Origin of the sequence: Vibrio sp. D420a, assembly GCF_030248625.1 — a bacterium.
Classification (GTDB): domain Bacteria; phylum Pseudomonadota; class Gammaproteobacteria; order Enterobacterales; family Vibrionaceae; genus Vibrio; species Vibrio fortis_A.
In genome coordinates this window covers 228,517-270,718 of the sequence record NZ_JAHGAN010000003.1, presented here as the reverse complement: position 1 = coordinate 270,718, position 42,202 = coordinate 228,517, and the positions used below count along the sequence as shown (strand labels likewise).

General features: G+C 45.7%; 43 protein-coding genes (1 of these 43 cut by a window edge). 18 read left to right on the top strand and 25 right to left on the bottom strand.

The window, feature by feature from the left end:
* Positions 1-57: 57 nt before the first annotated feature.
* The 5 genes from KI743_RS05010 to KI743_RS04990 form a co-directional block, all read right to left on the bottom strand.
* Entirely contained in the window at positions 58-792 is a 735-nt protein-coding gene (locus KI743_RS05010) for a PIG-L deacetylase family protein (RefSeq protein WP_032553670.1), read from the bottom strand.
* Between the two features lie 64 nt (positions 793-856).
* Positions 857-1,861 (bottom strand): aldo/keto reductase, encoded by a 1,005-nt coding sequence (locus KI743_RS05005; protein ID WP_285465409.1) that lies wholly within the window; start codon positions 1,859-1,861, stop codon positions 857-859.
* 11 nt (positions 1,862-1,872) lie between these two features.
* Positions 1,873-2,826: a Gfo/Idh/MocA family oxidoreductase gene (locus KI743_RS05000; RefSeq protein ID WP_285465408.1), complete on the bottom strand. Its 954-nt coding sequence runs from the start codon at positions 2,824-2,826 to the stop codon at positions 1,873-1,875.
* A 30-nt stretch (positions 2,827-2,856) separates the two neighbouring features.
* Positions 2,857-3,777, bottom strand: coding sequence for a DUF1932 domain-containing protein (locus tag KI743_RS04995; RefSeq protein ID WP_285465406.1), 921 nt, complete (start codon positions 3,775-3,777; stop codon positions 2,857-2,859).
* A 119-nt stretch (positions 3,778-3,896) separates the two neighbouring features.
* Entirely contained in the window at positions 3,897-5,114 is a 1,218-nt protein-coding gene (locus tag KI743_RS04990) for a LysR family transcriptional regulator (RefSeq protein ID WP_150868301.1), read from the bottom strand.
* Positions 5,115-5,538: 424 nt separating this feature from the next.
* Between KI743_RS04990 and KI743_RS04985 the strand changes: the two genes are divergently transcribed.
* The 6 genes from KI743_RS04985 (at position 5,539) to KI743_RS04960 (ending at position 12,267) form a co-directional block, all read left to right on the top strand.
* Positions 5,539-6,543, top strand: a complete 1,005-nt coding sequence (locus KI743_RS04985; RefSeq protein ID WP_032553664.1) for a DctP family TRAP transporter solute-binding subunit — start codon at positions 5,539-5,541, stop codon at positions 6,541-6,543.
* Positions 6,544-6,606: 63 nt separating this feature from the next.
* On the top strand, positions 6,607-7,104 hold the full coding sequence (locus KI743_RS04980) for a TRAP transporter small permease (protein WP_225310850.1): 498 nt from the start codon (positions 6,607-6,609) through the stop codon (positions 7,102-7,104).
* A 9-nt stretch (positions 7,105-7,113) separates the two neighbouring features.
* Positions 7,114-8,379, top strand: coding sequence for a TRAP transporter large permease (locus KI743_RS04975; RefSeq protein WP_150896982.1), 1,266 nt, complete (start codon positions 7,114-7,116; stop codon positions 8,377-8,379).
* A 9-nt stretch (positions 8,380-8,388) separates the two neighbouring features.
* Positions 8,389-9,318 carry an AEC family transporter gene (locus KI743_RS04970; RefSeq protein WP_285465405.1) on the top strand — a complete coding sequence of 310 codons (930 nt, stop codon included), beginning with the start codon at positions 8,389-8,391 and terminating at the stop codon, positions 9,316-9,318.
* A gap of 43 nt (positions 9,319-9,361) precedes the next feature.
* Positions 9,362-10,432, top strand: a complete 1,071-nt coding sequence (locus KI743_RS04965; protein WP_285465404.1) for a Gfo/Idh/MocA family protein — start codon at positions 9,362-9,364, stop codon at positions 10,430-10,432.
* Positions 10,433-10,443: 11 nt separating this feature from the next.
* The gene (locus KI743_RS04960; protein ID WP_285465402.1) at positions 10,444-12,267 is read left to right on the top strand and encodes a bifunctional sugar phosphate isomerase/epimerase/4-hydroxyphenylpyruvate dioxygenase family protein; all 1,824 of its coding nucleotides are present in this window, start codon (positions 10,444-10,446) and stop codon (positions 12,265-12,267) included.
* A 97-nt stretch (positions 12,268-12,364) separates the two neighbouring features.
* Here KI743_RS04960 and ahpF read toward each other — a convergent pair whose 3' ends face one another.
* From ahpF to KI743_RS04885, 15 genes are all read right to left on the bottom strand, one after another.
* Positions 12,365-13,963: an alkyl hydroperoxide reductase subunit F gene (gene ahpF, locus KI743_RS04955; protein WP_285465401.1), complete on the bottom strand. Its 1,599-nt coding sequence runs from the start codon at positions 13,961-13,963 to the stop codon at positions 12,365-12,367.
* A 281-nt stretch (positions 13,964-14,244) separates the two neighbouring features.
* The gene (gene ahpC / locus KI743_RS04950; protein WP_285465400.1) at positions 14,245-14,802 is read right to left on the bottom strand and encodes an alkyl hydroperoxide reductase subunit C; all 558 of its coding nucleotides are present in this window, start codon (positions 14,800-14,802) and stop codon (positions 14,245-14,247) included.
* Positions 14,803-15,069: 267 nt separating this feature from the next.
* Positions 15,070-15,591: a DUF3833 domain-containing protein gene (locus KI743_RS04945; RefSeq protein WP_285465399.1), complete on the bottom strand. Its 522-nt coding sequence runs from the start codon at positions 15,589-15,591 to the stop codon at positions 15,070-15,072.
* A gap of 15 nt (positions 15,592-15,606) precedes the next feature.
* On the bottom strand, positions 15,607-16,167 hold the full coding sequence (locus tag KI743_RS04940; RefSeq protein ID WP_285465398.1) for a chalcone isomerase family protein: 561 nt from the start codon (positions 16,165-16,167) through the stop codon (positions 15,607-15,609).
* A 3-nt stretch (positions 16,168-16,170) separates the two neighbouring features.
* Positions 16,171-16,695: a DUF2878 domain-containing protein gene (locus KI743_RS04935; protein ID WP_172974285.1), complete on the bottom strand. Its 525-nt coding sequence runs from the start codon at positions 16,693-16,695 to the stop codon at positions 16,171-16,173.
* Positions 16,673-17,953, bottom strand: a complete 1,281-nt coding sequence (locus KI743_RS04930; RefSeq protein WP_150868312.1) for a cyclopropane-fatty-acyl-phospholipid synthase family protein — start codon at positions 17,951-17,953, stop codon at positions 16,673-16,675. The genes KI743_RS04935 and KI743_RS04930 overlap by 23 nt, the downstream gene beginning before the upstream one ends.
* Before the next feature lie 31 nt (positions 17,954-17,984).
* Positions 17,985-18,878: a DUF1365 domain-containing protein gene (locus KI743_RS04925; RefSeq protein WP_285465397.1), complete on the bottom strand. Its 894-nt coding sequence runs from the start codon at positions 18,876-18,878 to the stop codon at positions 17,985-17,987.
* On the bottom strand, positions 18,875-20,128 hold the full coding sequence (locus KI743_RS04920; protein ID WP_285465396.1) for an NAD(P)/FAD-dependent oxidoreductase: 1,254 nt from the start codon (positions 20,126-20,128) through the stop codon (positions 18,875-18,877). The genes KI743_RS04925 and KI743_RS04920 overlap by 4 nt, the downstream gene beginning before the upstream one ends.
* A 2-nt stretch (positions 20,129-20,130) precedes the next feature.
* Positions 20,131-20,844 (bottom strand): SDR family NAD(P)-dependent oxidoreductase, encoded by a 714-nt coding sequence (locus KI743_RS04915; RefSeq protein ID WP_032553642.1) that lies wholly within the window; start codon positions 20,842-20,844, stop codon positions 20,131-20,133.
* A gap of 1 nt (position 20,845) precedes the next feature.
* Positions 20,846-21,277 (bottom strand): nuclear transport factor 2 family protein, encoded by a 432-nt coding sequence (locus KI743_RS04910; protein WP_285406898.1) that lies wholly within the window; start codon positions 21,275-21,277, stop codon positions 20,846-20,848.
* A 28-nt stretch (positions 21,278-21,305) separates the two neighbouring features.
* The gene (gene phrB, locus KI743_RS04905; protein WP_285465395.1) at positions 21,306-22,703 is read right to left on the bottom strand and encodes a deoxyribodipyrimidine photo-lyase; all 1,398 of its coding nucleotides are present in this window, start codon (positions 22,701-22,703) and stop codon (positions 21,306-21,308) included.
* Positions 22,700-23,647, bottom strand: a complete 948-nt coding sequence (locus tag KI743_RS04900; protein WP_032553637.1) for a DUF523 and DUF1722 domain-containing protein — start codon at positions 23,645-23,647, stop codon at positions 22,700-22,702. The genes phrB and KI743_RS04900 overlap by 4 nt, the downstream gene beginning before the upstream one ends.
* A gap of 72 nt (positions 23,648-23,719) precedes the next feature.
* Positions 23,720-24,436 carry a ChrR family anti-sigma-E factor gene (locus tag KI743_RS04895; protein WP_285465394.1) on the bottom strand — a complete coding sequence of 239 codons (717 nt, stop codon included), beginning with the start codon at positions 24,434-24,436 and terminating at the stop codon, positions 23,720-23,722.
* On the bottom strand, positions 24,429-25,058 hold the full coding sequence (locus KI743_RS04890) for a sigma-70 family RNA polymerase sigma factor (RefSeq protein WP_032553635.1): 630 nt from the start codon (positions 25,056-25,058) through the stop codon (positions 24,429-24,431). The genes KI743_RS04895 and KI743_RS04890 overlap by 8 nt, the downstream gene beginning before the upstream one ends.
* Positions 25,059-25,141: 83 nt before the next feature.
* Positions 25,142-25,711: an LON peptidase substrate-binding domain-containing protein gene (locus KI743_RS04885; protein ID WP_152470077.1), complete on the bottom strand. Its 570-nt coding sequence runs from the start codon at positions 25,709-25,711 to the stop codon at positions 25,142-25,144.
* A 296-nt stretch (positions 25,712-26,007) separates the two neighbouring features.
* Between KI743_RS04885 and KI743_RS04880 the strand changes: the two genes are divergently transcribed.
* The gene (locus KI743_RS04880; RefSeq protein ID WP_032553633.1) at positions 26,008-26,394 is read left to right on the top strand and encodes a tautomerase family protein; all 387 of its coding nucleotides are present in this window, start codon (positions 26,008-26,010) and stop codon (positions 26,392-26,394) included.
* Between the two features lie 26 nt (positions 26,395-26,420).
* Here KI743_RS04880 and KI743_RS04875 read toward each other — a convergent pair whose 3' ends face one another.
* Complete coding sequence (locus KI743_RS04875) at positions 26,421-27,221, bottom strand: DUF4344 domain-containing metallopeptidase (protein ID WP_285465393.1); 801 nt, start codon at positions 27,219-27,221, stop codon at positions 26,421-26,423.
* A gap of 178 nt (positions 27,222-27,399) precedes the next feature.
* Between KI743_RS04875 and KI743_RS04870 the strand changes: the two genes are divergently transcribed.
* The 9 genes from KI743_RS04870 to KI743_RS04830 all read left to right on the top strand — a co-directional run bounded on the left by KI743_RS04870 (position 27,400) and on the right by KI743_RS04830 (position 33,716).
* Positions 27,400-27,756: a YibL family ribosome-associated protein gene (locus tag KI743_RS04870; protein ID WP_032553629.1), complete on the top strand. Its 357-nt coding sequence runs from the start codon at positions 27,400-27,402 to the stop codon at positions 27,754-27,756.
* Between the two features lie 315 nt (positions 27,757-28,071).
* Entirely contained in the window at positions 28,072-29,298 is a 1,227-nt protein-coding gene (gene gltS / locus KI743_RS04865) for a sodium/glutamate symporter (protein WP_032553627.1), read from the top strand.
* Between the two features lie 486 nt (positions 29,299-29,784).
* Entirely contained in the window at positions 29,785-29,931 is a 147-nt protein-coding gene (locus KI743_RS04860; protein ID WP_285353098.1) for a hypothetical protein, read from the top strand.
* A 180-nt stretch (positions 29,932-30,111) separates the two neighbouring features.
* A complete protein-coding gene (locus KI743_RS04855) occupies positions 30,112-30,330 on the top strand; it encodes a hypothetical protein (RefSeq protein WP_285465392.1) in 219 nt (72 codons plus the stop codon).
* A gap of 360 nt (positions 30,331-30,690) precedes the next feature.
* Positions 30,691-30,840 (top strand): hypothetical protein, encoded by a 150-nt coding sequence (locus KI743_RS04850; RefSeq protein WP_285465391.1) that lies wholly within the window; start codon positions 30,691-30,693, stop codon positions 30,838-30,840.
* Positions 30,841-30,887: 47 nt separating this feature from the next.
* A complete protein-coding gene (locus KI743_RS04845) occupies positions 30,888-31,208 on the top strand; it encodes a multidrug efflux SMR transporter (RefSeq protein ID WP_285465390.1) in 321 nt (106 codons plus the stop codon).
* A complete protein-coding gene (locus tag KI743_RS04840; RefSeq protein ID WP_285465389.1) occupies positions 31,208-31,759 on the top strand; it encodes a sugar O-acetyltransferase in 552 nt (183 codons plus the stop codon). Before KI743_RS04845 ends, KI743_RS04840 begins: the two co-directional genes overlap by 1 nt.
* Before the next feature lie 9 nt (positions 31,760-31,768).
* Positions 31,769-33,223 carry an N-acetylglucosamine-specific PTS transporter subunit IIBC gene (gene nagE / locus KI743_RS04835; protein ID WP_285465388.1) on the top strand — a complete coding sequence of 485 codons (1,455 nt, stop codon included), beginning with the start codon at positions 31,769-31,771 and terminating at the stop codon, positions 33,221-33,223.
* A 55-nt stretch (positions 33,224-33,278) separates the two neighbouring features.
* Complete coding sequence (locus KI743_RS04830; protein WP_285465387.1) at positions 33,279-33,716, top strand: PACE efflux transporter; 438 nt, start codon at positions 33,279-33,281, stop codon at positions 33,714-33,716.
* 151 nt (positions 33,717-33,867) lie between these two features.
* On the opposite strand, the gene norW is transcribed toward KI743_RS04830, so the two are convergent.
* The 4 genes from norW to KI743_RS04810 all read right to left on the bottom strand — a co-directional run bounded on the left by norW (position 33,868) and on the right by KI743_RS04810 (position 38,654).
* Positions 33,868-35,031 (bottom strand): NADH:flavorubredoxin reductase NorW, encoded by a 1,164-nt coding sequence (gene norW / locus KI743_RS04825; protein ID WP_285465386.1) that lies wholly within the window; start codon positions 35,029-35,031, stop codon positions 33,868-33,870.
* A gap of 1 nt (position 35,032) precedes the next feature.
* Entirely contained in the window at positions 35,033-36,550 is a 1,518-nt protein-coding gene (gene norV / locus KI743_RS04820; protein WP_285465385.1) for an anaerobic nitric oxide reductase flavorubredoxin, read from the bottom strand.
* A 321-nt stretch (positions 36,551-36,871) separates the two neighbouring features.
* Positions 36,872-37,528, bottom strand: coding sequence for an NAD(P)H-dependent oxidoreductase (locus tag KI743_RS04815; RefSeq protein ID WP_150868330.1), 657 nt, complete (start codon positions 37,526-37,528; stop codon positions 36,872-36,874).
* Positions 37,529-37,784: 256 nt separating this feature from the next.
* Positions 37,785-38,654, bottom strand: coding sequence for a glycerol kinase (locus KI743_RS04810; RefSeq protein WP_285465384.1), 870 nt, complete (start codon positions 38,652-38,654; stop codon positions 37,785-37,787).
* A gap of 541 nt (positions 38,655-39,195) precedes the next feature.
* Between KI743_RS04810 and KI743_RS04805 the strand changes: the two genes are divergently transcribed.
* Both KI743_RS04805 and KI743_RS04800 read left to right on the top strand, forming a co-directional pair.
* Positions 39,196-41,088, top strand: coding sequence for a PTS mannitol transporter subunit IICBA (locus KI743_RS04805; RefSeq protein ID WP_285465383.1), 1,893 nt, complete (start codon positions 39,196-39,198; stop codon positions 41,086-41,088).
* A gap of 140 nt (positions 41,089-41,228) precedes the next feature.
* A protein-coding gene (locus tag KI743_RS04800; RefSeq protein WP_285465382.1) for a mannitol-1-phosphate 5-dehydrogenase crosses the window boundary here: on the top strand, positions 41,229-42,202 show its 5' portion. Its footprint extends 175 nt past the window's final position; 974 of the gene's 1,149 nt are visible here — the first part of the coding sequence; the start codon lies at positions 41,229-41,231; the stop codon falls past the right edge of the window.

The window sequence follows — 42,202 nt, the reverse complement described above, 5'->3', positions numbered from 1 at the left end:
CCGGAAAGCCGCAATGAACCTTTCTTTTTAAGCAACGTTCGGTGTGCTAATGGTTAATTACAACGAATCAACACACTGCGGGAAGATTGCTTGGAAGCCTTCAGCGTGTTGACAGCTTCTGCCGCCTGCTTGGCCACCTGAGTTACGTCTAAAGTGGTTTCCACGGTTTTCCGCCAGGTTCTCGTAGAAGGTCCATAGGTGTTCTTGACCTTGCATGCACTCAATCGCGGCTTTTTTGCTTTCCCATACTTCAGAGATGTCTAGGAAGGTATTTGGTTTCCATTCCATTTGCTCACTTTGGTGCGGTTCGAATAGGTAAACCTGAGGTGCGCCTAGTACTTTCTCACCTGGGTTATGACCCCAAGCTTGTGCGATCATGCGGCATTGCAGAGTGATCTCAGTTGCGTACATGTGGTCTGTATTGTACGGGTCCCATTTAGAGTGCGTCATGATGAACTCTGGTTGAATCTCACGGATCAGGTCGACGATCTGGTACTTACCTTCTTTGTCGATTTCTAGCGGGTAATCACCGAAGTCAAAGAAACGAATATCACTCACTCCAAGTGCTGCGGCTGCGGCTGTCGCTTCTTCGTGACGGATGCGTTTTACATCTTCAAGCGTCATGCCTTCTTGCTTCCAAAGCTTTGCTGACTCACCACGTTCACCGTATGAAAGACAAGCGATAGTCACTTCGTAACCGAGTTTTTGGTGAAGTGCGATGGCACCGCCACAACGCCATACAAAATCTGCTGAGTGGGCACTGATTACTAAAGCTGTTTTCTTTGTTGTCATGTTATTAATCCTTTACTTACTTTGCGCTCTTTTCTGTGAGCTTGTTTTTATGTTTGGTTTGAAGTTAAAACTCTTCGGTATCGATTTCTACTTGTGTTGGCCCGTTGTAGCGGCCACCAATGAAAGATGATTGCGGTACAGTTCGATCAATCAGTTCCAACAACGGCTTAGAGATGGAGTAGAGTTGTGCATTCCAGTTATCTTCTAGGTGTTGCAAGCTGGTTGTCCCTGGCAAAGCGATAGAGTGGGGCGCTTTGGCAAGTGTCCAAGCCAGTGCGAACTGAGCTAGAGTGGGTGTTGGCAGAGTGGTATTCTCTTCAGCAAAAATTGGTAGTAGAGAAGCAAACTTATTGACTGCCGTTACGTTTGACTCGAAGTTCTCATTGCTAAACCTTGGCATCGCATTACGAATATCACCATCGACAAATTGATTGCTTTGTAACTCACCACTGAGAATGCCGCGTCCAACCGGGCTGAATGAAACAAAGGTGCTACCCAGTTCGCTACACTTATCGATCACAGCAATTTCAGCGTTGCGTGACCAGAGCGAATACTCCGATTGAACCGCTGCAATAGGGTGCACTTGATACGCTTTCTCTAGGGTTTTTGCCGATACTTCAGACAAACCAATGTGCTTGATTTTGCCTTCTTCGACTAGTCGAGAAAGCTCGCCGACACTCTCTTCAATTGGAACCGTTTTATCCCAGCGATGCAGATAGTAGAGGTCGATGACATCGGTGTTTAAACGCTGCAGTGCGTCTTCACAAGTTTGGCGAATTGTCTCTGGACGACCGTCGATAGCGCGCTTACCGTCAGGGCCTTTGAACATGCCACATTTACTAGCAAGGAAGAATTCATCACGGCGATGACCGACTGCTTTTGCCAACAATTTTTCGTTGTTGCCAAAGCCATAAAGCGCAGCAGTGTCTAACATGTTATAGCCAAGGTCTAACGCTTTATTGAGCAGTTTGATGCTGTGATCTTCGCCTGGTGGTGTGCCATAAGCGTGAGAGACATTCATACAACCCAGTGCGATTGGTGCAAGTGAGTGCTCACCTATTCTAATCATCGCCGTATTCCTTACTCTTGCTCTAATAGCTGTTCAAGTTCGTGCAGTGTTTCCATTGCAGGCAGGCAGCTCGCAACACTTGAATTCGGCTCACGACCTGTGCGGATTGCATCGAAAAACTCACGATCAATAAGCTCGATACCGTTGTTAGAAACCGCAACACCTTCGAGTGAAATCGGTGTCTCTTTGCCATCGAATAGATCGTCGTAGCGAGCGATGTAAGTGCCTTCGTCACAGATGTAGCGGAAGAAAGTGCCAAATGGACCATCGTTATTGAAAGAAAGTGATAGCGTACAAAGCGCGCCAGATGGCGTCTTCATACCAATACTCATATCCATTGCGATATTGAGCTCTGGGTGAATCGGGCCTTGCAGTGCTTGAATCTTTGATGCCTTCTCACCGGTTTGATATTGGAAAAGGTCAACAGTGTGACAAGCGTGATGCCATAGTAGGTGATCAGTCCAAGTGCGCGGTTCACCTTTGGCATTAGTGTTGGTGCGACGGAAGAAGTAGGTTTGAACATCCATTTGTTGAATGTTTAGCTCGCCAGCTACAATCTTGTTGTGGATCCACTGGTGGCTTGGATTAAATCGACGAGTGTGACCAGCCATAGCGACAACACCAGTTTTCTTCTGAGTCTCAACCACTTTGTAGCTGTCTTCAATGTTGTCTGCCATTGGGATTTCAACCAGAACATGCTTGCCAGCTTCCATACATGCGATAGCTTGCTCAGCATGCATTTGAGTTGGTGTTGCTAGAATCACAGCATCGACGTTGTCAGATTTCAGTGCTTCTTCCAGTGAAGAGAAGCCTTGAGCAGTTTGATTGTAATCTGTGATGAGTTGATCAAGCTTGTCCGCTTCAGGGGCAACCATAGCTGTAACAGTAACATCGTCGATATTACGCAGTGCTTCTAAATGTTTTTGGCCGAATGCACCCGTAGCGCCTACTACACACACTTTCATAATCATTCCTTTTGTATTCAAGCGATTAAACTATTGGATATTTTGTAATTTCGTTGCGGTCGATTCAGTATCCGCGACCTGCAGTTGTTCTATGATCTGGTCTGACAGTTGAGCGAGAGGTTGCTCTGACGCTTCGATGTTGAGTTCACCGAGCGATTGATGCCAGTTCATTGCACCCTCGACCATCGAGTGACTCATGCCTAACTCGTTTAATGTCGTAGCGACCTCTTTTAATTCTGCGTGGCGTCTCTGACCGTGGTTGAGCATGCGTTCCATGTGGTAACGACTTAGGTGACTCAGCTCTAACCCTGGGTAGGTGTGACTTAATGACTTGAGTACGTGATGTTCAACACCTGATTTACGAGCTGCCAGAACGCACTCTGTGGTTAGCGCCTCTAAGCCTTTGACCATGACTGAGCGCATCATTTTTATGCTTGATGCATCACCTACGTTTTCCGAGATAACCTCAATATCGAAACCCAGCAGACCAAGGTATTCCGCGACCTTGTCGGCTTTTTGTCCGGATAGGTAGAGCGGAATATTAGGCTGTGATGTCAATACTGGCGCCATGATGGCAATGTCGATGTACTCAGCGCCTTGCGCTTTAACCAGTTTTGCCAGTCTTTGTTTGGCTTGTGGTGAACAAGAGTTGCAGTCGAGTACAATTTGTTTTTCCGTCAGAGAGCCTACGATCTGCTGCAGTGCTTGTTCAGCTTGGTCAGCTGTGACTAAGGAAAAAATAAGTTGCGCACCGTGAATGGCTTCTTCAGGGCGAAATGTCCCTTGTACACCTTGGTCAATATATTCGAGGAGTTTATTTTCTCGGGTAAATACATTGTTTGTCTTTATATCAAAGGCGTTAATTATTTCTGGCGCTTTATTGTTCCAGCTTGAAATAAAGGTTTTGGCTGCTTCACCAAAACCAATAAACGCAATCCTACTGACTTTCACCATAACCACCTTTTTGTTCGTTAATTATCTTTGGCTATGGTCAAACACTATCATTTGGTATTGGGTGCGGATAATCAAATTAATTCAAAGGGTATTCAATTTTGAAAAAAACAGGGTTATTAAAGAGACATTTTTACCCCATTTGTTCGCAATAATTTTAAAAAGTGAGTTTGTACAGAAGTGGCAAACCAGTTTTTACGTACCGTTAAACCAATGGGTCTGGATTGTTCTTCGCCTTCATAGGGAAGAGCAACTAAATGCCCCTCATCGAGATCGCGTCTGATTTGATGTTGAGAAAGAAGGGTTAATCGATCACTGCCCAGTAATAGCTCTTTGACTAGCATCTGAGAGCTTGCCTCAATCAAACGACTCGGTACTTCAAGGGAGGCCTTGGTAAACATATCTTCGAACATCTTGCGGGCGGGTGTTGCACTGGAGGAGACAACCCAGCTCGATTCTTGAAGTTCTTTGATACTGACTTTCTCTTTAGTCGCTAAAGGATGATCAGCTCGCGATAAAATAGTGTTCTTCGATTCAAATAGCGTTTCTTGGCGAATATCGGTACTAGGAACGGGAAAGCGCAGAGCGCCAATTAGAATATCGATCTCACCATATTTTAGATGGTTGAGCAGGTCTTTATATGGGCCATCAATCACGTGTATTTGGCAGTCAGGATAAGCCTTGGAAAATTCATTAATGGTACTTGGAAGCAAGCAGGTTCTCGCGAGAGGTAAACAGCCTACTGTGATCACTGAACCGTGTCGGTTACTTAGTAGGTTAACTTCATCAAGTCCTTGTTTTATTTCAACAAAAGCAAGCTTACTTGCCTTGTCTAACGCCGCTCCTGCCTTCGAGAGGGCAATGCCAGTACTGGTCTTTTCAAACAGAGTAAACCCGAGTATTTCTTCAAGATCTTTTGATGCTCGATAGACTGATGATTGAGACACTTCAAGTAATCGGCTCGCCTCGGTAAAGCTTTGTCCGTTAGCGACGGCAACGAGTGCTTTTAGTTGAGTGGTGGTGATATTAAACAGATAACGCTGCACACTATTTTTACGTTGCTTTGTGGCAATCTTGAGCGCATTTGAGATGCCTTGACTGATGTTTTCCAGCGCACGGTCAATTCGAAAAGCGAAAGCTTCGCCCTGTTTTGTTGGCGTCATACCATCACTGGTACGTTCAAACAGCTCACTATTCATACTCTTTTCAAGTTTAGAGATGGCTTGTGTAATTGCGGGTTGAGAGAGGAAAACCGTGTCAGATGCTTTGCTGATACTTCCGGTGTGAACGACTTCTGAGATCGCCCTAAGGTGGCGCAAATTGGGGATATTAAACATACGGTTTCCTTACCACTGACTACCAGTTACAGTACGAAATATGAAATAAATCACAGTTTGATGTTTTGGAGCTATAACTCTATTTATGATCTGGCTCGAAATAGCTGACGCCCTTATCAATGGACATATTAGTAACGGAATTCAAACGCTCTATGAAGTGGCGAACGATATATTGTTTCCAAAGTGTGACTTAATTCTCCAAAATTAACCAATTTGTAAAATATAAGATTTAACCATTTATTGATGGTGATTATGTTTATATTTTTGATTTAAGTTTCTGATTTTATGCGTTTATTTCTTGTTGCTTTCGACCTTTTGATAACGAGGGTTATCTAATTTTTGAATAATGCTTTCAGTAAGTGAATTTTGTTTTGTTAATTCCTAGTGTTAGTTTTATCGGCAATGAAACAGGAGGTTCCATAGAATGAAAACTATAAAGACACTATCACTGGCTGTATCACTGGCGTTTGCTGCAAACACATCAGCTGCGGATATCGATATCACAATAGGTCATGTCGACTCTCAGGATTGGACGATCTCTAAGAAAGGGGCCGCGACACAGGTATTCAAAAATATCGTAGAAGCGGAATCTGGTGGTCGTATCGCGGTTAACATCTACCCATCAGGTCAACTTGGTGGTGAAACAGAACTGCTTCAGTCAACGCAAGAGGGAATGCTGACCATGACGATGGTGTCTGGCGCTTACTCTAAATTGTGTAAAGAAGCCAATGTTCTTGAAATTCCTTACCTTTTCCCTTCAGCACCTGTTGCTTGGGAAGTGTTGGATGGCGAGTTTGGCCAACAACTTAATGAGCAATGTTTAAAACAGACAGGTCTGCGTAACCTGGCTTACGGTGAGACAGGCTTCCGCCACTTCACTAACTCGAAACGTGAAATCAAATCTCCTGATGACCTGAAAGGTCTGAAAATTCGTGTAATGACAACCCCGCTTTATGTTGAGTTGCTGAAATCTTTAGGCGCTGAGCCAACGCCTATTGCATTCCCGGAAGTACCAGCTGCTTTAACAACCGGTGTTATTGATGGTCAAGAAAACCCAGTGAGCGTTATTAGCGCGAATAAGTTCTACGAGCTGCAAGAGTACATCACACTGGATGGCCACGTTTATGGCACCGATTTCTTATTAATGAATGATGACTTTTACCAAGGTTTATCTGATGCAGACCGCGCGATCATCGACCGTGCAGCGCAAGTTGCAGGTACAGTTGGCCGAGCTGTTCAGCAGGTTAACTCTGCAGAAGGTCTAGAAACGCTAGGTAAGAAAGGCATGAAGATCACGTCATTGACAGCAGAGCAGCAGAAGCAATTCCGCGACAAAACTCAGCCTGCGGTAATCAAATGGCTTGAAGGTACCGTAGATTCGAAATGGATCGATGGCGCACTTCAAGCGGTTGAGACTGCAACGAAGTAACTCTGATGTTCGCAGCATTGATGGTCTCAATGCTGCGCTTTCCCAAGGAGATAGGGAACTATGATGGAACAATATAAAAAACTATTGGCATTCTGCGCAGGTTCGTCTCTGTTTGTACTGTTTGCAGTTATGCTGGTCACGACCATCTCGCGCTATTTTTTCAATACCTCAATTCTATGGGGTGAAGAGCTGTGTAAGTACTCAATGATCTACGGTGTGATGTTTGGTACCTCTCTCTGTTACCTAGAAGGGCTGCACATTAAATTTGCGGTTCTAGATTCAGTCAAGTCGGCCATTTTCCAAAAGGTATTGGCGATTGTGGTTGATATCGCAGTGCTAGTATCGGCGGGCATCATGACTTACTCAGGTTACTTATTCGTCATGAAACGCGGTGGTATCGAATCACCAGGTATTGGTTTGAATATGGCTTACTTCCAGTCTGCGTTAGTTGTTGGTGGTATCTGTCTGTTTGTAGCCGCTCTATTACGTCTCGCACAACACGTCACGCTATCTCGACGCGCCAATGCGCCAGTCTCTTCTCTCACTCAAGGCGATGTATAAGGATCTACTATGCCATCAATAGCTTTAATGGGCGGTATGCTCGTATTTGGTGTTCCGCTAGTGTTTGCCATTATTTTGGCTATGTCGTTCTACGTAACGAGCACTCCAATCTCAATCAGCCTTGTTGCACAACGAATTTTTAGCGGATTAGACTCATACTCTATTCTGGCTGTTCCACTGTTTGTTCTGGCTGGTGAGCTGATGAACAAGAGTGGAATTACGAATCGTATTATCGATTTTGCTAACGCCTTGGTTGGACACTTCCGTGGTGGCTTAGCACAAGTAAACATCTGGTCTTCGGTGATGTTTGCCGGGATCTCAGGTTCAGCGGTAGCAGATACTTCTGCACTGGGCCGAGTGTTTATCCCACAGATGGAAAAAGAGGGCTACAGCAAAGAGTTTTCATCGGCACTGACCGCAGCCTCTTCGGTGATTGGTCCTATGATCCCACCGAGTATTCCGGTGATCATCTACGCGCTTATCGCCAGTGGTGTCTCGGTTCCTGCGCTGTTCTTAGCAGGTATTGTTCCGGGTGTTTTGTCGGCGATTGCCCTGTCAGTGTTTGTTTTCTTTTATGCGACCAAGCATAAGATTGTGAATACCGGTGTGCGAACAAGCCGTCGCAAAGCTTTGGTTAAAGCCTTTGTACCGCTAACGATGCCAATCTTTATCCTTGGCTCGATTCTAATGGGTATCGTGACACCGACGGAAGCGGCTGCCTTTGCTGCATTTTATGCACTGTCGGTAGGCATGTTCATGTACAAATCAATTAAACTCAGCGATTTACCTGAAGTGTTCATGCGTTCAATGCGCGACTCTTCTATCGTATTGATTCTGATTGCTGTTGTCTCTGTAGCAAACTGGCTGCTGACGTTCTCACGTGTTCCTCAATACATTAGTCAACAAGTGCTTAGTACTATCTCAGATCCGATTATGTTCCTAATCATGGTGAACCTAATCCTACTGGCGGTCGGCCTGTTCCTTGAAGGCATTGCAGCCATGCTGATTCTGATTCCAATCTTCCATCCGATTGCGATGAGCTTTGGTATCGACCCTGTTCACTTTGGCATTGTGGTTATTTTCAACCTAATGATTGGTTTGATTACACCACCAATGGGTATCTGTCTGTTTGTCTCCAATACCATTTCCAAGGTCGGGATTGCTGCGATATCTAAGCAAGTTATTCCTCTATTCCTACTGGAAGTCGTGGTGCTGTTCTTCATTACTTTCGTACCACAAAGCGTGCTCTTCCTACCGAAGTTATTCGGCTACTAGAGAAAAACAATGTTTGTATTTGAAGTGTTGCTGCCACTGATTTTTATCGTGGCAGTAGGGTTCCTCTCGACCAAAAAAGGCTTTTTTAGCCAACAATTCGTCGCTGAGGTGAGCAAGTTCGTGCTGTATGTATCGCTGCCAGCAGTGATCATCAGCAGCTTGAGTAGCATTGAATTAGGGCAAGTCATCCACGTCAACTTCATGTTGGTGTACGCCATTGCGGGCTTGAGTGCGATGACCGTGGCGATATTGGTGAGCAAAGGCCTGCTCAAGTCCACTTGGACGGAAAGCTTCATCAATGGTCTGGGCAGCGGCATGCCAAACAGCGCGTTCGTTGGCTTTCCAGTGGTGCTATCGCTGTACGACGGTCAGTTCATTGAAGCATTTTTAATGTGTGTACTGATTGAGAATCTGGTGTTTATCCCATTAAGTTTGATTTCACTGGAGTTTGCCCAAGGTCGTTCGTCAAGCATCGGTGAGCAACTAAAGGTTGTCGCGGGTCGTATTAGTCGCAACCCGATTATCTTAGCGATCAGCTTTGCCTTAGTTGTGAATATAACGGGGATTCGCTTGCCAGAATTCGTGGCTGATGGGGTATCCATTTTTGCGAAAACATCGGTTGCTCTCGCCCTATTTGCGATTGGGGGAGCGCTCGGTCAATCACTGAAATTTGAGCAGTTCAGACGAATCGCTTTTGTGACGTCGATGAAGCTGGTGTTCTTTCCATTGATCGTCGTGGCACTGCTGATGACGCTACCCGTAGAGGGAGACCTCAAGTATGTCTTATTGATTTTTGCTGCGTCTCCTATGTTGTCCATCTACCCGATTTTAGGTGGGCTCTATCAACAACAACGCTTCTGTTTAAACACTCTAATTATAACGACGGTGGCCTCTGGACTCTCGCTGTCCGTCGTAATTGCTATCACAACATCATCATAAAAATAGACGCCTGTAGAGCGTGAATGAAAAATAAGGTCATAACATGGAACAAGTTAAAATTGCTGTCGCTGGGGCAGGTCTGATCGGGAAAACACACATCAAACTGGTTTCTGAAAACGCGCAATGTCAGTTGGCGTCGATTGTTGATCCTTCTCCGGGTGCTAAAGAGGTTGCGGAAGAGTATGGCGTTAAGGTCTACGCCAGCCTAGAAGAGCTGTTTGCACAAGATAAGCCGGACGGTGTGATCTTGGCGACACCAAATCGTCTGCATGCTATTCAAGCGCACGAGTGTATCAACGCTGGCGTGCCTGCCATTGTCGAGAAGCCTGTTACCGACTCGATCGAAGATGCCATTGAGCTTCTTAAACACGCAAATCGTGAAGAAGCAAAAATGCTGGTTGGTCACCACCGTGCTTACAGCCCACTGCTAGAGACAGCTAAGTCGATCATCGACAGCGGCGAACTGGGCAAGACGGTATCTATCATGGGCAGCGCGATGTTCTACAAACCTGATTACTACTACAACGAAGGCGAGTGGCGCAAAGTTAAAGGTGGCGGCCCGATCCTAATCAACATGATTCATGAGATTGGCAATCTGCGTCATTTGGTTGGTGACATTGTTGGTGTCCAAGCTCTGAATTCAAGCGCGACCCGCGAGTTTGAAGTGGAAGACACAACTGCAATCTCACTGCGATTTTCCAATGGCACGCTGGGTTCATTCATGTTGTCTGATGCCTCGGCAAGCCCGCGCAGCTGGGAACAAACCTCGCAAGAAAACAAGACCTACGCGACTTATGAAACTGAAGATTGTTACCACGTGGCAGGTACCAACGGTTCGCTATCGATCCCCACAATGCAGATTAAGTCGTTTAAAGAGGGGGTGACGCCTTCTTGGTGGAATGCGATGGAAGAGCGCCAAGAGCCAGTAACGCGTGAAGATCCACTTAAGCGTCAACTTGAGCACTTCTGCGCTCTAATTCGTGGTGAAGAGCAAACGCCAAAAGTGAGCATTTACGATGGCCTGCAAAATCTATTGGTGATCGACGCCATCATTAAAGCGACAGAAACGGAGCAATACGTTCCGGTTCAAGATGTTACTGCGCTGGTTAATTAAGGGAGTTTAGAATGAAGTATTCAATCGCGACCGTTTGTCTATCTGGCACTCTTGAACAGAAGATGCATGCAGCGGCTAAAGCCGGTTTTCATGCCATCGAAATTTTTGAAAATGATTTAACTCAGTACCGTGGTTCTGCAGCCGACGTTAAACGTATTGCTGACAGCATGGGGCTTGAGATCTTGGTTCTACAACCTTTCCGAGACATGGAAGGGATGCCAAATGGCTTGCGCGAAAAGAAATACAAGATGATGGAGCGCAAGATGGATCTGGCACATCAACTCGGCACAAAACGCCTAATGATGTGCAGTAATGTCAATCCACTCTCGACTAATAATCTCGACCGTTGTGCTGAAGATCTGCACGCCCTAGCAGAACTGGCCAAGCGTGAAGATATGGAGCTAGGTTATGAAGCGCTGGCATGGGGGCGTCACATTGCCGACTACGATGACGCTTGGAACTTGGTGAAGATGGTCGACCATCCGAATCTTGGTGTGGTATTGGACACCTTCCACATGTTTGCTCGTGGCAATACGCTAGATACGCTGCGTGAAGATATTCCAGTGGAAAAGATTGCTTTGGTGCAGGTCGCTGATGCGCCGAAAATGCAGATGGATATTTTGCAATACAGCCGTCACTATCGATGCTTCCCGGGGCAAGGTGATTTCCCAGTGATCGACTTTGTGAAAACACTCAAAGATAAAGGTTACGATGATTACCTCTCTCATGAAGTATTTAACGATGAGTTCCGCGCCTCTTCTCCAAAAGAGAAAGCGGTGGATGGCGTACGTTCATTGAAATGGCTCGAAGATCAGACCAACAACCTGTTTGAGATGCCAAGCGTGTCTGATTTGAGCTTCATTGAATTTGCGGTAAAAGAGCGTGAAGACAACCCATTTACCGATGTGATTGAGTCATTGGGCTTTAGCAAAACACACAGCCATAAGAGTAAGAATGTCGATCTATACCAAGTAGGTGATATTAACTTCGTCTTTAACTACGAGAAAAACAGCAACGCTCAGGCTTACTTAGAAGGTCATGGTGAATCTGTGTGTGCGCTAGGTGTATTAACCAAAGATTCAGATCGTTTGGTTGAACTGGCAAAACGCTATAACAGCCCAGCGATTTTCCAAGCTCGCCAAGAAAATGAGCTGGATATTCCAACGCTGAAGAGTTCTAGCAACCTGATGATTCATCTTTTGGATGAGAACCAAGCAGACAAGTTCTACGACGTCGATTTCAAGCCGGTAGAGCAGCAACCAGCAGTGAACGATAACTTGATTCGCGTTGACCACATTGGTCAGGTAGTGTCACCAGAGACTTTGCTGTCGAACATGTTCTTCTATAAGTCGATCTTTGGCTTTGTTCCTGAAGAGAGCTTCGATCTTCCAGATATCAATGGCTTGATTACTAGCCGCACGATTAAGAGCCCGAACGAGAATATTAAGATCGCACTCAACAGCACCAGCGCGAAGCGCACTTCGGCTCAGCGATTCTTGAACGACTCTAACGGTGCGAGCATCAATCAGATTGCCATTGAGTGTCGAGACATCTTCAAAGCAGCGGCAAACCTATCGCCTATCTACCAATTGAAGATACCGAATAACTACTACCTAGATATTCAGGCACAGTTTGATTTGGAAGATGAGTCGATTGAACAGCTACAGCAAAACAACATTCTTTACACCGAAGATGATACGGGTGCGTTTTTCCACTTCTACACCAAGGAAGTGAATGGCTTGTTCTTTGAAGTGGTGCAGCGAGTGGGCGAGTATAAGAAATACGGTGAAACCAACGCCTTTATTCGTTTGGCTTCCCAGTCTTATCAGGATTAAAGAGAAGTGTTATAAACCTATTTTATTAATCATAAAAAAAGCCACTACTGACTTCAGTGGTGGCTTTCTCTTTTGTTAGGCTTGCAGCGTTATTTGATTACGCTACTTCTGCCACTTTTTTAGCGACTGGCGCTGGGTTGCGAATTAGGTGGTCAAATGCACCTAGGCTCGCTTTTGCACCTTCACCCATCGCGATGATGATCTGCTTGTAAGGTACGGTTGTTACGTCACCTGCTGCAAATACACCCTTCATAGAAGTTGCGCCGTGTGCGTCAATCTCGATTTCACCACGTGGTGATAGTTCAACCTTAGTGCCTTTCAACCATTCGCTGTTCGGCATCAGACCGATTTGAACAAAGATACCCGCTAGGTCGATGCGCTTGATCTCATCAGTGTTGCGATCTTTGTACTCAAGACCTGTTACTCGGTTGCCATCGCCAAGCACTTGTGTTGTTTGTGCCATCTTTATGATATCGATGTTTGGCGTTGCGTTCGCTTTGTCGATAAGTACTTGGTCTGCACGTAGTGTGTCTGCAAATTCAAGAACCGTTACATGTTCAACAATACCCGCTAGGTCGATTGCAGCTTCAATACCTGAGTTACCACCACCGATTACAGCTGTTTTCTTGCCTTTGAACAGTGGACCGTCACAGTGTGGGCAGTATGCCACGCCTTTGTTGCGGTACTCTTGCTCACCCGGTACGTTCATTTCACGCCAGCGTGCACCTGTACTTGTGATAACCGTGCGAGCTCGCAGTGTTGCTCCGCTCTCTAGCTCAACGTGGATGTAACCGTCTTCTGTGTCTTCCGCGTCGATGATGTTAGCAGCGCGTTGCTCGGTCATCACCTCTACGCCATACTCTTTTACATGCTCTTCAAGGCTAGCTACTAGCTTAGGACCTGTGGTCGCTTTCACTGAGATGAAGTTCTCAATCGCCATTGTGTCCATTACTTGGCCACCAAAGCGGTCTGCAACCACACCTGTGCGAATGCCTTTACGTGCTGCGTAGATTGCTGCAGAAGAACCTGCAGGGCCACCGCCAACAACAAGAACGTCAAATGGTGCTTGCTTACTTAGGCTCGCCGCTTTTTTCTCAGCTGCGCCAGAATCTACTTTGTTTAGGATCTCTGCCAGAGACATACGGCCTTGGCCAAATAGTTCACCGTTGATGAATACGCTTGGTACCGCCATGATGTCGCGTGATTTCACTTCGTCTTGGAAGGCTGCGCCGTCAATCATGGTTGTTTTGATTAGCGGGTTGATTGCTGACATCATGTTGAACGCTTGCACAACCTCAGGACAGTTTTGGCAAGAAAGCGAAATGAAGATTTCAACATTCAGTGGCTCGCCTAGGTTTTTTATCTGCTCAATCACGTCGTCTTCAAGCTTGATTGGGTGACCGCCACTGTGTAACAGTGCCAATACCAATGAAGTGAACTCATGCCCCATAGGTAGGCCAGCGAAACCGATGCTTGTGCCTTTCTCTGTGTTCAACACTTGCATGATTGGTTTGCGGTCACTTGCGCTATCGTCACGGATAACTACAACTTTGTCAGAGAGTTCTGAGATGTCGTTCGCCAGCTTCTCTAGTTTGCTTGCTGTTTCGCTTTCATCCAGGCTAAGAACGAGCTTAACGTCATTTTTTAGGAATTCTAAGTATGTTTGCAGTTGCTGCTTCATTGCTTGGTCTAACATGATATGCCTACTTTTTTTTCTGTTCGGGGGCGCTGTTTTGCGCTGATGGAGTTATATTGCCTTGGCCATCACAATTGGTAAATTCGGACGTTTCTATTAGTTTGGTAGGTAAAACCTATCAATAATCGGCAAAACTTATCGCACAGGTAAATTCCGTTTTAACTGTCTGAATAAAAACAAAAAACCACATCGCATGGATGTGGTTTTGAGTATTAAAGCGGCGCGCCAAAGCCCTTTAGGAGGCAGGCTAAGGCACGCCTGTAGAACGGGTTAGTAGATGTTTAGATCTTACCTACTAGGTCTAGAGATGGTGCTAGTGTCTCTTCGCCTTCTTTCCATTTAGCTGGGCAAACTTCACCTGGGTTGTTTGCTACGTACTGAGCCGCTTTAACTTTGCGTAGTAGGTCTTCAGCGTCACGACCGATGCCTTCAGCAGTGATTTCCATTGCTTGGATAACACCTTGTGGGTCGATTAGGAATGTAGCGCGGTCTGCAAGGCCTTGACCTTCACGCATTACGTTGAAGTTGTTTGTGATAGTGCCTGTTTGGTCGCCTACCATGAAGTACTCGATAGTACCGATTTTGTCAGAAGTATCGTGCCATGCTTTGTGAGAGAAGTGTGTGTCAGTTGATACTGAGTAAACTTCCACGCCACGAGACTGAAGCTCTGCGTATTTCTCTTGTAGGTCTACAAGTTCAGTAGGACATACGAAAGTAAAATCTGCTGGGTAGAAGAAGAATACTGCCCACTTACCTTTCACGTCTTGCTCTGAGATTTCTACGAATTCGCCGTTTTTGAATGCCGTTGCGTTGAATGGTTTGATTTCTGTGTTGATCATGATTTTACTCTCTTTAATTTGTTGTTTTGACGCTGCCTTGCGTCGATGGAGATATATTGCCTCGACAGGCTCAGAGGGTAAATTCGGACGTTTCTATTGTTCTAATAGGAGATAGCTATCAAGTATGAAAGGCAAAAGCTATTGAAAGGTAAATCTAGTGATAGGTAAGTTCAATCAGCGCTGTGAAGGTTGATTTGAGATGATGGAAACAGAAAGCCTCGACTCAAAGAGTGAGTCGAGGCTTGTGTAATCTGTTGCTATTGACGGCTAGCGTTTTTCGATAAACAGTATGACTTCGCCGACCTTGAACCCGAACTTGGACATTTCGGTTTTGTTGAACAGGCGCTTGTCGTCCATCAAAAACATCCAGTCGTCCAGCGTCACTTCATACATTGAACCGTCGACTTCGATTTCTAGCGTGTATTTCCAGTAAAGGGCAGAGCCTTGAGTTTCACCATACGCTTCGCCTATTACGTCGCCAGCCGAGCCTGTGTAGGTGTTGTCGCCAGTTTTAACCAGTTGCCAGATCCGAGTGGAACGTTCACCATCAGCGAAGCGAAACCACTCTTTGATTTCACCCTGTTCGCCTTGCCACTCTGCCACTAAATCCGCTTCAAAACGTCGCAGTAGATTACCAGAGCGATCGAGCACCATGCCGTAAGCGATGAGGTCGCCATCAAAGAACTGTTCGAGCTTGAGTTCAGGTGTGGTGCCCGTATGTTCGGATAAGTTGGCGGAGCCACACCCAATTAGAAGAGAGCAAAGTAAAAGTAGCCATCCTGTTTTCATTCATTGTGTCCTGTTTTATTTGTTGAGACCTAACAACTGTTGGCGGAGTTTCGGTTCCGACGTGTTTTCTGACAGCCAGATAGAGAGAAAGGCTTGTCCAAATTGGGTATCGGTAATGGTGCCGATTGGTTGTTCGTCGAAATAGAATTGGCTCTGCTGGTTTTCTGAAACGCGAATGGTCAGAGTGCTGCCCTGTTTTACGTTCGGCCACATTTCGTAGAGTGGAGCGATCCAGCTCTTGATCTTACTGTCTGCGTAGCCCAGTTTTTCCCACTGATCTTGCGTTGCATCTACCAAGTCTTTGCTATCAATGTCGCGGTAGTATTCGATTTTCAGTGCTTGCTCAGAGCGAGTAGGTGTGGTGTATAGCTCGGCGTTGTAGAGGGTCCAAAAGAGATATGTCATCTCTCCTTCGCCCTGCTTATTCAAATCACCAACGGGAGAGGCGTTAGCGGCGTTGTGGAAGATAAGTGCACTGCACGCAAACAGGGTTGCAAGCGCTGACAGTAAGTAACGCTTCCATTGCGATAGAGGGTGGCGCTGAACTTTAGCACGACCCTGTGTTGAATAAGCCATAAGTCACCTCGTTGTCTCCGCCATATTGGGCTTGTTTAGATACGAGTAGCCGACCACTAATAAAGGGATTACCAAACCCCAACTGACCGCAAGCGTGGATAACACCCACACATCTGGCCATGTGGACTGAAGCGCACCTGCCTTGATGCCGCCCCAGTAGCTACTAGTACCTCCTACGAAACCGAGGAGAATGAGGATCACTTTTGGACATTTCATTAGCCAATTGAGGCTATGGTTAAAACTGATTAAGAACATCACCCACAAGCAGGCGAGCCACACCGGGAACCAAGTTTGGTTGGCAATGTTTGGGTGTGCTGAGAAGGCGCCAAGACCAATCATTAAGCTATCGAGGAGTAGGCCGATTGGCAACAAGAGTAAGACTCTGAGGTCGTCACGACGAGTGGGTGAAAGAAGAAAGTGCAGCGCCACCAATAGTGGCGCTATAAAGACGGCTTGCTCGGTAAAGAAAGCACTGCTTACCCAAGTGGCTTGAAACAGAACAAGGTTAATAATCCAGAACCGTTTCATCTTTTGCTCCATAGTAGCGAGGCTTACGCGCCACAATGTGATGAGTGCTTATCACGCGTTCAAGGAAGGCGCCTTCGCAGTAGCAGAAATAGAAGGTCCACAGTCGCTTGAATTCTTCTGAATACCCTAGGCTTTGCAGTTCATCCCAGCTCTGCTCAAACGCGACATTCCAATCGTTTAGCGTGCGCGCGTAGTGCAAGCCGATGTCGTCAATTTCTTGGACGACAAGATCAGTGCTCTGTGCAAGGTGACCTGTCATGACAGCAACAGAGGGTAGGCAGCCGCCTGGGAAGATATATTTCTGAATGAAATCGACCCCTTTACGGTATTTCTCATAACGCCCATCTGCGATGGTGATCGCTTGTATCAACATCTTGCCTGTTGGCTTGAGCAGCTGAGAGCAGGTAGTAAAGAAGGTTTGTAGAAATTCATGACCAACCGCTTCAATCATCTCAATAGAGACTAGCTTGTCGTATTGGCCTGATAGGTTGCGATAGTCCTCTTTAAGCAGAGTGATCTTGTCGCTTAGTCCGAGTGCTTCAATGCGCTGCTTGGCAAGTTCGTGCTGAGCATCAGAGATAGTCGTGGTTGTAACGTGGCAGCCGTAGTTTTGCGCCATAAATATCGCCAGTCCACCCCATCCAGTGCCTATCTCAACCACGCTGTCTTCTTCTGTTAACTCTAAGCGTTCACAAATGGTACGCATCTTATTTTGCTGAGCGTCTGCGAGCTGGGTAGCTTGTTCACTGTAAATGGCTGAAGAGTATTGCATTGATGGGTCTAGGAAGCGTTCGTAAAGCTCGTTACCAATATCGTAATGGGCCAGGATGTTACGCTTCGAGCCTTGCTCTGTATTGGCGTTCTGCTTTCTCAAGAATAAGTTTTTAATCTTGGACAGCCACTGTGTCTTGTCATCTAGCTCGTCGAGTTGCTGCTGGTTGCGAGCCATGATTTGAATGACACGAGTTAGATGTGGACTTGTCCACTTGCCGTCAATGTACGCCTCTGAAGCGCCAATACTGCCGTTAAGGACAACGTCTTTAAAGAAACTAGAATCGTGAATGACAATCTCGGCGTGAAGGTTGGCTTCTCGGTCACCAAATATTGAATGCTCATCCCCTTCGATGACTTCGAGCTGGGCTCCCTGTAAGCGTTCCAGAATAGTGAAAACAAGGCTTCGATACTTACAGTTTTTGTTCAGCACTGCGGTTTGAGGCTGCTGCTTGATGTTGTGATTTTGTTTGGCAAGCTGTTCCATGTAGACCTCGCTGAGAAAATTCTCGTCTTAGTTAATTCTTGTATTGTGGTGGCTTGGAAACTGAATCTGGGTGCGAGATAAAGGGCACCTTTTTGATGAACAGTTTCAAAGCCTGGTAATAAATGCCTAGCACAACCTTAGTGGTCATGGCCGGAGTTCGAATCAGTGTTTGTCGTATATCACTGGCAGTCATCGGTTGTTTTTCGAGTGCCAATGTGGCGTCAAATACCTTCTTGTCTCCGGGATATTGCTCGTCCCTATGATTTTCAATATGGACTAAAGTGCGGCGTGATGGAGGCTTGATCTTCCAATGGTAAGTCATGTCTAAATCCATAAATGGTGACACGTGGAAGTCTTTCTTCGCCTTCAACTCTTGCTGCATGTCTATCAAATAATAGTGTCGTTCACGCCAAGGGGTGTTGCTTACCTCAGCCAGCATGTAACGGCACTCCAAATTTTCGTCAAAGCAAAAGAAGCAGTTGATTGGGCTAAAATAAATCCCGAAACAACGGCACTGTGCGAGCATGGTGACACGGTTGGATTCGCTCCATTGACCGCTCAGTGATTTCACTTTGAGAGCTATACGCTGCTTTAGAGTTTTTGGTTCAATGCTGTTTTGTGTTTTATAGCTATTTGACGTTTTATCATTGATTTGCGACTCATGATTGCCTAAAGACTCATCTCCGTTGAATGTCTTCTCCGGAACATAATCTGTCTCAACAAAGCGAATGGGGTTGAACCAACGGGTACCGAAGACCAAGCTACGCGCTGTTGTCTGCTCGATCTCATCCAAATCAAGTCCCATCATATACAGCTGATAGCTAAACTCGTGGGTAATGGCACCGAAACGGCGGTGCCTTACGTTGCCCCAGTAGATGCCACTGCGTTCGGTGTTTTCATCGAAGTGGCGAGTTACCGTGCTCATAGTTCTAGTCCAAAGCGTTTGGTCACGTCGAGTGCACTGCGCACACCATCTTCATGGAAGCCGTTATACCAGTAAGCACCCGCAAAATGAGTGCGATTGTGCCCACACATGGTTTCACGCTGCTGCTGCGCTTGAACGGTATTGGAGTTAAGCACTGGGTGATGGTAGACAAACTGACGAATGATCTTATCTGGGTTAATAGCCTCGCTCTGGTTGAGGGTGACACAGAAGGTGGTATCGTCTTCAATCCCTTGCAAAATGTTCATGTTGTAGGTGACACAGGCTGGTCGCTTGCTGTTGCCATCTAACATGTAGTTCCAGCTCGCCCACGCTAGCTTGCGATCAGGTAGTAACTTAGTATCGGTGTGAAGCACCACTTCATTACGGCTGTATGGAATTTCACCCAACACCGCTTTCTCTTGTTCAGTCGCGTCACCGAGTAGCGCCAGAGCTTGGTCAGAGTGACAAGCGAAGATCACTTCATCAAAAATCTGTATTTCACCAGATTCAAATTCGATAGCGACTTCACTTTCATAGCGGGTCACCTGCTTGATGTGGCTGTTGAGCTGAACGGGTTTAGATAGGCGAGATAGAATAACATCGACGTAGGAGCGTGAACCTTTTGGAATCACATACCACTGCGGCCTGTTGGTGATATCGAGTAACCCGTGGTTGAAAAAGAATTGGATAAAGAACTTAAGTTCGAACTGTTCCATCTCTTCTAGGCTGGTGGACCAAATAGCCGCACCCATAGGAAGTATGTAGTGTTGGCTGAAAAAGTCTGAAAAGCGGTAGTGATTCAGGAAATCGCCTAGCGTTTCATCTTCGGTAAACTGATGGTTTTGAAAGCGTTCCTTGCACAGTTTGTTGAATTTGATGATCTCAAGGATCAGGGTCCAAAACTGCGGCTTTAAAATATTGCTGCGCTGAGCGAACAGTGAATTGATGCTGTGACCGTTGTACTCAAACTGAGTGCCAGTGTTGTGAACACTGAAGCTCATTTCTGTTTCTTGGCGATCTACGCCAAGCTGTTCGAGTAGCTTGTTGAAGTTAGGGTAGGTACGATCGTTGAACACAATGAAACCTGTGTCGATAGAAAATGCCTTGCCTTGGTGTTCAATATCGACAGTGGCTGTGTGCCCACCGACATAATCATTTTTCTCAAAAATCGTGATGTCGTGGTGTTTATCTAATACGTGTGCGCAAGTGAGTCCGGAGATACCGGAGCCAATAATGGCAATCTTTTTCATTGTTATACCATCCTTGAGGCAAGCTTATGCCAAACCGACTTGGGTAAAAATCGCAAGCACTTCATGATGAAGATAAACCTGCGAGGAAAATCTACTTCGCTCTTTCCTTGTTCGAGTCCACTGATGATTCTTTGAACGGCTTGTTCGCTACTTATAATCATAGGCATAGCGAACGTATTTCGCTCTGTTAATGGTGTATCTACGAAACCAGGATGAACGATAGAAACGTGAATATTGTGTGCTGCGAGGTCGACAGCAAGCGTTCGACCTAAATAGGTCAATGCAGCCTTTGAAGCTCCATAGGCTTCAGCTCTTGGTAATGGCAAAAACCCTGCACTGGAGCTGACTAGAACGACTCTGCCTGCTGGCTTTATACATTTCAGCCAAGCCTCTAGGGCGTAGCCAATTGAGATCAGGTTAATGTTGATGACGCGTTCAAATAGCTTGGCGTCAAAGTTGACTGGGTCATCAATATACTCGCAATCCCCAGCGTTCAAGATGACCATATCTAATGGTTCATCTGAAGTCAGGTCTGGGTAATTTTCGTAGTCCAAAAGATCAAAGCAGAGTGGCTCAATATTATCTTGCTCATTGGTTAGTGAATCGAGCTTGTCTTGGCTACGACCACAAGCGATGACGACATGTCCAAGTTGAGCGTATTTGATTGCTAGATCTCGACCGATACCTGAGGTTGCGCCTGTGATAAGAATTCTCATGTTATTGGCTCGCTCTACGCTTGATGGACTTGATCGCACAGCCAAGAACTGGAATGTGTTCGTAAAGCATGGATCCCACATCGAGATAGTCTCTGTGATAAATCACAAGGTCGTCTTTCATTTGAAGGTGAGAGTGTCCCTCAACGGTAATCGGCTTGCGTCCATTAAGCTGTTTGTGGGTAAATTCCATAGACCAGTAAACGGCGGCTTCTTCGCCAGACTCGAACGCACTGATTATCGTAAATTTACAGCTGGCAACATTGGTGTAGATGTTCTCGAAGTAACGGGTTAGTGCGTCCAACCCGTTTACTTGATGAAGTGGATCTTTGAATTCAACCTGCTGGTGGTATACATCCTGTAATGCACCAAAGTCGTCAGTACCCAGCTGCCTATACATATCAAGAAAATTATCTAGCCATCGTGAATTTTCCATGGGTTCACTCTCACTTCCGTCTATCGTGCTATTTGTAAAAATCTAGGGCCCTTAACCGCGCTTCTTTATGTTCAACGATAGGTCCCCAATAACGACTGTCATGTCCACTCTTGGTGATAAATGTGTGCGGAAAATGCACGTCTCTATCGGGAATGTTTTGCAGCTCTGGGAGATATTTACGGATGAAAACTCCTTTAGGATCAAACTTTTCACTCTGAGTTATCGGGTTGAAAATCCTAAAGTAAGGCTGCGCATCACAGCCGGTGCTTGCAGCCCACTGCCATCCGCCATTGTTGGCACTGTAATCACCATCAATCAGGTGCTCCATAAAGAAGCGCTCGCCCCATCGCCAATCAACCAACAAGTGCTTAGTCAAGAAGCTGGCGACGACCATTCGTAGACGGTTGTGCATCCACCCTGTTTCGAGTAGTTGGCGCATTGCTGCATCAACCAGTGGGTAACCGGTTTTCCCTTCACACCAGCGTTGGAAATCTTCTTGATCGTTGTGCCAGGTGAGTCCGTTGTATTTTTCTTGGAAGTTCTCACCTTTCACTAATCTCGGATGGTGGAAGATCAGGTGTTTATAGAAATCACGCCAGATCAGCTCGTTGAGCCAAGAGAACTCAGCGCACTGGGTATCGACCAGAAGTTCTGGGTGTTCTTGAATCAATTGAATCGCCAACCAACGAGGGCTAATTGCGCCAATGGCAAGATAAGGAGATAAGCCAGAGGTTCCCTTTATGGATGGGATGTCTCTATTGTCCGCGTATTGGTAGAGCTTTTCTGCAAGAAACTGAGGCACCACTTGCCTTAACACATCGTCGGCTAATGGCCAGCGAGAAGAGTCTTCTCTCTGAAAATCAAAGTCGTATTCCCTCGGAAAGGTTTGTAGTTCTGGTTGCGGACTTTCTGAAGCAACCTTCGGATAGGGTGCGCAATCAATGCCAGAAGCTTGAACATACTTGAGCCACGCTTTTTTGAATGGGGTAAATACCTTAAACATCTCCCCCTGTTGATTGAGAACTCTTCCTACAGGAACAATGACGTCGCAATCAAAGGTGGTCAATGTGATGTCGAGGGCACGTACTGCTTCATCTCTCTGTTGTTCGTCCACTTCCGGCTCAGAGTTGGCCATGACTTGGGTGATGCTGTGCTCGCGGCAGTAGTTGGCTAGGGTGCTTGCTTGATCGTCAAAGTCGGAGGCTTTCAGGTGAACGAGCTCAATGCCAAATGAGGCGAGTTGTTCTGATAGCAAGGTTAGGTGGCGGTATATGAAGTCAGCTTTGATCGGTGCTAAATGGTGTTGTTGCCACTGTCTAGGTGTGGAAATAAAAACGGCGTGGGTAGCGCCGTTTTCAATTGCAGAGACCAAAGCTGGATTGTCATGAACGCGCAGGTCGCGTCGTATCCAGAGTAGAGTGCTCAATATCCGTATCTCAACTTAAGTTCTTGTGGGTGCGGGTTTAGATAAACCTGCGACTGTAAGTACTCGTTTGGGTACTCCATCAAATAGTGATTAATCAGCGTAAGTGGCACCAGCAATGGGATAGTGCCTTCACGGAAATCGTTGATTTGTCGTGACAGCTCTTGCTTATGAGTGCTGCTTAGTTGCTTCTTAAAGTAACCTTGTAAGTGCTGAAGTGTGTTAGCGTGCGTACCACGGTTAGCATGGTGTTGCAGTGCCGTCATTAGCCCCTCAATGTAGCGTTCAGCCAGCTCATTGATCTCTAGATCACTTTCACCCAATAGTTGGCCGAGCTCTTTGTAGCCTTCAACGTGGTGACACATAACTAGGTATTTGTGAGCGCTGTGGAACTGAATCAACTTATGCTTAGTGATGCCTTCATCAACCAAGTCGAGCCATTTCTGGTACGTAAACACACGAGTCATGAAGTTTTCGCGAAGAATTGGGTCGTTCAAACGGCCGTTCTCTTCGATCGGCAACAATGGGTTATGATCCATTAGCTGCTTGGTAAACATACCAATGCCTGTCGATTCTGAGCCGCGACCGTGGTGGTGATAGACCTTCACACGTTCCATACCGCAGGTCGGGCTTTTTTGACACACAATAAAGCCCGCAATGTGTTCGTTATTTTTTGCGTAGTTTTGCCCATATTCGATCAGCTCATTAGTAACGTCACCGGTGCCATCTGGACGAGACACATGGATGACATCGTCTAGCATTCTGGTTTGACGAATCGTTGGGCGAGGCGTTGGAAGCCCCACTCCCATTTCTGGACACACTGGCTCTAACTCAACATAGTCAGCCAGATCGTCAGTACAGAAACGAGAGCGTTTATGACCTGTATCGAATCTAACCTTGTGTCCTGCAACACAAGCGCTGATACCGATTTTTATTTTTTTGTCCATAGGTCAAATCCTTATAAACATTACTCAAGACGTTGTATATAAGATGGTATGTTTATTAATGTTTTTCAATCACTAATAAATGAACTTGCCAATTGGGTTAAACAACTGACTCACACCTTTCGTAAAGTATAGAGCATCGCTTGAAACCGTTAGGCACACACACCCTTCCTTAGTAAAAGGTTGGTGCGTATGTTCACCATCTAACCAGATAAAATCGCCCTTATGATATTCACCCATCTCGTCTTCAAAACTGCCTTCTAAAAGCAAGGTAATCTCAAAGCCTTTGTGAGTATGGCAAGGCACAGCGCCCTCTTTATCAATATGCAGTAGGCTGGTGTGATGATCACCATCTTCGAAGTCGAGACGTGCGCGCGAGATCTTGCCTAGATTGAGCCAATCTTTTCTCACCACTTGGTTAAGTGCTCGTGGCAATTCAAATTCCGTGTCAGCGACCTTCACCAGCTGCGGTGAATGGTCTTCAGTGGCATTAATATTAGCCAGCTGCTCATCAGCTGTGATCATATCGATAAGGCTCATGTCGAAGTCTGCGTGGGTATCGTCATCGTTGCCGTGAAGTACCGCATTGACTTGGTTCTCAATCAGCTCGTCAGCAATCACTTCTTCCGAGCCAAAGCTATCAGTTGCTGCAAGTTCGGTAAGGCGCATAACCTCGGCCTGGCACTGTTCACACATCTCAACATGGCTTGATACGATCAATGAGAGAGAATCAGGAAGTTCACCAGTGACGAAGTCTCTGAGTATTTCTGCGGTTGGGTGGTGTTTAATCATGGTTCTGTTCCCCCATATGAAGCTTCAACTTGGCGAGTGCGAGTCTCAGTCTTGATTTCACTGTGCCGAGTGGCACTCCGAGTTGCTGCGCCAATTGTTCTTGAGACAGCTCTTGATAATAAACCCCTTCAACAATGGTTCGCTGCGCTGGAGGCAGCTTGTCTATTTGATTGCGAACATGGCGACTCATCAAGTGGTCGCTGTATTCGCTTTCATCATCGCTCGCTTCGGACAGTGCAGCGTCGATCGGCCAGATATCGTCCGCGACATTCTGCTCTGCTTTGGCTTTCACTTTACGCAACATGTCAAAAGCAGCGTTACGCATTACCGTATACACCCAAGTGGTTGCAGCGCCTTTCTCGCTATTATAGAGATGCGCCTTTTTCCACACGTTAGTCATAGTGTCCTGTACTAACTCGTTGGCGGAAGCTTCACTCCCCAACTTATTGATACCAAAACGCTTTATCTTGGGCGCGAAAAACTGAAAGAGGCGCGTAAATGCCTGCTTGTCTCGATGAGATGCAACTAAAACTAGCCAGCTAGATAACTCTGGCGGCACTTTACTGTCTGGTACGATGACAGACTCCTTGGCTTTTTCGTTTTTTACTTTACCTAATTGCATAATAGACTAACCTTCATCCGGGTTTGAGCACATATACGGAGGAAAGTGGTGCTTAGATCAAACAAAACGAAAAAAAGTTTGAGCTAGTCATTACCAGTAATTATTTGATTTAAAAAAGGAACCAAAGCTGGGAAGCTGGATGGCGAAGTGAAGCGCACTTTCTTCTCGATCGGAAGCGGCATCACCTCCAATAAACGTGCACAAATCCATTGTGGATCTTCGAAATTAGTGTGCGGGTAGAGTTCTCTGATCGCGTCGTGTTCTCTAAAAAGCTGAACTAGAAAATTACTGAATACTGGCGGAAGCTGACAATCCAGAGTCGGCCAATGAGGAAGTGTCTCAAAGTCTGCTTTCAAAAGGCCCGTGTCATCTCTTCGAGTGTTGAAAAGTCTAACCAATGACTCACCTTCCACATCGATTTCGAGTAACTTGTCGTCTGATAGGTTGAAGTCGACGATTTTTACCTTAGTCCCCCAATCTTTAAGTGGACTGTTGTTGCGGTTATCGTGGCTAGCTATAACAAAACCGTCTCCCTGAGCAGCGTGCGCTACCATGGTCAGATATTTTTGCTCGAAAATTCTCAGGCGTTGTCGACCGCCGGGGAGAATAAAGAGTGGCAATGGGAATATTGCGTAGTCGGTTTTTGTTTCCATAGAAAGTGTGCCCCAAAAAATAAAAATGTATCAAACACCAAACTTTCTGTGATTCGTGAAGATTGGTTGTGATAGCTATACGCTACGCAATTTACTTTCGATCAAACTGCCACACGCTTCAGTTCATGAAGAGTTAAAGACAAATACGCTTTCTGTTAGAGGTGTCTAGAAAAACAACAATGGCACTCTCTATGGAGGGGAATTTTGAGTAGTATATGTAAGTCGGTTGATACCTATGCGTATCAAGTGAAAATTCGTTGAGTGAGCTCAAATCATAGAAAACCCAAGGAATGGTCATGATTGTGATTTACGGAATCAAGGAACACATAAACCCAATCAAACAGCAGCTGTCGGACCTTTTACAGCTATGTTTAAACCGAGAGCTAGGCTTGCCAGATGACAAACGTGCCCACCGTTTTGTCCCGTTAGACAAAGAAGACTTCTTTTTTCCTCAAGGTCGTACCGAGGCTTACACTGTTATCGAGATCAACATGATGGAGGGGCGCACGGTCGAGACCAAGAAACGCCTCATTAAGACGATCTTCAACGAAGCTGAGCGACAGTTGGGCTTATCACCGATTGATATCGAGATCACCATTAAGGAGCAGCCGTCACACTGCTGGGGCTTTCGCGGTATGACGGGTGATGAAGCTCAGGATTTAAAATACAAAATCAACGTTTGATGGTGCTCTTGCGAGAACGATAAATACTAAGCTTCTGGTTCTGCATCGCTTAGGTAACGATGCCAGTTTTCGCTCATGATTTGATAGTGCTCGACGCAAAACTCTTTGCGGTCTTTTAGATAGTCTTTTTCGACTTCATCAAGCAGGTTTCGGTGGCTGTCTGGATCGCTTCCGTACACCAAGCATAAAGTGGAGAAGTAGCGCTGTAGATCAAAGCTGTGTTCATCGATGTATTCGCCGAGGTCGTAGTATTCAGGTCGATCTTCCGACTCATAAGCAAACAGGTCAGCGGCGCTGATCGCAGCATCAGCTCCGTGTTCAACGTAATCAATCAATAACAGGGTCGCGAAGTTATCGGCCGCATCTTCTTCTTTTCCCAGAATCGGGATGTTTTGGTCAGCGATATAGGCGTGTGCCGCTTCGTGCAACAAGGTGTGAAGTACGGTGTCTACCGCGCCTGCTTCCGCTGTTTTGTCGTACTTCTCTTGATACTTGTTTTTCTCGAAATAGTTTACAGACTCAGAATAGAACCGATACGGCATGTGAATCGTATGCGTGCTGGGATCGTAAAGTGGGCCTTCTTCACCACCGTATTCGACCACAAGCGGAGAATTGAACGGGAAAAGCTGCTCAGAGAGGTCAACCAGAGTATCGTTTACGCCACTGTTTTCGATAGCCGTTTTTAGCTCAGATTCTAATGCGTTGGCTGGCGTTTGATATTTAATCGTGACGTTTTGAAGAGGCGTTGTTTCGGCTGACACATAAGTCGTGGCAAGTAATGCGCATGCGATAGCACTGCTAATCACAGTCTTCCCAATGTTTTGCATAGTGATGTCCTATTCTGGGGGCGTTTTAGTTGAGGATTTTGAGCCCGTTGATCGTTTGTCAGTGTAGGCTATATTTAGCTTCGTGTGTATTTCGCAGATAAATTTCGGTTCGCGTTAACCCTTGTGCTATACTCCGCGCCCCAATCCGCATTGGCTTGCTTAATTTTAGGAAATTATTATGAGTGCTAAAAACGAACTTCAACAAATTAACAACCGTCTAGACAAGTGTCGCCACAAGTTAGCGGCTGCTAAGGCTCGTAATGATCGTCCAGTTGTTCGTCAATTTGAAGACGAAATCAAAAAGCTAACCAAGAAAATCGCACAGCTTAAACACAAGCAAAGCTACGATGTAAACAAAGAGCGTAAAGCACTGCTAGATATGCCTTTTAGCCGTGAAATTACTAAAGCTGAGCAAGCGGACATGGGTAAACTGAAAAAGTCTGTAAAGGGACTCGTAGTTGTTCACCCAATGACGAAGATCGGTAAAGAACTTCGTCTAGAGGTTATGACTGGTTACGCACCGAAAAAATTCTAATTACCTACACTGGTAATGAAAGAGGAGCTATCAATAGCTCCTTTTTGCTTTTTTAGGTTTCCAGAACGATAGTTAACGTTAAAAGTTTCCAAATGTCATAGTGAATTTTTCGAGGTGATTGCGGTCACAAAATACCCTAGACCTCGCTTAAATTGACCTAGCACTAACATCTTGGTTGTCTTTCACACTATTGTGGAGCGTTTTCTAAACTCACTATCTCACCATTTGCATAAACACAGGTAGAGCAGCACCAAAAACTACAGATAAAACTAGACTCATTAGGGAAGATGAGGAACGTAAAAATATAGAGGTGATATGAATCATTTAATTTCAATAGGGCCACTAGAATCTTTCCTAATCGCGATTAGCGTTTTGTTTCTAGGCCATTTTGTAAACGCAAAGCTCCCGGTTCTTAAAAAGTACAATATCCCAGAACCCATTGTCGGCGGCTTAATCGTAGCGCTTGCAATCACAGGCCTTCATTTCAACGGCATTGATCTAGAGTTCTCTCTACCGTTGCAAAACACATTCATGCTGATGTTTTTCGCAACCGTTGGTCTAGCGGCGAACTATACCCAGTTGATGAAAGGGGGCGCAAAGGTGTTCTTGTTCCTTGCTGTCGCGTCGGTGTACATCATTATTCAGAATGGTGTTGGCGTAACCTTGGCGACGGGGTTGGGGCTAGATCCACTGATGGGCCTTATCGCAGGTTCGATTACTCTATCTGGCGGGCACGGTACGGGGGCGGCTTGGTCTCAAACCTTCGCTGATACTTATGGTATTGCTAATACGCTTGAAATCGCAATGGCATCGGCGACCTTTGGTTTGATCATCGGTGGTTTGATTGGTAGCCCAGTTGCGCAAAAGCTTATCGATAAAAACAGCTTAGAGTCTGAGTACGGTACAGGCACTCACACCCACGAGCGTTTTCCTGAACTTGTGACTTACAACGAGTATGAAGAAGACAAAGTAACAGCTAAGAAGGTGATTGAAGTTCTGTTTATCCTTCTTATCTGTATTACTGGTGCTAAGTACTTAGAGCAGTGGGTATCGACCTTTGAAATCAAATGGCTGATGATTCCAGACTTTGTGTATGCGCTGTTTATCGGTGTGTTCATTACCAACGTATTTGAAGTTACTAAGCTGCATAAAACAGACAGTGAAACGGTTGATATTCTGGGTACAGTGTCTCTTTCTCTGTTCTTAGCAATGGCATTGATGAGCCTAAAACTATGGAACATCTTTGACCTTGCGATCCCGTTCTTGGTTATCTTGAGTGTGCAAGCGGTCGTGCTGGGTTTGTTCTCGTACTTCGTAACATTCAAAGTGATGGGTTCAAACTATGATGCTGCGGTGATGTCGGGTGGCCACTGTGGTTTCGGCTTAGGTGCAACACCAACCGCGGTTATGAACATGGGCTCGCTGGTGAACCGATTTGGCCCATCGCCACAAGCCTTCATGGTGGTGCCGATTGTGGGTGCATTCTTCATCGACATCGTCAACCTGATCATCCTTCAAGGCTACATCTCGTTTATCGGTTAATGTAAGAATTGCAGTCACTGTTTCAGGCAGGCCTTTAAAAGAAAAGCTCCACGTTACGCGTGGAGCTTTTTTGTAGGTCTGAATTTGGAGTTAGTAACAACTTAGAGTTAGTAACAAAGTAAGGGATTGTTAAGTGCAGGGCTTACAGGCACTTACACCATGATGTCGCCAGCCATGTTACCTTATAACTTCATTAGATTTGTAACTCGGAATCGCTCTTCTTGAGTTAGTTGTGGGGCTGTTCGGCTTGGGTTTGAACAGCCCATTTTTTTATCTTTTATTTTTTATCGAAAATTAAGTGTCAAATTGAAGTTGTAAGTGGTGTGTTTTTTAAGGATGTTTTTGGATTATTGTGAGTTGAATCACCTATTGCTTGGGTCGTTCCACTTGTTTACGCAGAACATTTCCTATAAGTTTGCCTCTTAATTTTTGATGTTTAATTATCGAAAATCAAAAGAAACACTTACGGATTTATTGGATACACGCATGTTGAACTTAACGATCGGACAAGAATTGGCTGGTATTTATACCCCAATCACAGTCGCAGACTGGGAATGTCCACAGCTAAAATCTATCCACAAAGAGCGGTCTACCTTGGGATTTAGTTTGTTCCAAGGGCAGGCAGGACTTTAACTATAGAATGATCGCACTTACACACTTCTTCTATATCTAACGCGTTACCCCTCTCCCTCAGAGCCTTTCGGCCAATCAATAACAACAAACTGAATCTCTTCCTAAATCGTCCCTGACGAGGCTTTCGCACGTCTGGGTTTTTTAATGGCCACTAGGCCATGAAAGCAGAGATTTGACCAAATGAAACAAACAATTATCTCACTAGTTCTGGCAGCTATCACGACAACCTCATTCGCGGCAGACAAAAGTGGAACGACTCTCGGCCTTGGTTTGACCCACTACACGCAAGACTTAGGCTCTGCCTTATCCTTGCTTGGCGAGGAGAATACTTATCACCTCAAAGGCGATTACACCTTTAGCAATGGGGTGCTTCAGCTATCTGCTGGAATCAAATTTTAAAGAATCCTAATCGTAGTTCCCCCTACGTAGGACGGGTGGCTCGTCTAGTCAGCGAGTCGCCCACTTTGAAGATAAGACGAATCAATAAAGAGAAAGTCGTTCCTGTTAATTAAGTGCTTTGACGCAATTGTGGGAAGAGGCCAATGGTTATGTTTTGGAGGTATCAATGAACTCAAATTCACCGAGCGATTTCAGATGTTTCTGTAACGAAGATGACTATGACAAGTTCTGCACATCACACCCTTACTTAGTTTTCTTGTGGTGTGTGTGGATGGTGGCTGTATTCCTAATTTATAAGTGCGCGAGTCCTTATCTGCATGAATTACTTGTCTCAGTATTTAAATCAAATTGGAGCATGTAATGGGAAATGCAAAAGGTTATGCCTTTAGAGAAATGATTGAAGCAATTAAAGAACAAGGCGTGGCCTTTTACTGGTTCTTTGGATGGGCTGCACTTTTGGGAATGGCAGCGCCTTTCATTGTTTTGTACCTAGCCATTGTTGGTGGTTAACACTCTTTCAGTCTCTTGAAAGGGGCTTTGTTATAACGAGAAACAATATGCACTGGATATATCTATTAGCTGGAATTGTTATCGAAGTCGCAGCCGCGAGCATAATTCCGCATACAAAAGGTTTTACCAAGCTGTACCCAACTTTTGCGGTTGGTGTCTGCTACATGGTGGCGCTGTACTTCTTGTCACTGACATCTAAAACACTGCCAATCCCTATCACATACGCAATTTGGGCTGGGGGCGGAATCGTATTGCTGACTACTGTATCAATGGCAAGCGGCTTTACACCAAACCTCTTCACAACCCTTGGCATAGCAATGATTGTGGCTGGCATTGTGATTATTAACTTACTAGGTGGTATCCACTAATGATGAATCATAAAGAACTCATGCTTAAGGGTGAATGGTACTTTGCGTTTGACCCTCTATTGGTCGAAGAAAGACATCAAGCTAAGCACAAGTGTTACTTACTCAATCAAGCATTCGACTCGGAAGTACGTGAGCATATTACGTTCGAGCTTCTGAACAGTGCATCTGCTCACGTTGAATCTCCATTTTACTGCGACTACGGATACAACATCGAGGTAGGAGCTCACTTCTATGCAAACCATGGCTGCACCATCTTAGATGGCGCAAAAGTGAAGATAGGCAACCATTGCCTAATTGCGCCACATGTCGTTATTTCAACGACTGGCCACCCTTTGAATCCAGAACAGCGAATCGAAGGCTATGAACAATCACTTCCTATCACTATCGGTGACAACGTATGGATTGGCGCGAATGTAAGCATCCTTGGCGGTGTAACGATTGGCGATAACGTTGTGATCGGAGCGGGCTCTGTCGTTAACAAAGACCTGCCATCAAATTCGGTTTGTGTAGGTACTCCTGCACGCCCAATTAAAGAAGTTCAATCTCAATAAGGAAAAAAAATGAGCATACTAGGTTATATGCAAAAGGTCGGTAAAGCCCTGATGATTCCCGTAGCAACTCTTCCAGCTGCTGCAATTCTAATGGGTGTTGGTTACTGGTTAGACCCGACAGGGTGGGGTGCCAACAGTATGTTGGCTGCATTTCTGATTAAATCAGGTGGTGCAATTATTGATAACATGGCGGTGTTGTTTGCCGTTGGTGTGGCGTTTGGTTTGTCGAAAGATAAAGAAGGTTCTGCCGCTTTAGCGGGCTTCGTCATGTGGCTGGTTACTACGACTTTGCTTTCAAAGGGCTTCCTATCAATGGCACTTGGTGTGCCAGTCGATCAAGTGCCGATGGCATTCGATAAGGTAGCTAACCAGTTCGTCGGTATCATTATCGGTATTATCTCTGCTGAGATTTACAATCGTACTTCTCACATCGAACTGCCAAAAGCATTGGCGTTTTTTAGCGGCAAGCGCCTTGTTCCTATCCTGACCTCTATTGCAGGTATGGCCCTAGCGTTTGTGCTCATGTATGTGTGGCCTCTAGTCTTCTCAGGCCTATTAGCTCTAGGTACTTCGTTGCAAGATATGGGGGCAGTCGGTGCAGGCTTGTTCGGTTTCTTCAACCGTCTAATGTTGTCTGTAGGTATGCACCACGCTCTATACCCTGTTTTTTGGTTTGACGTTGTAGGTATCAACGACATTCCTAACTTCCTTGGTGGCGCGCAATCTATCGTTAACGGCACAGGCGTACCTGGAGTAACAGGCATGTACCAAGCGGGCTTCTTCCCGATCATGATGTTTGGCTTACCTGCCGCCGCTCTTGCGATGTACCACTGCTCAGATGCTAAGAACAAAAACAAAGTGTTCTCTGTAATGATTGCTGCCGCGGCTGCGTCATTCTTCACTGGTATCACTGAGCCGCTAGAGTTCTCGTTCATGTTCCTAGCTCCGGTTCTTTACTTCTTCCATGCGGTACTAACAGGTCTATCTTTGTACATCGCTGCAGAAATGGGTTGGATGAGTGGTTTCGGTTTCTCTGCTGGCTTCGTTGATTTTGTTCTTGGTACTCAGAACCCATTAGCGACCAAGTGGTACATGCTGATTGGTCAAGGGCTGGTGTTCTTCGTTCTTTACTACACGATCTTCCGCTTCGCTATCACCAAGTTCAACATTAAGACGCTTGGCCGTGGTGAAGATCTTGAAGACGAAGGCAGCTCTGATATTGACGTAATCGCTCGCAACTACATTAAGGCTCTAGGCGGTAAAACTAACCTAGTAACTATTGATAACTGTATTACTCGTCTTCGTTTGGATGTACACAACTCTAAGGCAGTAGACGAGAGAGCATTGAAAGATTTAGGTGCAGCAGGTGTTGTGAAACTATCTGGCACAGCGGTTCAGGTCATCGTTGGTATTGGCAAGGTAGATAAAGTTGCTGCTGCTATGCGAACTGAATTAGCGAAATAATTTAAATCAAGGTGCGGCATGTTGCCGCACCTATTAACCAAAAGGTAAAAATGTAATGAAAACTATGGAAAGAATCGCGCAGGCTATTGTCTTCGAGGCTTTGGCGCTAGCCCTATCAATCGGAGGGCTAGCGGTGTTCACCGACCATGAGATTACTTCACTATCAGGGACAATGCTTATCGTTGCCTCGATAGCAATGGGTTGGAATTTTGCTTTCAATTGGATATTTGACCAGTTTTACATCGGGGATAAGACAGAACGGACAGTGTTGTTCAGAGTCTACCACGTTACTTTGTTTGAATTAGGTCTACTCGTTTTAACGATTCCGGTTATCTCGCTCATCTTAAATATTGGGGTGTGGGAAGCTTTTGTTATGGATGTTGGTATAACCATCTTCATTACTATTTACGCTTTCGTATTTAACTGGACATACGACAACTTGAGAGCACTGATAGTAAAGAAGTCTCAAACGCCTTCCGGTTCGACGATTTAGAGTTCGAATTTGAAGGGGAAGAATTGTTTTAGTCTTTACAGATAAAATCGTAACTCGGAATCGCTTTTCTTGAGTTGGTTGTTGGGCTGTTCGGCTTGGGTTTGAACAGCCCATTTTTTTATCTTCTTATTGCTTGTGTTGCTAGCTAGAGCTAGGCGGTTTGTAGTTCGCGAAACAGGTTAAAGGAAGAAGATGAATCCTCACCAGTGACGACAAATCCCACCATTTTATCGCTTTCATCAAACGCTCGTGCAATGATGCCAGTTGGTTTTATGCTGGCCTCCCAACGCGCGTCTGTTGCGAACTTTCCAGAGAATAGGACCGGGTATTTAGGTGTTTTTACCTTGGTCATCATGTGCGGCAGCGAGAGTTTGCTCGATTGACCGAGCAGTTGCTTAGCAAGCACATTGGCCGAGAGTATCGCTGGCTGTAAGTAAGCGCGTATTTGCCCACCAATCTCAGCACAATCACCAATCGCATAGACATCTGCTGCGCTGGTCTGCATCTGTTCATCAACCAGAATACCCCGTTGAGTCTCGATACCCGCTTGCTGAGCCAATGCAATGTTCGGCTTGAGCCCAGCAGCGACGATCACCTCATCAACCTCCAAAGATTGTTTCTGTTCGTTGGTGGCCAATGATGGAGATTCTAACCACAGTGTTTTATTGGCGTTGTTCTCTACTATCTGTGTTACCTGCGAGCTTGTTTTAGTTCGCACCCCTGCATCGTTTAGAGCGTTTTCCAATTCTCTAGCAATGAACCTAGGCAGCAAACTTGCCAGTAGTGATGGAGCAGGCTCCACAATAGTGACCTGTTTCCCTGATGACTGCAGATCGAGTGCGAGCTCGACTCCGATCAGTCCACCACCGATCACCGCAACGCTATTGGCTGTTTGAAGCCTCTCGTGGCCTTGCGAGAACTCTTGCAAACTGTTCATGGTTAACAGCGAGGCTTTATGATCTGCTATTGCTGGTGGCACAAAGGTATTAGCTCCGGTTGCCAGCACTAACTTAGAATAGCTGTAGCGCTCGCCACGCTCAGTGATCAGCGTGTGCTCGTCAGTATCCAATGAGGCAACTCGCGTATTGGTGATCATGGATACGAAATATTTTTGCTCAAGCTGCTCTGCGGTATGTGTGACCAAATCACTTGGACACTGCTTTTCACTGAACACGTGCGACAGGCTAGGCTTGTTGTACTCGACACCTTGGTCTGCAGCAATGACCGTGATTGGCAGCTCGGTATCACTATTTCGTATCATTTTAATGGTTTGTAGGGCAGCGAAGCCGCTACCGATAATAATGATGGGGGCCATGTTATACCTCCACAAACACTTCTTTGCCCAAGTGGCACTCTGGACACAGGAAGCTATCGGGTACTTGCTCCCAAGGTGTGCCAGGAGCGACATCTTGGTTGGGCTCGCCCTGTTTAGGATCGTAAACCCACTCACAAACCGTGCAGCGCCAGCAAGTACAGTCGTCGGCATGGGGAAGGTGCTGCTCTGTTTGCTCACCTTGTTCAGTTTGCTCAGACATAGGAGTGTCAACTTGCTCAGATGTAGGAGCTTCAGTTTGCGTGTCTGATGCTTCTAATCGGGTTACTTGCTGCTCGGCTACTTTAGGCTGGTTGTACGATTCATCTTGGTTCCAGACTTCGGCCAGAGTTGCACCGTAATCAATACACTGACGCAGAGCATCGGTATCTGGCTTCCAATGGATGTGTTGTGGTGAGCTTACCTCAAAGTTTGCCTCCCGCAAGCGATGGTCAATGCGCTTAACCGCACCGCCAGTCCAGCCTGATGAGCCAAAGGCGGCGGCTTTTTTATCTGCAAAGCGCAGGCCGTGCATCTCCTCTAGCAAGGCGGCGATCTGCGGCATCATCACGTTATTCATGGTCGAAGAACCAACGAGCACGCCCTTAGAGCGGAAAATATTGGCGAGAATATCGTTCTTATCATGCTTCGAAATATTGAACACTTTAATCGCAGTGTCAGGGCTACCTTGACGAATACCCTTGGCGATCGCATCGGCCATCATTCGAGTGTTGTTGGACATGGTGTCGTAGACGATCGTGATGCGATCTTCCTTGTACGCTTTCGACCATTCATAATATTGCTCGACGATCTGAGTCGCGTTATCACGCCAAATACAGCCGTGTGAAGTGGCGATCACATCGATCGGCACACCTAAGCTCAATACTTCCTCAATTTTAGCTTTTACCAGTGGAGCGAACGGCGTCAGGATGTTCGAGAAGTAGCGTAAACACTGTTCGTGCAGTTCTACTTGGTCTAACTGGTCGTTGAATAGGCGCTCGTCGCAGTAGTGCTGTCCAAAAGCGTCATTACTGAATAGCACTTCATCACCCGTGAGGTAGGTTGCCATAGAGTCAGGCCAGTGCAGCATTTTCATTTCAACGAAGATAAGCTGTTTACCGTTACCAATGTCTAGGGTATCGCCCGTTTTCACAGTGTGGAAGTTCCAGTCAGGCTGGTGATGATGGCCTACGATCGAGTTAACGCCCGCTTCAGTACAATAAACAGGTGTGTTAGGAATTTTAGCTAACAGCGCTGCGAGTGCCCCAGAGTGATCTTCTTCGGCGTGTTGACAGATGATGTAGTCGATCTCATTAAGGTCGATCTCCATCTCTAGGTTTGCGAGGAATTGATCTGTAAATCTGTGGTCTACGGTATCAACCAGCACGGTCTTCTCTTCACGAATCAAGTACGAGTTGTAACTTGTCCCTTTATTCATGTGGTACTCTTTGCCGTGGAAATGCTCTGTTTCCCAGTCGTGAATACCAACCCAGTGGACATTTGATTTAACGTGAATTGTCATAACGATACTACCTTATATGAATGTTTCTAAGGTCTGTATTGCATCGCTTGTGCCAACTTTTTAAGTTTCTGATAAGTATGGATTAAATTGTTATTTCTGTCTGTTATTGAGTCCAAATGACACGCGTTGTTTTTGTGTCTAATTAAATGCTATGTGTCTTTTGGACTTGGTTTTAAAAATGCGGTTTGTTCTTCAAATAGCGTTAATGTCTTTTACCTCATTCTCTGTTTCCTTTCTTCCAAATACAAAAAAGGCCAGACGTGTGTCTGGCCAAATAAAGCGGTGCGATTATGTGAACGATAATCGTGTCTTAAAGACGGATTATAGAGTCTCTACAACCTGTTCTAGTGCTAGACGTGCCTTTGGTAGGCCGTGGTTGTAGTCTTCGCCATCTTTGTGGTAACCGATAGCCAGTGCAACATCTACAACGTGACCTTCTAGCTCTTCAGCGAATTTCTCACCGATAAGTGCTGAATCCACACCTTCCATTGGAGTCGATGCAATACCTAGACGCGCTAGCGTGTGTAGGATGTTACCTAGAGCGATGTAAACCTGAGCTTTAGTCCAGTTACCGTTGAAGCCTTCTTCGTCAGTATTCATGTCTGCGAATGCGTAAGCACCCATGAACATGTCGTACATGTCTGCTGGAAGGTGACCAGAACTTACTTCAGCGTCTACGCGCTTAGCAAACTTCTCTTTTGTGAATTTAGGATCGTGAGCAAAAAGAATTGTGTGAGACGCTTCTTTAGCATGCGGTTGGTTAAACTGGTGCATGTTCTCGAATGTATCGTGGAAGCGTTGTTTTGCTTCGTCACTCTCAATGATGATGAATTTCCAAGGCTGAGAGTTAATAGAAGACGCAGATAGACGCAGCGCTTCTTTGATGATTTCCATATCTTCCGCAGAGATGCGTTTGTCAGCATCGTATTTTTTAGCAGTGTAGCGAGTGTTCAAATCTTTGATGATTGGATGAGTCATGTTGGCTCCTAGTATCTATATGAATAAATGTTTTAGGGTTTAATGTTCAGTAACGTCAACAATAAACGGACAACCTAACTGGTCATCGAACATGCCCCAATGATCGAGAATCTGCGGTAGCTCAAATCGATGGGTGTAAGATAAAGGAACTCTCGAGGGAGAAAAATAGCGAAGATCTCAAATGACTATGGACTATAGTGTCCATAATCATGTGAGGTATGTTGTATTATGCGTGCTACAGAGGGCTGAAAGCGACTTAGTACGCCTTAATGCCGAATTGTCGTAAAAGAGGAGGAAGCACACTGTCGAGGTTAGGAATATCTTCTGGGTAGATTTCTATTAGATCGAAGCCGTGCTCTTTATAGACTTTCTGTGTCGTTTCTTTTTGCTTGTTGTCTATGGCGCCTTTGTCGCTTCCCCAAAACTGGATATAGACCTTGCCCGAGGGTAAATAGAAATCACTGACGATTTCGGTTGCGATAGGAAGCGGACGCTCATAAGCATGGACGACACCCGCCATATAAAGCCAGTTATCGATGATAAGCTCACCCTTTGAACGAACATAGTGCCCATCCAAGGTGCGATGCTTGGCTTCAAATTTTTGTCTAAAGCTAGAGAAAGAGACATCGGTTGAATGGCTTTCAGCATCTTTACCGAGAAACTCAACCACAGACTGTTTCAAGCGTTTGTTCTTCGCCACAGTATCGTGCCAAACCACAAAGGCGTTATTGGTGGCCTTGTCCTCTCTCTGTTCTCCGCCAACCTTTAGTCCGGTATTGGTAATGTGCCATCCATCGTCTTCACGGCGAATCCAGCCCAACTCATTGAGGAGTAGATTAATCTTTTTGGCACTTAACTGGAGGGACTGGCCCAGTTGCGTCGCTGTTAGGGTGATGCCTGCTGTAGAAGCGGTATCGATCAATAGGTTTTCTGGCCAAACGATAAATTGCCCAAACTTTGTGTGATCGACATATTCGCCTCCAAACGCTTCACCACGTTCGGTTAATACCCATTTATCTCTACCACGCACAATATAACCAGCACTCTTTAATTGGCTAAAAAGAATTTTAGGTTCTAAGTCTTTCAGCTTGGCAAGCGCTGATGTTGATAGCTTATCTGATGTCATAAAGGGCACTCTTGTGAACCGTCGGTATCTGAAGTGTTTAGCAATCTTCTTTATATCATTAATTGTAAAGAAGGAGAGTAGGAGTTCTGGTGAACTGTGGCACTAAATTTCAATTAGCGTTCAAAGCTACCCATACGTCAATTGTGTAATTAAATTACACAAACGGCAGTTTAACTCACTTTGATGCATATAAAATGAACTTGGTATGCTGTGTTTTTAATCTCTGATCTATGCTTAATTGAACCCTATTAATTGAAGTGTGATCTCTATCACTATTTATTTTTTGTTGTCCGAGGGTAAAGTGTGATCTATGTCTTGTGTAATTGATATTTATTCTCATTAATTTGGTGGTGTAATTTAGATTCAGCTTGTTTTTGTGATCAAGGTCGTCATCGTTAACTCGTTGTTGTATTTTGCGTGTGACCTGAGTCACGAAATTGGCGTCGGCGTGCGTTTTAAAAATCTTGTGTTAGATTTTACTCAACTTTTGAGCACACACTTTCGGTCATTTGACCAACCAATACACAACGGGGTTCTACCTATGTTATCACCAGAAGCTAAGATCAAGGTTCAAAACTTTGGTCGATTTTTATCCAATATGGTAATGCCAAACATCGGCGCATTCATTGCGTGGGGTTTCATTACTGCACTATTCATTCCAACTGGTTGGCTTCCTAACGAAACGTTAGCGTCTATGGTTGGCCCGATGATCACTTACTTGCTTCCGCTGCTTATCGGTTATACCGGTGGTAAAATGGTTGGCGGCGACCGTGGTGCGGTTGTCGGTGCTATCACAACTATGGGTGTTATCGTAGGTACGGACATTCCAATGTTCATGGGTGCGATGATTGTTGGCCCTCTAGGTGGTATCGCAATTAAGAAATTCGATGAAGCTGTTCACGGTAAAGTGAAAAGCGGCTTCGAAATGCTAGTGAACAACTTCTCTGCCGGTATCATCGGTATGATCTGTGCGATTATCGCTTTCCTAGCAATTGGTCCTGCAGTAAAAGTTCTTTCTGGCGGTCTAGCTGCTGGTGTTAACGCAATGGTTGAAGCTGGTGCACTTCCTCTAGCATCTATCTTCGTTGAGCCTGCGAAAATCCTATTCCTAAACAACGCAATCAACCACGGTATCTTCTCTCCTCTAGGTATTCAGCAGTCTGAAGAGCTTGGTCGTTCAATCTTCTTCCTAATCGAAGCGAACCCTGGTCCAGGTCTAGGTCTACTACTAGCTTACATGGTGTTTGGTAAAGGTAGCGCGAAGCAGTCTGCTGCGGGTGCATCTATCATCCACTTCCTAGGTGGTATCCACGAAATTTACTTCCCATACGTTCTAATGAACCCACGTCTAATCCTAGCGGTAATTGCAGGTGGTATGGCTGGTGTGTTCACTAACGTAATGTTCAGCTCGGGCCTAATCTCTCCAGCGTCTCCGGGTTCTATCTTTGCAATCCTACTGATGACACCAAAAGGTTCTTACATCGGTGTGATTCTATCGGTTATCGCAGCAACAGCAGTATCGTTCCTAGTTGCGTCAATTCTTCTAAAAACATCAGCACAAGATGACGACGAAGATTCACTAGAGAAAGCATCAGCACAAATGAAAGACATGAAAGCGTCTTCTAAAGGTGCAACAACAGGTGCAGACATCAACCTAGCAGACGTGAAAGCAGTATACGTAGCATGTGATGCGGGTATGGGTTCAAGTGCAATGGGTGCAGGTCTACTTCGTAAGAAAGTAGATGCAGCGGGCCTAGATATCACAGTAACCAACTATGCGATTAACAACCTGCCAGCGGATTCACAAATTGTAATTACGCACAAAGATCTAACGGACCGTGCACGTAAAACAATTCCAGGTGCAATGCACATGTCTCTAAGTAACTTCCTAGACGGTGCGGTTTACGACAACTTGGTAGCAGAGCTTGTTGAGGCACAAAGCGGTGACGCAAAAGCAGCACCTGCGGCAGCGCCAGCACAAGAAGAGTCAAAAGAAGAGGGTCTAGCACTAACTAGCGATGCAGTATTCCTTGGTCTTAAAGCGACAGACAAAAACCAAGCAATCAAGTTTGCCGGTGAGCAACTAGTAAAACTTGGCAACGTAGCACCTGAATATGTCGATGGCATGTTCGCTCGTGAGGAACTGGTTTCAACTTACCTAGGTGAGTCTATCGCAGTACCACACGGCACGATAGAAGCTAAACAGCACGTACAAAAGACCGGCATCGTATTCTGTCAGTACCCTGAAGGTATTCAGTGGGGTGAAGACGAAGACGATATCGCGAAGATGGTAATCGGTATCGCGGCTCAAGGTGATGAGCACAACATGGTACTGATGGCTATCACGAATTCACTTGATGACGAAGAAGCAGTGGAACGCTTACAGAACACCACCAACCCAGAGGATGTTCTGAAGATTCTAAACGGACAATAAGAAGCTTTAAGTCAAGCTCCTGAGTGAACCGAGGCCAGTCCCCCCTGGCCTCATTTTCCCAGTCTAGATAGCTCACGGTTTAGAAGTATGTTGTTGAACCGTCATCTATACAGATTACATAGTTAAAAGGTCTAAAAATTATGAAAGCGTTACATTTCGGTGCTGGTAATATTGGTCGTGGTTTCATTGGTAAATTGCTTGCTGACGCAGGTCTTGAAGTCACGTTTGCAGACGTTAATGAGACTGTGGTTAATGCGCTAATCGAGCGTCAAGAGTACCCAGTTAAGATTGTTGGCGAAGAGTGCGTTGTTGAAGTTGTTAAGAACGTTACAGCAGTAAACTCGGCGACAGACGCTGTGATTGACTGCATCGCTGAATCAGACCTAATCACAACGGCTGTTGGCCCTACTGTATTAAAGATCATCTCTAAGTCGATCGCACAGGGTATTGAGAAGCGTGCAGCTGCAGGTAACACTGCACCAATGAACATCATCGCGGCTGAGAACATGGTTCGTGGTACTAGCCAGCTTAAAGCGGCTGTGCTGGAGCACCTATCTGATGAGATGAAGGCGTTCACTGAAGAGAACATCGGTTTCGTTGATTCAGCGGTAGACCGTATCGTTCCGCCAGCAGAAGCGGGTGAAACAGATCCTCTAGCGGTAACTGTTGAAACGTTCAGCGAGTGGATTGTAGACGAGACTCAATTCAAAGGTGAGATTCCAAACATCCCAGGTATGGAATGCACAGATAACCTAATGGCGTTTGTTGAACGTAAGCTATTTACGCTAAACACGGGTCACCTCGTTACGGCTTACCTTGGTGTATTGGCTGGTCTTGAGACAATCAAAGACTCTATCGAGAACGATGAAATCCGTGCGCAAGTAACCGCAACGATGGAAGAGAGTGGTGCGGTTCTAATCAAACGCTACGGCTTTGACCCAGAAGCTCACGCAGCTTACATCCAGAAGATTCTAGGTCGTTTTGCAAACCCATACCTTCGTGATGAAGTAGACCGTGTTGGCCGTCAACCAATCCGTAAACTGAGCCCACAAGATCGTCTAGTCAAACCACTGAACGGTACGCTAGAATACGGCTTACCAAATGAGAATTTGAT

Bases quoted from the DNA above. Each gene is read 5' to 3' on its own strand.
- KI743_RS04855 (WP_285465392.1), top strand. From the start codon at position 30,112: ATGAAACAAACAATTATCTCACTAGTTCTGGCAGCTATCACGACAACC.
- KI743_RS04910 (WP_285406898.1), bottom strand. From the start codon at position 21,277: ATGGAAAATTCACGATGGCTAGATAATTTTCTTGATATGTATAGGCAG.
- KI743_RS04925 (WP_285465397.1), bottom strand. From the start codon at position 18,878: ATGAGCACGGTAACTCGCCACTTCGATGAAAACACCGAACGCAGTGGC.
- KI743_RS05005 (WP_285465409.1), bottom strand. From the start codon at position 1,861: ATGATTAGAATAGGTGAGCACTCACTTGCACCAATCGCACTGGGTTGT.
- KI743_RS04860 (WP_285353098.1), top strand. From the start codon at position 29,785: ATGTTGAACTTAACGATCGGACAAGAATTGGCTGGTATTTATACCCCA.
- KI743_RS04980 (WP_225310850.1), top strand. From the start codon at position 6,607: ATGGAACAATATAAAAAACTATTGGCATTCTGCGCAGGTTCGTCTCTG.
- norV (WP_285465385.1), bottom strand. From the start codon at position 36,550: ATGACAATTCACGTTAAATCAAATGTCCACTGGGTTGGTATTCACGAC.
- gltS (WP_032553627.1), top strand. From the start codon at position 28,072: ATGAATCATTTAATTTCAATAGGGCCACTAGAATCTTTCCTAATCGCG.
- KI743_RS04890 (WP_032553635.1), bottom strand. From the start codon at position 25,058: ATGCAATTAGGTAAAGTAAAAAACGAAAAAGCCAAGGAGTCTGTCATC.
- KI743_RS04900 (WP_032553637.1), bottom strand. From the start codon at position 23,647: ATGGACAAAAAAATAAAAATCGGTATCAGCGCTTGTGTTGCAGGACAC.
- KI743_RS04930 (WP_150868312.1), bottom strand. From the start codon at position 17,953: ATGGAACAGCTTGCCAAACAAAATCACAACATCAAGCAGCAGCCTCAA.
- KI743_RS04970 (WP_285465405.1), top strand. From the start codon at position 8,389: ATGTTTGTATTTGAAGTGTTGCTGCCACTGATTTTTATCGTGGCAGTA.
- KI743_RS04985 (WP_032553664.1), top strand. From the start codon at position 5,539: ATGAAAACTATAAAGACACTATCACTGGCTGTATCACTGGCGTTTGCT.
- KI743_RS04880 (WP_032553633.1), top strand. From the start codon at position 26,008: ATGATTGTGATTTACGGAATCAAGGAACACATAAACCCAATCAAACAG.
- KI743_RS04990 (WP_150868301.1), bottom strand. From the start codon at position 5,114: ATGTTTAATATCCCCAATTTGCGCCACCTTAGGGCGATCTCAGAAGTC.
- nagE (WP_285465388.1), top strand. From the start codon at position 31,769: ATGAGCATACTAGGTTATATGCAAAAGGTCGGTAAAGCCCTGATGATT.
- KI743_RS04940 (WP_285465398.1), bottom strand. From the start codon at position 16,167: ATGGCTTATTCAACACAGGGTCGTGCTAAAGTTCAGCGCCACCCTCTA.
- KI743_RS04915 (WP_032553642.1), bottom strand. From the start codon at position 20,844: ATGAGAATTCTTATCACAGGCGCAACCTCAGGTATCGGTCGAGATCTA.
- KI743_RS04805 (WP_285465383.1), top strand. From the start codon at position 39,196: ATGTTATCACCAGAAGCTAAGATCAAGGTTCAAAACTTTGGTCGATTT.
- KI743_RS04895 (WP_285465394.1), bottom strand. From the start codon at position 24,436: ATGATTAAACACCACCCAACCGCAGAAATACTCAGAGACTTCGTCACT.
- KI743_RS04815 (WP_150868330.1), bottom strand. From the start codon at position 37,528: ATGACTCATCCAATCATCAAAGATTTGAACACTCGCTACACTGCTAAA.
- KI743_RS05010 (WP_032553670.1), bottom strand. From the start codon at position 792: ATGACAACAAAGAAAACAGCTTTAGTAATCAGTGCCCACTCAGCAGAT.
- KI743_RS04810 (WP_285465384.1), bottom strand. From the start codon at position 38,654: ATGACATCAGATAAGCTATCAACATCAGCGCTTGCCAAGCTGAAAGAC.
- KI743_RS04935 (WP_172974285.1), bottom strand. From the start codon at position 16,695: ATGAAACGGTTCTGGATTATTAACCTTGTTCTGTTTCAAGCCACTTGG.
- KI743_RS04945 (WP_285465399.1), bottom strand. From the start codon at position 15,591: ATGAAAACAGGATGGCTACTTTTACTTTGCTCTCTTCTAATTGGGTGT.
- KI743_RS04870 (WP_032553629.1), top strand. From the start codon at position 27,400: ATGAGTGCTAAAAACGAACTTCAACAAATTAACAACCGTCTAGACAAG.
- KI743_RS04885 (WP_152470077.1), bottom strand. From the start codon at position 25,711: ATGGAAACAAAAACCGACTACGCAATATTCCCATTGCCACTCTTTATT.
- KI743_RS05000 (WP_285465408.1), bottom strand. From the start codon at position 2,826: ATGAAAGTGTGTGTAGTAGGCGCTACGGGTGCATTCGGCCAAAAACAT.
- ahpF (WP_285465401.1), bottom strand. From the start codon at position 13,963: ATGTTAGACCAAGCAATGAAGCAGCAACTGCAAACATACTTAGAATTC.
- KI743_RS04840 (WP_285465389.1), top strand. From the start codon at position 31,208: ATGATGAATCATAAAGAACTCATGCTTAAGGGTGAATGGTACTTTGCG.
- KI743_RS04845 (WP_285465390.1), top strand. From the start codon at position 30,888: ATGCACTGGATATATCTATTAGCTGGAATTGTTATCGAAGTCGCAGCC.
- KI743_RS04975 (WP_150896982.1), top strand. From the start codon at position 7,114: ATGCCATCAATAGCTTTAATGGGCGGTATGCTCGTATTTGGTGTTCCG.
- KI743_RS04830 (WP_285465387.1), top strand. From the start codon at position 33,279: ATGAAAACTATGGAAAGAATCGCGCAGGCTATTGTCTTCGAGGCTTTG.
- KI743_RS04875 (WP_285465393.1), bottom strand. From the start codon at position 27,221: ATGCAAAACATTGGGAAGACTGTGATTAGCAGTGCTATCGCATGCGCA.
- norW (WP_285465386.1), bottom strand. From the start codon at position 35,031: ATGGCCCCCATCATTATTATCGGTAGCGGCTTCGCTGCCCTACAAACC.
- ahpC (WP_285465400.1), bottom strand. From the start codon at position 14,802: ATGATCAACACAGAAATCAAACCATTCAACGCAACGGCATTCAAAAAC.
- KI743_RS04965 (WP_285465404.1), top strand. From the start codon at position 9,362: ATGGAACAAGTTAAAATTGCTGTCGCTGGGGCAGGTCTGATCGGGAAA.
- KI743_RS04960 (WP_285465402.1), top strand. From the start codon at position 10,444: ATGAAGTATTCAATCGCGACCGTTTGTCTATCTGGCACTCTTGAACAG.
- KI743_RS04850 (WP_285465391.1), top strand. From the start codon at position 30,691: ATGGGAAATGCAAAAGGTTATGCCTTTAGAGAAATGATTGAAGCAATT.
- KI743_RS04920 (WP_285465396.1), bottom strand. From the start codon at position 20,128: ATGAAAAAGATTGCCATTATTGGCTCCGGTATCTCCGGACTCACTTGC.